This window comes from Algimonas porphyrae (assembly GCF_041429795.1).
Taxonomy (GTDB): domain Bacteria; phylum Pseudomonadota; class Alphaproteobacteria; order Caulobacterales; family Maricaulaceae; genus Litorimonas; species Litorimonas porphyrae.
The window spans coordinates 3,046,563-3,103,402 of sequence record NZ_CP163424.1 but is presented as its reverse complement, the minus strand read 5'-3'; the positions used below and the strand labels follow the sequence as shown (position 1 = coordinate 3,103,402).

Sequence of the window (56,840 nt, the reverse complement as noted above, 5' to 3'; positions counted from 1 at the left end):
TCGACCGTATCGTCGGCCAACTCTTCGACCTCATCCTTCGCGCGCTTGAACAGGGTGCGAGCGTCCGCTTCCATATCTTCGCCGCGATCATAGGCATTGTCGAACAGGGCTTTGACCTGATCCCGGCGTTTCTCGACGCGGCCAGCCGCGAAGTCATAGGTCAAGCCGATGGCGCCCAGATACGCCAAGCGCGTACGACGCAATGTAGTTTTCGTTTGATCAATCAGATTTGTATCCGACATGGGAAACCTCCAGTAAAAGACGTGTTAACTAAGCAACACGCCGTTCCCGGTCTTTGTTCCGTCTGGACGTCAGGGCAGGCGGGGAATTAGAATGTCTATTCTAATTCCCCGAGAGACAGATAATCTAGCTGCGATCCACCGATATATCGCTGAGGACGCTAATCCTGATTTTTCCACCGGCCGCGTCGACCTTGACCGTGTCGCCATCATGGATGCGACCGGCCAGCAGTTCGCGGGCCAGTTCGTCCTGCACCTGCTTCTGAATCACGCGCTTGAGTGGACGCGCGCCGTAGCTCGGATCGTAGCCGTCCTTGCCGAGATGCTCCCGCGCCGCGTCCGTCAGCTGCACGTCGATCTGCTTGTCGCGCAGCCAGCCGCGAAGGCGGTTCATCTGGATATCGACGATCGCGCCCATATGTTCAGGCTTCAAGCGCTCGAATAGCAGAATTTCATCGATCCGGTTCAGGAATTCGGGCCGGAAATGCGCAGACACTTCCGCCATCACGCCGACCTTGGCCTTTTGCACGCTCTCCCCGTCGCCGAGATTCAGCAGATGCTGCGCCCCGATATTGGACGTCATGATGATCAACGTGTTGCGGAAATCGACCGTGCGGCCCTGGCCGTCGGTCAATCGGCCATCATCCAGCACTTGCAGCAGCACGTTGAACACGTCCGAATGCGCCTTCTCGATCTCGTCGAACAGTACGACCTGATAGGGACGGCGACGCACGGCTTCTGTCAGCGCCCCGCCCTCGTCATAACCGACATAGCCGGGGGGCGCGCCGATCAGGCGGCTGACCGAATGCTTTTCCATATATTCGGACATGTCGATGCGGGTGATGGCGTCGTCGCTATCGAACAGAAATGCGGCGAGCGCCTTCGTTAGTTCCGTCTTGCCAACGCCCGTGGGTCCCAGAAACATGAAGCTGCCGATGGGTCGCTGCGGATCGCGCAGGCCCGCCCGGGCGCGGCGCACCGCGTCGGACACGGCTTCGACAGCGGTTTCCTGGCCGATGACGCGCGCGCCCAGTAGACTTTCCATCTCCATCAGCTTGTCGCGTTCGCCTTCCAGCATCTTCTCGACCGGCACACCGGTCCAACGCGACACGACGGTGGCGATGGTCTCGCTGGTCACCGTCTCCGTGTCCATCACGTCAGTGTCGGCCTCTTCCAGTTCGGTTTCCTTCGCTTCCAGTTGCGGGATCTCGACATGCTGTAACCGGCCTGCGGCTTCATAGTCACCCCGGCGCACCGCGTCCTCCAGCTCGAACCGCGCGCGTTCCAGCTGTTCCTTGACGTCAGTCGCGCTCGCCAGCTTGCCTTTCTCGGCTTCCCATGCGGCGGTCATCTCCTCGGACTCCGTTTCCAGCTCCTCGATCTCTGCAAGGCGCTTTTCCAACCGGTCCTTGGACGCGTCGTCCTTTTCCTTCTTCAGCGCTTCCACTTCGATCTTCAGCTGCACCAGCTTGCGGTCGATCTGGTCGAGCGCCTCGGGCTTGCTGTCGACCTGCATGCGCAGGCGCGACGCGGCTTCGTCCATCAGGTCGATGGCTTTGTCCGGTAGGAAGCGGTCGGTAATGTAGCGATCCGAGAGCTTGGCGGCGGCGACGATGGCCCCGTCGCTGATGCGGATGCCATGATGGACCTCGTACTTGTCCTTCAGGCCGCGCAGGATCGACACCGTGTCGTCCACGGTCGGTTCGGTCACGAAGACGGTCAGGAAACGCCGGGCCAGCGCCGCGTCCTTCTCCAGATGCTTGCGGTACTCGTCGAGCGTCGTCGCGCCGACGCAGTGCAGCTCGCCGCGCGCCAAAGCGGGCTTGAGCAGGTTGGCCGCGTCCATCGCGCCGTCCGTCTTGCCCGCCCCGACCAGCTGATGGATCTCGTCAATGAACAGGATGATCTGACCATCGGCAGCCTCGACCTCCTTCAGCACGGCCTTCAACCGCTCCTCGAACTCGCCGCGATATTTCGCACCGGCCACGAGCGATCCGAGGTCGAGCGCGAGCAGTCGTTTGTCACGAATGCTTTCGGGCACGTCGCCCGACACGATCCGGTTGGCGAGCCCTTCGGCGATGGCCGTCTTGCCCACGCCCGGTTCGCCGATCAGCAGCGGATTGTTCTTCCCCCGACGGGACAGCACCTGAATTGTACGGCGGATTTCCTCATCCCGACCGATGACGGGGTCGAGCTTGCCGTCGCGCGACGCTTGGGTCAGGTCGCGCGCATACTTGGACAGAGCGTCATACTGGTCTTCGGCGCTATCTGACGTCACGGGTTCGTCCTTTCTCACGGATCTGATCGCTTCGGTCAGGCGTGACACATCGAGCGAGGCCGCGTCCATCGCGCTGATCAAATCCTTATCCGCATTCAGGGCTGTGGCCAGCAAGAGCCGCTCCAGCGTGACGAAAGCGTCGCCCGCCTGTTTGGCGGCTTTTTCCGCATTGGCGAATATCTTGGCCGCCGCCTGGCTGAGCGACAGGCCGCTACCGCCCTGAACTTTGGGCAGCCGGCCTAACTCACGCTCCACATTGGCTTTCAACGCATCGGCGTTCGCGCCCGCCATCTGCACAAGATTGCGCGGCAGCTCGCCGTCTTCCATCAGCAAGGCCAGCATGATGTGACCGGGCGTCATCTGTTGATTGTCGCGCGTCACGGCTTCGGCTTGTGCCGACTGGATCACGGACCGGGCGCGTTGCGTATAGGCCTGGATATCCACGTCCAACCCTCCTCATTTAAATATCTATTTCGCCATAGTGCAAAGGCTACGACCTCTCATCCGTTTCGAGATAGGAATGAAGTCCTACGCATAAAAGGGGAGGGGATTATTTTATCCGATCTGTGCGGAAGCCATTCTTTGAGGCGCTGAGCACACAGTTCAGCGAAGCGCCGTTTTCAGCGCGGCATCGTCGCAGTCAGCCAGAATGGTCTTGTCCAAGGTCCTGCCTTTACTGAGAGCCATGCGGGCGATCATGAAATCACGCGGGGCGTTGACGGCATCGACGGCAAGCAGGCGGTCGCCCTTGAAATAATAGGCAGCAAAACTGCGAGAGCCGTCGGGATCGCCGCGCAGAACCAGATCGTCATAACCATCCGACAGACCAGCAATCTGGAGCTTCAGATCGAACTGGTCCGACCAGAACCAAGGCAGGGCATCATAGGGTTTCGGCTGGCCCATAATGTGCGCAGCCACGATCTTGGCCTGTTCGGTCGCATTGGGAACGGACTCCAGCCGCATATGTCGGTCATAAAGGGGATTATGATGCCAGCTGACATCGCCGATCGCGTAAATGTCGGGATCGGACGTCTGGCAATAATCGTTCACGGCGATCCCGTCGGCGATCTCCAGCCCGGCAAATTCGGCCAGTTCCATATTGGGTATAACCCCAATGCCGATCACGACCATGTGCGCCTCATAGGACCGCTCACAGGATGTGTTGACGGTCAGCTGGGCACCATTCTGCGCAATGGATGCGGCCAGACAGTCTTCGACAATCTCGACGCCTTCTTCCGTATGAACACGGCGGTAAAAGTCGCTCATGGTCGGAGAAGTGACGCGCTGCAGGATGCGGGGCTGGGCTTCCAGCAACGTCACATCCATGCCGCGCTTGCGCAGGGAGGCTGCTGTTTCCAGACCGATATAACCGCCACCGATGATGACGGCGCGCCGTCCAGGGCTGACCGCCGCCCGGATCGCATCGACATGGGTCGAATCCCGTAAATAGAAGACATGCGGCAGCTCCGTGCCGGGAATAGGCAGATGACGCACGCGCGCACCAGTCGCGAGCACCAGATGATCATAGGCAATATGGTCGCCATCCGTCGTCTGGACCGTTTTCTCGTCGCGGTCGATCGCGCCAGCCCGAACACCCAGACGCAGTTCGATATGGGCGGTGGCGTAACTGTCAGCGGGGCGGAGCAATATGTCGTCTTCGTCCCGCTCGCCTGACAGATAATCCTTGGACAGCGGTGGACGATGATAGGGTGGAACCTTCTCTTCACCCAGCAGCGTGATCCGGCCGGAATAGCCGGACTGGCGGAGGCTGACGGCCGCCTGAGCCCCGGCATGAGACGCGCCGATAATGAGAGTGTGGGTTTCGGGCATGGGCGCGTGTCTAGCAGGTCCATCGGCAGGCTTAAAAGCAAAGAGTTTGCGTCGCGCAGGTCGATCTGTGCGCGACACGGATAGGCGACCTGCGCTAAAGGGGCCTATGGAAAGCTACCGCGAACGCATTCGCCAGCAGGCAATGATCGAAACAGCCACTCTTCCGGAAGGATCGCAGCTGAATGACGGGGCATTGCGCGCCCGCATTCAGGACCGCGCGCGGGAGCTGGTCCGACATTTGAGAGACGATTCAAAGCCTGGCCTGATGGAGTTGATGTTGGCCGAATACGGCCTGTCGACCGATGAGGGTGTGGCGCTTATGTGTCTGGCGGAAGCGCTTTTGCGTGTGCCCGATCATGAGACGATGGATGACCTGATCGAGGACAAGATTGTCCCGAGCCAGTGGGGACGTCATCTCGGCCAGAGTTCCAGTCCGCTGATCAACAGCTCGACCTGGGCGTTGATGATGACGGGGCGTGTGCTGGATGAGCGTACCCCGGTTCACAAGACGCTGGGCGGCATGATCAAACGCATGGGCGAGCCGGTGATCCGTCGGGCGGTCCGCGAGGCCATGAAGATCATGGGTCGTCAATTCGTTCTGGGTGAAACCATACAGGGAGCGATCAAGCGCTCCTCCGGCAAATATCGCTACAGCTATGACATGCTGGGCGAGGCGGCGATGAGCATGCCGGACGCCGATCATTATTTCGACGATTATGCCAAGGCGATCCAGGCGCTGGCCGCGCGCTGCAATAGCGATGATATTGCCGATAATCCGGGGATTTCCGTCAAGCTGTCGGCCCTGCATCCGCGCTATGATGAGTTTCAGCGTGACCGCGTCCTGAGCGAACTGCTCCCGCGTGTGCGAGAACTCGCCCATATGGCGGCCAAGGCGCGCATGGGCTTTAATATCGACGCTGAGGAAAGCGAACGGTTGGAGCTCAATCTCGACATCGTCGAAGCCCTGGCCCGCGATCCGGGTCTCGATGGCTGGGACGGGCTAGGTCTGGTCGTACAGGCTTATGGAACACGCAGCCCGGCTGTGATCGACTGGGTCGCTGCGTTGGCGGAACTGACGGATCGTCGCCTGATGGTGCGGCTCGTCAAGGGCGCCTATTGGGACACGGAAGTCAAACGCGCGCAGATGATGGGCCTGCCGCGCTATCCCGTGTTCGAGACCAAGGTCGATACAGACCGGAACTATAGCCTCTGTGCCGAAAAGCTGCTGATGCAAAGGCATAATCTCTACCCGCAATTTGCGACCCATAATGCGCATACGGTGGCCGCCGTTCTGGAACTGGCCGGGGAGGATCAGACGGGCTTCGAGTTTCAGCGCCTGCACGGCATGGGCGAAGCGCTGCATGCCTATTTGCGCGATACGCTAGGCAAGCCGGTGCGGATTTACGCCCCGGTCGGGGAGCATGAGGACCTGCTTGCCTATCTAGTGCGACGTCTGCTGGAAAATGGCGCGAATAGCTCATTCGTCTCCAAAGTGACGGACACGGATGTCAGTATCGAAGAGATTATCGCCGACCCGTTCGAAGATGAGCGGCGGACCAGCCTGCCGCGTCCGCTCAATACGACCGAGCCGCACGCCAATAGCCGCGGCTATGATCTGCGGGATCCCTTGACCATGGGCTCCCTGTTTCATGCGCGCGATAATTGGCGGACCCATCAGTGGAATTTCGGCGCGGGTGTCGACATTTCCAATCCGGCACGCCCGGACGAGGTGGTCGGCTCCGTCGCCTTCGCTGACGCGGCGCAGACACAGGCGGCGATAGGCCGGGCTGCGCCTTGGGCTGAGGATGCGGCAACTCGCGCCGCCACATTGACGCGGGCTGCTGATGGGCTGGAAATGGCTGCGCCTGAATTGCTGGCTCTGCTGGCGCGCGAAGCGGGGAAAACGGCAGAAGATGCGATTGCCGAGCTGCGCGAAGCAGCGGACTTTCTAAGGTATTATGCGACCTTTGCCAGCGATGCGGATCAGCCGCTGGGCACAGTCGCAGCGATCGCGCCGTGGAATTTCCCGCTGGCGATTTTCGTCGGCGAAGTCGCGGGTCCGCTCGCCGCAGGGAATGCGGTCATTGCCAAACCGGCGGAAACGACGCCCTTGATTGCGATGCGTGCAACGCAGATTCTGCACGAAGCCGGCGTGCCGGACACGGCGCTGCAATGCATGCCGGGCGAAGGGACGACCGTCGGAGCGGCGCTGACGTCCGATCCACGGATCGACGGTGTGGTCTTCACCGGATCGACGGCGACGGCCATGGCAATCCACCAAAATGTCGCTCGCCATCTTGCGCCAGAGGCTCCGCTGGTCGCGGAAACGGGAGGCATCAATGCCATGATCGTCGATAGTACGGCGCTGCCTGAACAAGCGGTCCGCGATGTGCTGGCCTCCAGTTTTCAGAGTGCAGGTCAGCGCTGTTCGGCGCTCCGGGTGCTGTTTGTGCAAAGCGATATCTATGACCCTTTTGTCCGTTTGCTGAAGGACGCGATGGCCGAGTTGCGCATGGGCGATCCCTGGAATCTGTCGACGGATGTCGGCCCTGTCATCGACGACCGCGCGCGGCAGGGCCTCCAAGCTTATATTGCGCAGCATGATCCGCTCTATCAGCTGGACATTCCGGATGAAGGATTGTTCGTGCCGCCGACCCTGATCGAGGTGGAGCGCTATGAAGATGTGACCCGCGAGGTGTTCGGACCGGTGCTTCACGTCACATCTTTCGATGCAGAAGACATTCCGTCCATCATCACAGCCGTCAATGCGCGCGACTATTCGCTGACCTTCGGCTTGCATACGCGCATCGATGGTCGGGTCGAGGAAACCAAGCGCCTGCTGCGGGTCGGCAATATCTACATCAATCGCAACCAGATCGGTGCTGTTGTGGGCGTTCAGCCTTTTGGTGGGTCGGCCCTGTCTGGGACTGGCCCCAAGGCTGGAGGTCCGGGTTATGTCGAACGGTTTACCCGGCAGGCCGTCAGACGCGACGCGGTGAACGAAACGCCCACGCCGGATGCGCAATCCATTATCGACACGGCTCCGCCTGCGCGGCTGGAACCACTCTCGACTGTCGAGCTTCCCGGTCCAACCGGGGAGAGCAACCGCCTGTCGGTCTATGCCAAAGGCAAGGTTCTGTGCCTCGGTCCCGGCGAAGCCAACCGCGCCGCGCAGGCCGAACTGGCGCAGAGCTTCGGCAATAGTGCGGTGCTGCTGGCGGTCGAGCCCGGCGATCTGCGTACACTTACGGGGTTCACGGCGGTTATGCATTGGGGAACGGAAGCGCAGCAGCGCGTCTGCCGAATGGCGCTGTCCGAACGCGATGGGCCGATCCTGCCGCTAATCGTATCTGACGATCCGCTCATGCTGGTGCGTGAGGAACATGTCTGCATCGACACCACGGCCTCAGGCGGGAACGCGCAATTGCTGGCAGCGGCTGAGTAGCCGACCGCATTCTGAGAAACACCTTTCCCCCTTCTGTCGGTGCTGGCAGAGATGATCGCAACGGGCCTGCCAGAGAGCCCGGTGGTTCGGTGGGAGAATGAGCATGAGCGAACGCGTGCGGCCGTGGTTGAAACTGTACGACGAACTGGGCGTGACGCCTCCCATCTTTGATGGCCTGCCCTTGGGGGCACATGCCGATCGTCATGCCGCCGTCCGACCGGACGCCCCCGCATACCGCTTCATGAATGTGACCGTGGGCTATGGCGCGCTGAACAGTATGGCGAACCAGTTGGCCAATGCACTGGCCGGGCTGGGCGTCGGACGTGGCGACACGGTTGGATTTCATCTTCCGAACATTCCGCAATATCTGATCGGTCTGATTGCCATATCGAAACTGGGCGCGCGCGGATCGGGCGTTTCACCTTTGCTGGCACCGCCCGAGCTGGCTCACCAGATCGACGATGCCGGTATTTCCGTGCTGTTGAGTCTGTCCGATCTGGCGTCGGCCCTGGAAGGGATGCCTGCTGTACCGGACGGGCTACGCCACATCATCAGCATGGGCGGCGGCGATACGCTCGGCGCGCCTGACATAGACCCCGTCGCGCTACCGGGTGTGACGTCACAGACTTACCAATCGCTGATGGAAGGGAAGAGCGAGCATTTCGCGCAGGTCGACATCGACCCTGACGACACCTTCATGATACAGTATACGGGCGGTACGACGGGTAAGCCCAAAGGCGCGGAACTCAGTCACCGCAACCTTCTGGGCAATGGGCCTATGGCGCGTGCGTTCGATCCCGATCCCGAAGTTTACGGCGAACGCTATGCATCCGCCTTTCCGTTCTTCCATGCGGCCGGTCTGGCTCTGCTGCTCTATGCAGTGCCGCTGGGCGCTGAACTCCTACTTCTGCCCAATCCGCGTGATATCGATCATTTCGTGGCACAGATGCGGGATCGACCGCCGACCTTGCTGGGGGCCGTTCCGGCACTGTACGATATGCTGATAGCCCATCGGGATTTCGCCACCGTCGACTTCTCGCGTCTCAAGGTCGCCAAGTCCGGTGCAGCCCCGCTGACGAGCGATACGCTCAGCCGGCTGGAGGCCGTGATCGGCCCGGACAAGTTCTCCGATGTGTTCGGCATGACGGAAACGGGTCCCTGCTATATTGCGCATCCGATGACGCACTACCGGCGCGGCTCCGTCGGCATCCCGCTGCCCGGTGCAGATGTGCGAATCAGAGACGTCGAAACCGGCACGCAGGAAATGCCGCTCGGCGAGCCGGGCGAGATCGTGACGTCGGGGCCGCAGGTGATGAAAGGCTATCTTGGCTTGCCAGAAGAAAGTGCGCGCGCTCTGCGCATCATCGATGGCGAACGCTACATGTTCACGGGCGATGTCGGTTATATGGACGAAGACGGCTATGTCTTTCTGTGCGACCGCGCCAAGGACATGCTCGTCGTCGGTGGATTCAAGGTGTTTTCAGTCGAGATCGAGGACAAGCTCAAGGCCCATCCTGATGTGGCCGAGAGCGCGATTGTCGGCGCGCCGGATGAGACGCGACCGGGGAACGACATCGTCCACCTCTTCATTCAACGCAGTCCTGACAGCGAAGGGGCAGACGCAGAGGTCAAGGCCCGTCTGACCGACTGGATCCGCGCCAACATGGCGCCCTACAAGGTCCCCAAACAGGTCCATATTCTGGACGAAATCCCGCTGACCCCTGTCGGTAAGATCGACAAGAAAACAATGCGGGCCAGTCTGAGCGCCTAGAGCTGTGTCGATGGTTCTGCCCCAATCCGTCGTCGTCCTTGGCGGTGCAGCCAGCGAGATGGCGGCGATGCTGCGGGATGCCTTGCCTGAACTGGATGTGCTGATGAGCGGTCCGGCGCCCGATCTGCCTTATGCCGTCATCGGATTTCAGCCGGGGGCGAAAATAGCGGACTATGCCGAAGTCAGCTGGGTCCACATCAGCGGGGCAGGCGCGGACGGCATGCTGATGGCGCTGAACGAAGGCCGGGCGAAGCCTGCGCTGATCACACGGACGGTCGGGCAGATGGGACGGCAGATCGGCGAATATGTGCTCTCCTATGTGTTGGCCAACAGGCAGCGCCATGCGGACCGGGCCGCGTTGCAGCAGGCCAGAAGGTGGGACGTCGAAGCGGCCGCGCCGCGCCCTGTGGCAGGCTTGCGCGCTATGATCATCGGCACGGGGGGCATCGGGTCCGGCGTGGCAGACATGCTTTCCGCCGTCGGCATGAGCTGTCTGGGCGTCAGTCGCAGTGGACGAGAAAGTGAAGGCTTCGATGCCGTGATCCGCTGGGATGATCTTCCGGACGTGCTACACGATGTCGACGTCATTGTGGGGGCCTTGCCGCTGACGCCAAGGACGGACCGCTTGATTGGGCCGAACATGCTGGCGCGATCGAACGGCGCGCTTTTCATCAATGTCGGGCGCGGCGCGACGGCGGACGTTCCGGCTGTGCTCGCAGCGCTCGAAGCTGGGCACCTCCGTCATGCCGTGCTGGATGTTTTGCCAGTAGAACCACTGCCCGTGGGCGACCCGCTCTGGTTGCACCCAAAAGTGACGCTGACGCCGCATGTGTCGGGCCTGACCCAGCCTCAGGATGCCGTCACCGCTTTCGTCGCCGCCTATCGCGCGCTGGAACGCGGCGAGCGGCCAGACCTGATCGTCGATCCGGATGCGGGCTATTAGATGTCGTAGTTGCCGGGCCGGTAGCCGGGATCGGGGTAATGCAGGTCGAGCGCATCCAGAGCTTGCCGGACGATGTCGGCAATGATCGCGCTGCGCGTCTTCTTGTCGTCGGACGGAATGACATACCAAGGTGCATGCGGGGTGGATGTGCGGCGTACCATCGTTTCGTAAGCATCCATGAAGTCCGGCCAGAGGGCGCGGTCATCCAGATCCCCTGGATTAAATTTCCAACGTTTGTCGGGGCGTTCAAGACGGGCGCGCAGTCGCTCGGCCTGTGTCTCACGACTGATGTTCAGCATGAACTTCAGGATCAACGAACCTTCCTCGACCAGTAGTCGCTCAAAGTCGTTGATCTGGCCGTAACGGTTTTCAACCGTTTCGGCGTCAGCAAATTCGCGAACCTTGACGACAAGAACATCTTCGTAATGCGAGCGGTTGAAGATGACGATTTCGCCCTTTTTCGGGACGACATCATGCACGCGCCAGAGATAATCACGTGCCAGTTCCGGTTTGGTCGGCGCCTTGAAGGGCTGTACCCGGACATTGAGCGGCGGGGTCTGCCGGAACATGGCCTTCGTCGTGCTGTCCTTGCCGGACGTGTCCATACCCTGCAGAACGATAAGCACTTTCGGGGCATTGCGCTCGCCTGCATTGGCGTAGAGCACCTGCGCAAGTTCGGCGATGGCTTCACCTGTCTGGCGAATCGCGGCCTTGGCCGCACTGCGGCTTTCGAAGATGTCGGTCGTCGTGGCACGGTCGGATAGGGTGAAGGGTTGTCCGGGGATGGCGAGGTAAGGCGAATCGGGGTGCGGCATGAACGGTCCTTGGTCAATGGCTTGAACCGGGCTAGCATGCGCGCATGCGCGCCGTCATCCTGCTCTTTTCGATCCTGCTCTGTGCCTGTAACGGCGGCGATGTGGACCCGCAGCCCGACACGATCGAGCGTCCGGTCTTCGAAATCAATTACCGCGTTGTTCCTGCGGAAAGCGCGCTGACATTCACAGCCACGCAGGAAGGCAAGACGTTCGAAGGCGCGTTTTCCGAGTTTGACGCCATGATCCGCTTCGACGCTGACGTGCTGGATATGTCGCGCGTCTGGGTCGTTGTCGCGATCGACTCACTGGATGCAGGCCATACCGACCGCAATAGTACGGCGCGCACTCCGGCTTGGCTGAATGTCAAGGACACACCTTATGGCATCTTCGAAAGCGAGACTATTCGTGCCGATGGGACGGGTTATGTGGCTGACGGCAGGCTGACCCTGCGCGGCACAAGCCTGCCCTTCTCGCTGCCTTTCGCGCTGCAGGAAACGGACGGGCGTGCCGTTATGACGGCGCAGGTTCCGCTGGAGCGCCTGCGCTGGGGGATCGGTGAAGAATGGAACAAGGGTGACTATGTCGGTCTGATCGTCACACTCGATATTCGCGTGGTGGCAGAGCGTACGGATTAGCCTTCAAGGGCTTCGCGCTTTTCTTCCAGTTCCAACCATTCCATCTCTGCCGCGTCGAGTGCGTCAGTCGCCTTGGACAAGGTTTCTGACGCCTCGGCGAAGCGACCGGCATCGCGACTATAGAGATCAGGGTCGGCCAGTTCTGCATTCAACGCGTCGATCCGGGCTCTCAACGCATCCATTTCGCCGGGCAAGCGTTCGAGACGGAAGGTCTCCTTATAGGACATTTTCTCGCTACGACCTTTGCGCGGCTTGGTGGTCTGCGTCGCTTTCGCACTCTTTTCGGAAGGGTTATCCTGAGACTGGCCTTGGCGCGCTTCCACGCCCTTGCCGCGCTGCCGGGCCATATCCGCATATCCGCCCGGATAAAGTTGCCAGTCCGCGGGTCCCTCATACGCCAGCGTGCGGGCGGCAAGCCGGTCGATAAAGTCCCGGTCGTGACTGACGAGGATGACCGTGCCGGGGTATTCCGCGACCATCTCCTGGAGTAAGTCGAGCGTCTCCAGATCGAGATCGTTGGTCGGCTCATCCAGGATCAGAAGGTTGCTGGGCAGGCGCAGCCCGCGGGCCAGTTGCACGCGAGCTTTCTCGCCGCCACTGAGCGCACGCAGCGGTGTCGTCGCCTGCTCGGGGCGGAACAGGAAGTCCTTGAGATAGCGCATGACGTGAACGGGATGGCCATTGACGATGACGCTCTCATTGCCATCGCCCATGGCGTCGCGAAGGCTCATATCCGGGTCAAGATCGGCGCGCGCCTGATCAATGACGAGCGGCTCCAGATTGTCGCCAAGCCTGATCGTTCCGCTTTGCGCGTCGAGCGCGCCCGTCATCAGCTTTAGCAGCGTCGTCTTGCCGGATCCGTTGGGGCCGATCACGGCCAGTCGGTCGCCGCGCATGATGCGCAGATCGAAATCCTGCACGATCGAGCGTTCGCCGTAGGCGAACGAAACGTCCTTCATTTCCACGACGCGTTTGGCCGACTTGTCGGCCTCCGAGACGGTAATTGCGACATTGCCTTGCGGTCCGGACGCGGATTTCAGGCTTGTTTTCAGTTGCCCAAGCTCCTTCAACCGCCGGACATTGCGCTTGCGCCGCCCGGAGACGCCATGCGTAACCCAATGTTCCTCGCGGTGTATCTTGCGCGCCAGCTTATGGCGGTCGAGCGCCTCCTGTTCGATCATCGCGTCGCGCCAGTCTTCGAAATTGGCAAAACTCTTATCGAGTTCATGCGTCGTGCCGCGGTCGAGCCAGACCACCCGCCGCGAGAGATTTTCGAGAAAACGCCGATCATGGCTGATCAGGACGAGCGCAGCGCGGGAGCGGCCCAGTTCGGCCTCCAGCCATTCAATAGCGGGCAGGTCGAGATGGTTGGTTGGCTCGTCGAGCAAAAGCACGTCCGGGTCAGGGGCGAGGGCGCGGATTAGAGCCGCGCGCCGCATCTCACCGCCAGACAGATTGTCAGGCGCTTCCGTTCCGCTCAACCCCAGTGCGTCGAGGAGATAGGGAATGCGCGAGGCGTCATCGGCTCCAACCAGCCCGTCTTCGATATAATCGCGAATACTGGCAAAGCGTGACAGGTCGGGGCTCTGCTCCAGGTAGCGGGCATTCACGACAGGTTTGCGTACGATGTCGCCTGCATCCGGTTCCACTAGTCCGGCCGCAATTTTCATCAGTGTCGACTTGCCCGATCCGTTCCGACCGACCAGGCAGACCCGGTCGCGCGGGAAAACGGATAGCGACGCATCCGTCAGCAGCGGCGTCCCACCAAAGGTCAGCTCTGCCGACTGGATCGAGATAAGGGGCGGTTCAGCCATGGCCGCCCCCTAAGGGTAGAGCTTGGGCTTTACAATGCGCCGGAAAGACCGAAAACAGGCCCTATGGGATGGACCACCAATATTCGACGCATGGCCGTTGCCGCATTGGTCGGTTTCGGCGCGATGGTGGCCGTACCGCAGACGGTTTTCGGTCCGGCACTGGCACAGGATGCTCCTGCGAGCGTGCCGGTCTCGACCCCGCCCGATTTCACGACGCAGTCCCTGCGCGCGCAACTCGATCAACTTACCGCCGAGATGGAAGCCGAAGGCGAATCAGCATCGGAGTTTACCGAAGAGCAGGCCGAACAATTGCGGACATCGCTGACCTCGGCAATCGATCGACTGGAAGATGCGGCCCGGCAGGGAGAGATCGTGACCCGGTTCACGGCGGACTTCGAGACCGGACAGGTTACGCTGGCCCAACTGCGCGAAGAACTCGATGTGCTCCAAGCGGCGATCAATGACCGCGTTCCCATGGATTCCGATGAGGCGCTGGTCGGCGAGGCGGCCATGTTCGCGACGGAACAGGATCTGCTGGCCAAGGAAAGCGAATTGCGGGCGCTTCAGGCGGAGATGGAGGGTTACCGGACCCAGACTACCGAAATTGGCGCGCGTCTGACGGCGGCCCCGCGTGAGCTTAATCAGGCCCGCACGCAGCTCGGCGAAGTCAGCTCCAATCTGACAGCCTTGGGCACGGCAGAACTGGATCGTCTGGCAGAGGCGCGTCGCAAGGCCCTGCGTGCGCGTGAATTTGCCTTGCGCCGACAGATCAGTGCGCTCGAGGCCGAAATTGCCAGCCTGCCTGTCCGTCAGGAAATCGTTTCGGCCCGTCGCAACCTGGCTGAGCTGCGCGCCGATGTTCTGACCGAGGACATTCTGGCGCTGCAGGAACTGACAGGGCAGCGCAAGGTTGTCGAAGCTCGCGCCCGGGCACAACGGGCGCGTGACTTTGCCGCCACGCTGGATGGCGGTCATCCGTTGCTGGCCCAGATGGCGGCGGAAAACCTGCGTCTGGCCGATATGCTGACCGAGATGGCCGCTGAGGAAGCGGTCACCTCTCGCAGGCTGGCTGCGGTGCGTGGGCAGACGGCCAATGTCCAGAATGATCTGACCGCCGCGACGGAGCTGGTGAGTCTGGGTCAGCTCGACCGCGAAGCCGGCGCGACATTGCGACGTCTGGGTAATCAGTTGCCACAGGAAAGCCAGATCCGGTCTGATTTGCGCGATACGCAGCGCGCCCTCTCGCGGCTGACACGACAACGTGTCGTCGCACAGGAGCAATTGCGCGATCTGCCGATTGGCGGTGTCGATCCACAGCTTTTGCTGGAACAGGCGCGCCGCGCTGAATCGACTATGCCGGATCTGTCCGATCAGGCAGAAGAGGCGGTTCTGACACTGGCCGAGCAACGTCGCGATTTCCTGCGGCAGATTTCCGCCAATGCGACCAGCCGTATTAACGAAGTGGCCGAGCTGCAGGCGGCGCAGAACGAACTGGCTGAACAGTCGGACGAATTGCGCACCGTGCTGGATGAAAACCTGCTCTGGGTGCCAAGTGTCCCGGCAATCGATCTGGCATGGCCGACGAAAGTGGCCTTGGGCACGGTCGAAATGATTTCGCCGAGCCATCTGACGACGGCCAGTTCCGTTCTGACGCGGGAGGCGGTGCGCCTCTGGCCAGTGACCTTGCTTTTTATTCTGGCCTTCGTGCTGACCTATCGGCTGCGACCCAGTCTGCGCGCCAATATCCGCGAACGCGCCGAATTTGTCGGTCGCGTGAAGCAGGACAGTCTCTGGCACACACCTGCGGTGATCGGCTCCGGCGCGATCATGGCTTTGCCCTGGCCGCTTCTGTTCGCGCTTCTGGCGATCCTGTTCGCGGCGTCCGGCAATAGCGACCTGCTGGTCGAAGGTCTTGCGGACGGCTTTGCTTATCTGGCGCTGTTCACAGCCATCATCATGACCTGGAAATATTGGGACAATGACAGGTCGCTTTTCGCGGTTCATTTCAAGATGCCGCGGCCCTTGCGCAAATCGGTAGAGCTGAACCTGCGCTGGTTCCTGCCCGTAGTCGGAACCAGTTCCTTCCTGCTGGCGACGACATCGAACATGCGCGGCGAAAACATCTATGAGGGCTTTTCTCTTGCGGCCTTCATTGTCACGGCGTTGGGCCTGTCGACATTTGCGTTCCTGGTTCTGTGGCGCAGCCGTCAGCGCGCGTTGGCGGAACGGCCTGCAGAGGACCCGAATCGCTACCGTATTCCCGTCGCCGTCATTGCGATCGGCCTACCCTTATTTGCGGCGCTGATGGCGGGTGCGGGCTGGTATGAGAGCGCCGACGACATTCTGCTGCGCCTGTTCCTGACGATCTGGGTGATCCTGTCGGCTTATGTGATCTACGGAACGGTTCGTCGCGCCATCACTGTTTCGCAGCGTCAGATCAAGTACCGTCAGGCGGTGGAGCGGCGTGAAGCCCAGCTGAAGGCGAGGCTGGAACAGCAGGCAGCGGAAGCGCGCGGCGAAGAGATGCCCGCCCCGCCGCCCGTCGATACGGACGCCATCGACGTCTCGGCCATGAGCCGCCAGTCGGCGCAATTGCTCAAGACACTGGTCGCCATCGGTCTGGTGACCTTGCTATGGTTCATCTGGTCCGGTCTGCTGCCGGCCCTCACGATCTTTGACGGGTTCCAACTGGGCGAGATCGGCACGGGAGAGATCGATCCGGATACCCAGACGGAAATCGTTCGCAGTATCACGCTCTGGACCGTGCTGCAGGCGGGCGTCATTGCAACGATCACGATCATCGCCGCGCGTAATCTGCCGGGCTTTCTGGAAATTTTCATTCTTGACCGGATGGGGGTCGATGCGGGGGCACGCTATGCAGTCGTGACCATTCTGGGCTATATTATCGTCGCGTCAGGGATCGTCGTATCCTTCCAGCGGCTCGGTCTGCAATGGGGGCAGTTGCAATGGATCCTGACAGGTCTGTCAGTCGGCATCGGCTTCGGTTTGCAGAAGATCATCGCCAATTTCGTCTCCGGCCTGATCATTCTGTTCGAGCGACCCATCCGGATCGGCGATTTCGTGACTATTGGTGATAAGTCGGGCACGGTCACGCGGATCAAGATCAGAGCGACCACACTCGGCGATCTGGATAATCGCGAAATCCTGATTCCCAACGAAAACCTGATTTCTCAGGAAGTCACGAACTGGACCCTGTCCAATTCGGTTACGCGTGTGATCGTGCGCGTCGGGATCGCCTATGGCTCGGATACGGAAGGCGCGCGCGAAGTCATGCTCGACGTCATCGACGCCAATCGCAAAATCCTTGAAACACCGCCGCCGCAGGTCTTCTTCCTTGGATTTGGCGACAGTTCGCTCGATTTCGAACTGCGCTTCTTCATCCGGAATTTTGAAGACCGCTTCCCGGTCAGTCACCAGATCCACACGGAAGTGAACAAGGCGCTGGCTCGCGAAGGTTATGAAATTCCGTTCCCACAGCGCGATCTCAATATCCGAACGCAGGATGTGGCGCTCGAAATTCGGGGCAGCAACACGCAGCCCCCCCTTGGGAATACGGAGAGCAAATCGGACGGAAATTCCGACTTGGCAACACAGATTGAAAAACCGTCCAAGGCGCCGGAGAAGAAAGCGGCTGGGGATAAAGCGACGGGTCGGAAAGCGGCTGAGCGCAAGCCACCTCATAATAAAGTGACACCCCGTCCCAACCCCAAGATCAAATAGGCTGATTGGCCCGTCCAGCAGGTGCGAATGGTCGGCGTGGCCATGACGCCGTTGCGCATATCGAACCGGACGGCACGCTGGCTATGGTTGGACGTACAAGGCCTGTCGCCTGCGCCGCTTGGCGCGCCGCCTTTGCAGGAGACCGTGTCGAAACTTGGCTATGTGCAACTCGACAGTATCTGTAATCTGTCGCGCGCCCATCACCATATTCTCTGGAGCCGGGATCAGAGCTACCGGGAAGCCGATCTGCATGCTTACGCCTATCGCGACCGTGGTGCATTCGAACATTTCTCTCATGATGCGTGTCTGCTGCCCATGTCGACCTATCCGATGTGGGCCCGGCGATTTGCGCAGTTCCGAGCCAAGCTGGACCGGAGTTCCTGGTATGCGACCCTGCCGGATGCAAATGAACCTCGCAATATCCGGGATCGTATCGGACGCGAGGGTCCACTCTGTTCAGCTGACTTCGATCACGGCCAGTCACCTCGTCCCAAAGCCATGTGGGCGCGCCCGCCGATCAAGCTCGCACTGGATTATATGTGGTATTGCGGCGAGCTGAGTACGGCCTACCGGAAGGGGTTCCAGAAATATTACGATCTCACAGAGCATGTGATTCCGGAGACTGTGCGCCATACTGCAGTGCCGGATGCAGACCAGATCGACTGGCTCTGCCATGCCGCGATTGACCGTCTGGGCTACGCTACGCCCGGTGATCTGAAACGGTTCTGGGAGGCCGTCAGCACGGCAGAGGTTCGAGACTGGATCGCCAGGGTCACAGACGATCTGGTTCCCGTTCAGGTCGAGGGTGCGGATGGCAGCTGGCGACATGCTTTCGCCAGCGCATCCATCGAAGACCGTATCGCATTGCTCACGCAACCAACGTCGCGGCTGCGTGTCCTCAACCCGTTCGATCCGGCCATCCGGGATCGTAAGCGACTGCGCTTTCTGTTCGGGTTCGACTATGTGAACGAGATTTTCGTACCCAAGGCCAAGCGCCGCTGGGGCTATTATGTCTATCCCGTGCTGGAGGGCGATCGCATGATCGCCCGGGTCGATCTGTCTGGCGGTCCCAAGACGGGTGTCCGCCCAATCGTTCAGCAATGGATTGAACCGGGAGTCCGGTGGAGTGATCGCCGACAGCAGCGGCTCGAAGCCGAAGTCGCGCGCCTGTCGCGTTTGCAGGATTAAAGTGACTTCTCCATGGCCGCCCGCCGGAGCTGTTCGCCATTCAGGCTCACGATTTCGCGTTCAGTCACTCTGTAGCCCATCGCTTTGAACGGGCCTTCAGCAGAGAGGCTGGCATGGGTGTACAGGCGTGATGTTCCGTTGCGCTGCGCCGCGTCTTCCAGACAGTTATGCAATTGCCGAAAGACACCACGCCCGCGACCGCGCGGCAGCATATAGGCCAGATCGACATATCCATCGGGAGCCAGGGTTAGAAAGCCGACAGGCCCATTCGCATCTTCTGCGATGAATACGTGTTGTTCTTCCAGGCGTGCGTACCATTCGGCGCCGGCATGAGGTGCCCGCCGCCATGCCAGCCGTTCCGTCTTCGTGTAGGGTGACGGGTCGACATGAATCGCATTAAACATGAGCTGTCCGAGTGCGTCATAATCGTCTGCCTTCGCGCTCCGGATGATCATGGCGGTTATTTAAGATACACATTCCGGAAAGATAGGCTTGATACCCATAGACATCTATGAAATATGTATAGGTATCTATGTATATAAGGATCCTATCATGAACCGACGTCAGCTCCTTATCACCGGCACCGCATCCATATTGATCGCTTCGCAAGCCAGTGCCTGCGCGCAGCCGCAATCCGCCTATGACAGTTGGCGTACGCTTGACGATGCTTATGAGGATCCCCGCATGGCGGCGCTCGCCTATGCGATTCTGTCGCCGTCGCCGCATAATCGCCAGCCCTGGCTGGTCGATCTGGCTGCGGATGATCCGAACCGTCTGACGCTGTACCCGGACCTTGGACGTCTCCTGCCGGAAACGGACCCGTCCAATCGGCAGATTCTCATCGGGCTCGGGGCCTTCGTCGAAGCTTTCTCGCTGGCTGCGGGGCAGCAGGGACGATCGGTTGCGATTACCCTTTTCCCGGAGGGCGTTGCCGTCGACCAACTCGACGCAAGACCCATCGCACATATCACGCTGGGCGAGGCGGGAACGGGTCTGTCCGATCCGCTGGCCACTTTTCTGCCGGAGCGCCGGACCAACCGCACCAAATTCAGCGATCGGCCTGTGCCGAGAGATGACCTTCTGGCGTTGGGGACGGCGCTGAACAGCGACAGCGGATGGTGGGGAGCGACGAACGATCGGGATGATTGCGAAAGGCTCCGGACGCTTTGCAAGGATGGTTGGGAGATCGAGACGCGCTTGCCACGGACCCATCTGGAAAGCATCGCATTGACCCGGATTGGGGCAAGGGAGATCGACGCCAATCCTGACGGGATTTCGCTCTCCGGCGGTATGATGAGCGCTTATGCAGCGCTGGGCATTCTGACGCGCGACAAGATGAAAGACCCTAATAGCCGCGCCTTTGCTGGGGGGTTGGATTTCTATAACGGGCTGATCGATAGCGCGCAGTCCTTTGGCTGGCTGGCATCGCAGGACAATAGCCGGGCCGGCCAACTGTCTGCGGGACGGGACTGGCTGCGCCTCCATCTGGCTGCCACACGCGCGGGAATCGCGCTACAGCCGCTCAGTCAGGTTCTTCAGGAGTTTCCGGAAATGGATGCGCTCTACACGGCATTACATTCACATATGGGCGTCTCGGTGCCAGCGCGCGTTCAAGGCCTGTTCCGTCTCGGCTATGCGGACGCACCCGGGCCGTCCCCGCGTTGGCCATTGCACACCCGTCTTGTGGACCTGCCATGAGCGCGCCCACAGTCACGTCCGATGCCGGAATGCCGACCGATCATGATGCATTCAAGGTGATGGTCGAAATCGAAATGATCGCCAAGAATGCCACGCGAATTTTCGAAGCGCGTCTGCCGGGCAGCCTGACGCGCGCGCAGTTTGGAGTGCTCAACCGTCTGGCGCGATTGGATGCGCGCGAAACGATTAGCGAGATCGCGCGGGCCTTCGATGTAGCGCAGCCGACCATGTCGTCGACGGTAAAACGTCTTCTGGACAAAGGCTATGTCACGACCGAGGTTGATCATCAGGACGGCCGACGCAAGGTCGTCCGGCTGACGCCCTCGGGCGCGACGGCGCGTGAGGCGATTACCCAAAGTCTGGAGCCGCTCTTTGCCGAGTTTGCGGCCAGCGAAATGCGGGTCGATTGGTCTGATCTGCTGACGCCGCTCACAGTCCTGCGTCAGACGCTGGAAGCCCGCTAGCGACACGGGCTTTCAAACGATGTGAGGAAGATTAGGGATTTTCAATATCGAGCGGATTCGCAAATTTCGTTATCGGTATGATGTCTCCCATGACCGGGTCGACCGGATCGGAGTTGGGGTTAGCCGCAAAAGCTGTGGCAAAGCCCGCGCCGAAATCACTCGCCTGTCCCGTTGTCGGCGGGGGCGGCGGTGGTGGCGGCAATGGTGGCGGCGGAACAACGATCACGGGTGGCGCCGGGCTATTATCGTCTCCGCCAAAGCAGCCTGTGAGGAGCTGAGAAGAGACCAGCAGAGCAGTCATTATTGCTAAATGCTTCATCGAAACGCCTCCTATTGAGTTTCGTCGCCACCAGCACCTGGCAGCGGCGTATTCAGATAGGGAAAGGCATTCTGCAGTTCGGATGCGCTGATTGGCGCACCGTCAATGAAAGGCTGGTTGCCTACAGGCGCCTGATCCGGCGTACAGAAGCCGAGATTGATCAGGTCGGAATCCGTATCCTCGACGGCACCGGCGACACCGAGTTCGGCACCCAATGGGACCGGATGACATAGCGCGCCCATAGCAACCCGCAGTTCGATATCAACGACGTCGTCACCAGGACGGCGGCCATTCGGGAAACCGGCCAGATCTTCTGCAACGACGCCAAAGCTCGACTGCTGATCACGCGGCGTGGCCGGTATGGCCGTATTCAGTCGCATCATTTCGGACGGTGTGACCGTCGATTGCTGATTGAACCCTTCCAGACCCGTCAGGAATGCGGCGACCAGATCGGTGCGTGGCAAGTTTGACGGTGCGATATTACTGTCGGCGCCAAGAGCGTCCCGGAAGAGAATATCGATCAGGGCGGGGAAAGTCGGATGCGTTACATAATCGGCCAGCGCCCCATCCAGTGTGGGCTCGGCGGCATTGAACAGATCCTTGTCCGGCAAACCGATGACGATTTCGTTGACAAGAGGAGCCGATAGACGGGAGACCTGAACGAAGGCACCGCCATATTGAGTCGTCTGCTCATAATTTGGCAGAGGGTCGTTGAGTCCAGCCTGCGGTAGTGAAGCCGTCGTCCACGCACCGATCACGCCATTGCCCGATCCCGTTACACAATCGATCGGCACTTCCATCGCGATAGAGGTGACATTGGCTTCGCCGATCAAGTCATCGTTTGCGCGCGTATTCTCTATCGACCCTTCGAGCGGGACGAGATTGACCAGGTCGAAGACTTCGCCGAGATTGACGGCGAAAGCTTCGGCGCGCTGTCCGACGAAGACGCGGCCTTGTGTGGCACATCCGGGTATCGTTACATCATAGATGAACTGGTTGGCATAGGCTTCGTAGTCGGGAAGTGTTTTCGTCCCGACATAATCGATCGGCTTGGCGAATGTAGCGCCCGATGCACCCGTGATGGATTGCGACGCTCCCGTCCGGCGGTCTGCCGACCGCAAGGTGATCGTATAGCTCTCAAGCTCGCCCTGATTGGCGTCGGCGACAGAGTCGATCGGACCGGCGTAGCGCAGCGGAATGGCATTGGTTTTATCGCCGATATTCAGGGTGACACCCGTGCCGTTGACCAGATTGTTGTCGAAATCGAACTGAAACGTCATGTCTTCGACGGCGTCACCGTTATTGTCGATATGGATTTCATAGATCGCATCCGGATCCATCGTGAAATAGTTGGGACCCCCATAAGGGGCTTGCAGCGGAATGTAATTCGCGATGAACGTGACGAAATTTTCCCGGCCCGCTTCATAAGAACGGAACATGTAGAAATCCGTCCCGTCCACTTTGGGGCGCTCCGTTATGCCCGGGGCCTCACGGTGTGACGATGCCTGTGACGACATGGGTATCGCGGCCATCATGGCAATGGCCGATATGGCCAGGAGATCCGTAAAAACATGTCTGTGCGAGCGCCGACCGCCGAGGTCCGGTTTTGTGGGGCTACGTAACTCAGGTGTCATAACGGCTTCCTGTAAGAAGAGATTTCTGAATCGATCCAGCAACGCGAGGCAACAGGCCATGATCGCGATTTCTCAATCGGCTGCATTCTAGAAACGTCGCCAAAGTGCCATTTGGTGCAAAAGAATCGGATTCTATTGTGCCCGACATTTGAAAAATGTTAGACGCAGGCCATCGAAACCTTGATATCTATAAATTGTGCAATCTTCCGGTTCGGGTCTGACCCTGTCCGAAGCTCGTCAACCTTTTGACATCACTTGATAAACATCAGGCTCTGAATGAGCAGCTGCAGGACTGTCTCGCTCTTTGCGCCGCCGGCAACTCCGACGCTTTCGCTAAGCTCTATACTCTGACCGCCTCCAAATTTCTGGCCATCCTTCTGAAGATGATCCCGAATGAAGCAGAGTGTGCCGATGTTCTGCAGGATGCCTATCTGTCCATCTGGCATGCGGCACATCGATATGACCCGGCAAAAGGGAAGCCTTTTACGTGGATGCTCGTGATCACCCGCAACAAGGCGCTAGACAGGCTTAGAAAACAATCGCGTGATCGCGCCGTCGAAACGTTGAGTACCGACCTGGTCGCGACGTTGAAGGACGAATCGAACAGTCCGCACGATGATATGCAAGTGACGATGCTGCGCGATCTTCTGGTTCCCCATATATCCAAGCTTAAACCGCACGTGGCGAAAGCCGTCATTATGTCCGCCATCGAAGGATCGAGCGCCCGTGAAATCGGCGAGCATTTCGGCGTGTCGACAAATACGGCGAAAAGCTGGATCAGACGAGGCTTGCAGCGCGTCCGCACAGATTTCGAAAGATCTCCGGCGCAGGACCGACTTTACAAACTGATCAACTAGCGAGATGGGACCCCCCTCGCTTGTCAGAGCTGTGTAACAGGTCCCGAAAACAGGATCGGCCCCTCGGGTCCAGTCGAAGCTGACCCACCCGGGGCTTCCAGACTGACGGCAAGCACATCAAGCGCAGGATTCAGCACTTCGGAGCTTTTGATTTCGACCTGCCCGTTTTCCGCACGCTCCAGAAGTCCGAGCGAAACCGGTCCCGGTGCACCCTCCCGGATCAGCCAGAGTTGCAAATCCCCATCTTCGGGCACCTCTACATTGGATAGTCTGGCGACGACCTGACCGGTCTCCGGATTGTATATTATGGCAACCAGGGGAGAGGGGACATCAACCGAAAGCAGGGCCAGAAAGGAGGGTTGCACGTCTGGCTCCGCCGCCGGGGTTTCGACCAACGTGATCTGCCTTTGCTGAGGTGTAAGATGCAGCGCGATCGACGCAACCGCAATCAGGGAGGCGGCAATGGCGGCAGCCCGCCACAGTCTGGTCGAATGCGGTGTAGGAGTGGCCGCGGAAGATGTGACGTAGCGGACCGTATCCACGTGCTTCTCCGGAGCGATCTTTTCCATAATCTGATTGAGCAGGGTTTCCGGCGGCTCAATATGGTCGATGTCCTGGTCCAGAGGGGCCAGCCAATCTTCGAGGGCGTCGACCTGTTGGGAAAAATTCGGGTCAGAATTTATCCGTTTTTCAAATTCTCGACGTTCAGCGTCTGTCCCTTGTCCTGTCAGGCAGGCGATTATCAGAGCTTCGGCTCGAGGGCTGAGATCTTTTGTCATGATGCGCCTCCCCGATCAGAAACCGAGCCAAGTATCGCTTGGAGTAGGCCTCGAGATACGTCCGTTAGACCTTCGACACCCGGCTTGTCGTCAGCCAAGGTTTCGCCTTCCGATATTTTGTAGATAAGTGCTTCTCTGCGGGCGAGCTTGATGAGATCGGGCCAAGTGAGACAGAACTGTCTGTCCCGGCTTTTCTCAAAAAGACTTGTATAGAGAGTTGTCATCACATGGTTGCAATGATCGCTGTCATCGAGAATCGCCATGATGACTGCGTAAAGCTTCGGAGCTGTGAGACTGTAGAATCCGGGCATAGCCGCGCTGCCTTCACGATGTAAGCTGTCGAAGCATCCAGCAAGGCGGTTGTCAGCGTCGGTAATGGTCTTGGCCTTCTTGCACTATTTGATGAGCCCGCTGGAATAGGTTGATGGGCTTGCAGTCCTATCGTCGATGACATCAATTAATCTATATCAATTACGACCATAAGACCAGAATGGGTGCAAGGAATTTGCAACGTTATCGACCCTTATAATTGCGCCAAACACTCCTGCTGACTCGTATCTGCACTAATCCGAGCAAACGTAGAGCGAGATGAATGCCCCAATATCGAAGTCAGTTGAAGTTTCGACACGTTCCGGCGATGGGCCTTATAGCGGCGGTTCTAGGGTTCGGCATCACCGCGTCGGCGCATGATTTCTGGCTGCAGCCGAAAAGTTTCGCAGTCGATACGGCAACTGATTTTGCAGTCGATGTGATGATCGGCCATCCCGAAGATCAAATGCCTTGGAGCCTGGCACCGGAACGACTTATCGGCCTGCGAACTTTTGGCCCCGGTCCGATTCAGGATCAGGTCCAGTTCTATGAACCATCCGACGGTCACTTGACCATCAATGTGCAGGAGCCAGGTCTTTTCTGGCTCGCTATCGAAACTCAGGACTCGGTCAGCCGGCTGGAGTCCGATCGGTTCAACGATTATATCGATAAAGAAGGACTGACCGCGGTTCAATTGCACCGCATCGAAGCCCGCACGACGGACGATGCGGGCATCGAGCGCTATTCGCGCCGGAGTAAGGCCTTAATCGCTGCCGGTCAGTGGCGGGAGCGCCCTCATGATCATATCACGGACCCTCTGGGTCTGACCTTGGAGATCATTCCCAAAATCAACCCGATGACGCTCGACCCCGGAGCCGCGATGCCATTGGAGGTGCGTTACCGGGGAAAGCCGTTAGCCGGTGCGAAAATAAAGACAATCCGACTTGACGAAACGGATGTCAGAGAGCCGGTCATGACGGATCAGAACGGGCTTGCAGTGGTCGAGAAACCCATCGAGGGTCAATGGATGTATCATGTGATATGGGGTACGCCTCTCCCCCATTCATATGATCAGGATTATGATACTATCTTCTCCAGCATGACATTCTCGGCCGAATAGGGCGACGGTTCGGCGTATAGGGCTTTAAACATGAGTTGGCAGAGTTCGGTAAAATCTGTCGGGCCTGCCCGGCGCAGCGTCACACGGGTCATGATCGCAGATAGCTGAACATGTGAGCGACATAATCGGCCTTGCCAAGATCAACGCCGCTCATTCGCAGAATGGCGTAGGCCGTGTTGAGATGGAAGTAGAATTGCGGGATGGCCCAGTCCCGCACATAGTCTTCGGCAGACAGATCGAATGTCATGCCATTGGGCAGCGCCAGCTCGATCTCGCAATTGCCGCGCCCGTTCAAGGCGTCCGGTGGGAGAGCATCGAGATAAGTCAGGCTCTCGGCAATATAAGTCTGTGCCGCGGCAATCGTGACTAGAGTCTGATCCGGATTACGACCGATTTCGGTCAGACGGTTCAGCCGGTCCGGGAGCGGTTCATGACGCAGCCTGAAGAACGGTTCTTGCGCTTGCAGACAGGTGAAGCAGATCTGACTGGCGAGAGGAAACATGTCGTCGGCCAGACGCGCTGACATCAAGGCGTCCGCATTGGAGGGCGAGAGTTGCGACCGGGATTTTTCCAGCCAAGCCGTCAGGGCCCTCAGCATGTTAGTGTAGGTCGGGACCAGAAGCGGATGGCTCGGCAGCATTTTAACCTCTCAACAGTTCCCAGGGTGCCTTAACGCCACATCGATCCGCTAGAAACCAGCTTCCGGTCCGAATTTCACCCAATGGTCCTGTTGATATTAACGCCGTGGCCGACCTCAAGGCCCTGAACAGGGTTAGCGCGTGGCCCCTTCGGCCAGCGCCAACTCCTTCGTCAGCACTTGGCTCATGTCGCCATCGACATTATCGAGTACGAGCGGGTCCATGACCTTGCGCCAGAGCGGTGGGACATAGGCCAGTAAATACATGATTCCGTAGCCATAGGGCAGGGTCGGGACATCGTCGAAACTGCGCAGATACTGGTAGTGGCGCGACGGATGGGCGTGGTGATCACTGTGCCGGGCCAGATTATAGCTGGTGATGTTGGTCATCAGGCTGTTCGTGTTCCAGCTATGCTGCGGTTTCGCCGGCAGATATTTGCCGTCCGGACGCTTGTCACGCAGCAGGCCATAATGGGCGAGATAGTTCTGGCTCGACAGGGCTGTCACGGAAATTACCATGGCAATGATCAGGTACGGAATGACAGCCAGCCCCAGCCAGGCGATGACCGCGCCCCAGACGAGAATTTGCAACAATACGGTCTGAACGACCTCATTTTTCAAGGACCATTTTGCGTAGCTCTTGCGCGCCGCGCGCTTGCTTTCGATGCGCCAGCTGCGTTCCCACGCGCCCGGGATTTCACGCGTCAGAAAGGCCCAGTAACCTTCGCCGAAGCGCGCCGTCGCGTGATCGCGCGGTGTCGCCACGTCGCTGTGATGGCCGGTGTTATGTTCGACCCGGAAGTGGCCGAGAAAGCTTGGCGCCAGCATCAGCAGCGCGATCCACTTGCTGATCCGGTCCGGCTTGTGTCCGGTTTCGTGCGCACTGTTGATGGCAAAGGTCAAACCCCAGCCATGGCCGATTCCCAGACCGATATAGGCCCAGATCGGCCAGCTATAATTGACCGCTGCCCAGGCTCCGGCCAGCCATGTCAGATAGATGAGCGGCAGCAGGCTATGCACCATGTAGCGGTAGAAAAGCGACTGGTCGGCCTCGTCTTCCATCAGTCCGAGAATGTCGTTCTTGTCATCGCCGATCAGCAGGTCGAGCGCAGGCATAAGTCCGAAAATGATCGCCGTCGTGAGCCAGACCCAGCCCGGCTGGCCGAGCGAAACGGCGAGCCACAGCCCCAGCAAAGGCAGTGTCGGATAGGTCAGGGATACAAGCCAGAGATGGCGCTTCGCGGACGGGCGCGCTTTCAATGTGGATGTAACGGACATGATCGACCCCTTTATTGATAATCTTATCAATAGCAGTTTTCGCTGTGGCGTCAAGATAATCTGCGACGGCCTGTCATGGCCTCTATCGGTCCGTCTATGGAGGGATTAGAGGGGCGGCATGAGCGCGAAATCCCCACAGAACTCTCTGACCTGCGTTGCGGCCATTGCGGGTGCGCATGGTGTGCATGGCAATGTGAAGATCAAATCCTTCACGGCGGATCCAACCGCCTTCGCAGCCTATGGCCCGCTTCTGAACGATAAGGGAGAGATCCTGTTCACCCCCAAATCTGCCCGGCCCGTCAGCCGTTTTTTCAGCTTGGCGGTCAAGGAACGTTACACGCGCGAAGCCCTGGAGGCGATGAAGTCGACAAAGCTTTTCGTACCGCGTGACGTTCTGCCTGAAACTGACGAGGGCGAGTTCTATTATTCGGACTTGGTCGGGTTGCGTGTCGACACGGTCGCGGGCGAGACGGTGGGGACGGTGCAGGCCGTGCATGAATTCGGGGCGGGTGACACGCTCGAAATCAAGCTGCCAGAAGGCCCAAGCTTCTACCATCCCTTCACGCTCGAGGCAGTCCCGCAGGTCGATCTTGACAACGAGGTTATCCTGGTCGTGATCGAAGACGCAATAGAAGCTCGTGGCGACGGTGCACCAAAGGTCGACCCCGCACTCGAAAGCGACATGGCTAACGAAGATTAGCGGGATTTAACCCCAAATCGCCGTTTCGCCCTGACAGAAGGGGCCCGGATAGGCTATATTGGGATTGATGAGCATCAATCCCGATATCGTGACGACGCCGCCCAGACTGATGCGCGCGATCCGTGCGGCGATGGAGGGCACCGAATCCGTTCAGGAGCGGCTGGATGATTTCGTCGCGGCGATCAGTTCCTCCATGCGGGTCAATGTGGCCTCCATCTATCTCTTGCGACAGGGCGAAGAGTTGGAGCTGTCGGCTACGCAAGGCTTGAAGCGCTCCGCCGTTCACAAGACCCGTATGAAACCGGGCGAAGGCCTTGTCGGTCATGTGGCCCTGACCGCACGGCCCCTCAATCTGGCAGACGCGCCGAGCCATCCGCTCTTCTCCTATCGTCCCGAAACGGGCGAGGATCCCTTCAAGTCGTTTCTCGGCGTGCCGATCCTGCGGGGCGGGCGTACGCTCGGCGTGTTGGTCGTACAGAGCAAGGACGCCCGCAGCTTTTCCGAAGATGAAGTCGAAGACATGCTGACCGTGGCCATGGTGCTAGCGGAAATCATCGTCGATGACGAGCGGGTCGGCGGCAAGAAAGCGGCGCTAAAAGGCATTTCGCTCGCCCAGACCAAGCCTGAAACCCTATCCGCCAAGGCGTTTGCGCCCGGCCTGGCCCGCGGCTACGCGGTGCTGCATCGCCCGCCTGTCGCGCCGGCCAATCTTCTGGCCGAGAATATTGCGCAGGAAGAACTTCGTCTCGAAGATGCGATTACCCGCTTGCGGGCTCATGTCGATGCAATGGTTTCGGGTGAGGCGGCGACCCTGACCCGCGCTTCCAAGGAAATCTATGAGGCCTACCGCACCTTTGCCTATGACCGGAAATGGGTCGGGCGCTTGCGCGAGGCCGTCCATTCGGGCTTGACTTCAGAAGCCGCCGTCGAACGGGTGCGCAATGAACACCGCGCGCGCCTGATGAAGGTGCGTGACCCTTATCTGCGTGCGCGTCTGCATGATCTGGAAGATCTGGCGAACCGCATGTTGCGCTTGCTGTCGGGCGATTCCGTGACACCGGATATTCCCGACGATGCGATTCTGTTTGCACGCGAGCTTGGGCCAGCGGAACTGCTTGATTATGACCGCGACAAGCTGGCGGCGGTGGTTCTGGAAGAAGGCACGCTGTCATCGCACACCTCGATTATCGCGCGCGCCTTGGGTTTGCCGCTGATCGGGCGCGCAACAGGCGTTCTGGACCGGATTGAAACGGGTGACGACGTGCTGGTCGACGCCGAAGACGGTTTTGTTCATCTGAGACCGCTCGAAACGCAGGTTTCGGGCTTCCAGATGCGGCTCAATATTCGCGGCGAGATGAGCCGCGCCTATGATCAGCTTCGGTTTCGCCGGACGATTACGCGAGATGGGCTTGAAGTCGATCTGATGCTCAATGCCGGACTGCTGGTGGATTTGCCCCAACTCGATCAGGCGGGCGCGGACGGGATCGGACTGTTCCGTACCGAGTTCCAGTTCATGGTGTCCGACTTCATGCCGCGCCTCAATCAGCAGACAGAGCTTTATCGCAAGGCGATCATGGCGGCTGGTGACCGCCCGGTGACGTTCCGTACGCTCGATCTCGGCGGTGACAAGATTCTGCCCTACATCGATCCTGTGCCCGAGGAAAATCCGGCAATGGGATGGCGCGCCATTCGCATCGGTCTGGATCGACCGGGTCTGATGCGATACCAGCTTCGCGCCCTCGTCGCGGCTGGAGCCGGACGGCATTTGCGGGTTATGTTCCCGATGGTAACGACGGTCGAGGAAATGGTCGATGCGCGGGCCTTGTTCGACCGCGAAATCGAGCGCGCCAAAAAGCTCGGACAGGAATTGCCGTCCAAGGTGGAAGTGGGTGTCATGCTCGAGACACCGGCGCTGGCGTGGCAGATCAATGCGGTCTGCGACGTGGCGGATTTCGTCTCCGTTGGCGCCAATGATCTGATGCAGTTCTTCTTTGCCGCAGACCGGGACAATGCGCGGGTCGCGGATCGCTATGACCCGCTATCACCTGCCGCCCTGTCGATACTCAGCTATATTGCCGAAGGTTGCCGCATCAATGATACACCCGTATCTGTCTGCGGCGAGATTGCCGGTCGACCGTTGGAAGCCGCCTGTCTGGTCGCTTTAGGTTTTGATACATTATCCATGCCCGTGACCGGCATCGGCCCGGTCAAGAGTGCGCTCATGGCAATCGATGCCAGCGAACTGCGCGAGCTGATCCTGCCCAATATCAAGGTTACGACGCGCCTGCCGAGCCTGCGGGGACTGGTGCGTGATTATTGTCTCGAAACGGGCGTTCCGCTCTGAGACGCGTCGTCGTTTGAAACCTCTGCCATGAGTCACGCGTAAGGACCCTATGACCCGAGCCTACCTGTTTATGTCTGCCGCCCTTATTCTATCTGCGTGTGGCAGTCCGGATAGTGAAATATCCGCGACTGAGACGCCGGACGCCACCGTCGTGACGGCGCCGACCGAAATCCCCCCTGTCCCTGAGTCTGCCGCCGCCGAAGCGTTTGACGCCGATGGTGCTGTGCTGATCTTGGTTGACCGTGTCGTGTCCGAACCGGATGCCTGCCTGTTGATGATGTCTGTCGTCAATGGGACGGACAATAGGGTAACGGCCGGCCTGTTCGCCTTTGACGTGACGGGAAATGGTCAGTCGGCCGGCGCCAATATGTTCCCGCAGACGACCGAGGCTGGCGACGTCAAGACTGCGCAGATTGTGATGCCGGGCGCGGATTGCGCCAACGCACAGGTGATCGAAGGTGGCCAGCTGAATTGCCGGATCGCAGACACGGGCGAAAGCTGCGTCGAGGTCACTGAATTGCGTGACGGCGTGGTAGAATTTCGCACTGATGACTGATCCACTGCATGGCTGAACCTGAGGCCCCCGCCATTACGGTGCGTCTGCTATCCCGGATCGACGACGTAACAGCCGATGCGTGGGACGCACTGATCCCAGGGGCGGAGAAGGGGGTCTCCCATCCTTTTCTGACTCACCGGTTCCTGCATGCGCTGGAGGCTTCCGGCTGCGCACAGGCCGAGACAGGCTGGACACCCCGCCATGTCTGGGTCGAGGATCCAGACGGCACGCCGATTGCCGCCGCGCCTCTATACGCCAAGAGCCATAGCCAGGGCGAGTATGTGTTCGATCACGGCTGGGCGGATGCGCTCGAACGTGCCGGAATTCCCTATTATCCAAAGCTGCAATGCTCCGTACCCTTCACGCCTGCCACAGGACCGCGTCTGCTGTCACAGTCGCAGGAGGGTCGGATCGCGGCACTGGCCACCATGGTGCAGGCGGCGGAGCAGCTTGGCTGTTCCGGTGCGCATCTGACATTCCTGACCGAAACGGATCGCGCTGCCTGTGACAAAGTCGGGCTGCTGCATCGGACCGATCGGCAGTTTCATTTCATTAATCGCGATTATCCTGACTTCGATGCGTTTCTCGCCAGCCTGTCGTCGCGCAAACGCAAGAATATTCGCAAGGAAAGGCGCGAAGCGCAGGACGGTGTGGCGATCCGGCGGCTTACTGGGGACGATTTGCGTCCCGAACATTGGGACATATTCTACCAGTGCTATCTCGATACGGGCCGCCGTAAATGGGGTAGCCCCTATCTCAACAGAGACTTCTTTGATCGCATTCATGAAACCATGGCGGATGAAATCGTGCTCGTTATGGCCTGGATGGACGGAGACCCCGTTGCCGCGGCTCTCAATTTCATAGGGTCCGAGGCACTTTATGGTCGGAATTGGGGCGCGCTGGTCCACAAGCCCTTTCTGCATTTCGAACTCTGCTATTATCAGGCCATCGAAGCCGGGCTCGAACATGGTTTGCCCCGGATCGAAGCGGGCGCGCAGGGTGAACATAAGCTGGCGCGCGGCTATGAACCCGTCACCACGCATAGTGCCCACTATCTGGCGCATCCCGGCCTGGCCGATGCTGTGGGGGACTATCTGGACCGTGAGCGCAAAGCGGTCGACTGGGATGTGAAAGCCCTGGAACGGCATGTGCCGTTTCGTAAAGACGGGTGAAGCAACATTCCCGCCAAAGACGCGTTATGTCTGCATGGGAAAGGGACTGACATGTCTGACTGGCTGACGACGGATCCATGGAAGTTTGGTGCTGTCGGCGTAAGCGTCCTGCTCGGCGTCATGGCTCTGATCGGTCTGAACCGCCTGTTCGGATTGCGCAGTTTTTCCAAGCTGAGCGGCTTCGATTTCGCGATCACGGTCGCATTCGGGTCCGTTTTGGCAGGGACAGTGATGGCGGAAGATCCGCCGGTTGTACAAGGTGTGGCGGCTCTGTTCTTCCTCTTCGCCTTGCAGGCCGGGATCGCTTTCGCCCGGACACGCTGGCCTTGGGCGCGTGAACTGGTCAATAACAAACCAAGACTGGTCTGGCACGAGGGCGAATTTCTAAGCGAGCAGATGAAAAAGGCGCAGATCACACGGTCCGACATTGTCGCGAAAATGCGTGAGGCCAACGCACTTCGCATGGATGACGTTCTGGCCGTTGTCGTGGAAACGACAGGTGATATTTCCGTTCTGCATAAAACCGGCGATGATCGCGATGTCGATCCCGCGATTATGGAGGGCGTCATCGGCTGGACGGGCTGAAGCTCTATTTCGGCCCCTTCATGTGACCCATATCACGCGGATTCGATTGTCAGGCTGGCCATGTTCCGAGTTTGCCTTATAGCGGGGTCATGTCATTGCATGGTTCCTACGATTCCGAAAACGTCTTCGCCCAGATTTTGCGCGGCGAAATGCCTGCAGCTCAGATCATCGAAGAAGATCACGCCATCGCGATCATGGATGCCTTCCCTCAGACGCGAGGGCACTGCCTGGTCATACCAAAGGCGGAGTCGCGGAATCTTCTCGGCGCTTCGCCCAAGGATATGGGCCGGATTTTCGGGCTGGTTCAGCGCGTGACACAAGCGGTCGACAAGGCCCTGTCGCCGTCCGGCATCATCATCTCGCAATTCAATGGCGCGCCGGCCGGGCAGACCGTCTTTCATACCCATGTCCATATCATCCCGCGCTATGATATGAGCGACATGGCCGAACATGCTCAGGGGCGTCAGGCCGACATGAATGAGCTTGAAGCGCTGGCGGGCCAAATCCGCGCTGCGCTCGACTGATTAGGGATTCGTAGGATGAAATACTGGCTTCTTTGCGCGTCTGCGCTGGCACTTGTCGCCTGTTCCAACAAGGAAACGACCGAGGTGACGGAGCCAGTCGAGACGGAAACTGTCGAAGCGCCCGTGATCGACGCGCCGTCCGAGCCTGACACAGTCGCAAAGCCCTTCTACGACCTAGAAGGCCAGTACAACAAATTCGCCGAAGTCCGCATGTATCCGGACACGTCCTTTCTGAGTGAGAGCGAGCGCGCCGTCGTCAACAAACTGATGCAGGTCGGCCCGATCATGGACGACATCTTCCTACTGCAGCGCAATGCCGAGAATGATGCGATCCGCCGCCGCGTCGCGGCTACAGGCGACCCTAACGCCCTGGCCATGTTCGATCTGCATTTTGCCCATTGTGACGGTCTGGAAGATGATGCTCCCTTCATTGATGGGCTTGATGCCTGTCCTGAAGGTAGCGGTTTCTACCCGGTCGACATGTCACGCGAGGAATTCGAAGCTCATCTGATCGCCAATCCCGACGACCGCGCGGACTTCATTTCGGGATATACGGTCATCCGCCGCAATGCCGAGGGCGCGCTCTACGCCGTGCCCTATTCGGTCGAATACTCCGAATATATCGAGCAGATTGCCCGGTTGATGCGTGAGGCGGCGGCCCTGACCGAAGAGCCGACCCTGGAAGAATTTCTCAACCTGCGGGCCATTGCGTTCGAAACGGACGATTATTTCGAATCTGAACTGGCCTGGATGGATCTGGAAGGTGCGATCGAAATCGCGATCGGTCCGTATGAAGTCTATGATGACGGTCTGTTCGGCTACAAGACGGCCTATGAGATGTTCCTGACGATCAAGGATCCGCAGGCCAGTGCGGCGCTCGATAAATATAAGGCCTACTTACCGGATATGGAGGCCAATCTCCCGGTCGAAGAGGCCTACAAAAACACCTCGCGCGGGTTCGAGAGCCCGATTGCCGTGGTCGATCAGATCAAAGGTGGTGGCGATAATTCTAATGGCGTGCAGACCATCGCCTTCAACCTGCCTAATGACGAACGTGTCCGTGAAGCCAAGGGGGCCAAGAAAGTCATCCTCGCCAATGTGCTGGGCGCGAAATATGACCGTATCCTCTCACCGATCGGTGAACGGGTTCTGGTCCCCGAACAGGCTGCGCTGACCGCAAAACGCTGGATGAGCAACAATACGCTGTTTCATGAATTGTCGCATTCCCTCGGCCCCGGGGTCATCACGGTTGATGGTCGCGAAACTGAAGTGCGGCTTGAACTGAAGGATCAGTATTCCGGACTCGAAGAAGGCAAGGCCGACGTGATGGGGGCCTATAACATCCTGTATATGATGGAACGCGGCGAGCTGAATCCCGCTGAACGCGATGCATTTCTAGCGACCTATTTTACTGGGAAGTTCCGGTCCATGCGGTTCGGCACGGGCGCAGCCCATGCCAAGGGTGCGGCATTCCAGTACAATTATTTCCGCGAAGTCGGTGCCGCTGAATGGCTGCCGGAAGAGGGACGGTTCCGCCTTGATTTCGATGCATTGGCGCAGGCGGTCAGCGATCTGACCGGAATCGTCGTGCGGTTGCAGGGCGACGGCGATTATGACGCCGCCAAAGCGTTCATGGACAAATATACTGTGCTAGATACGGCTGCGCAGACCGTCCTCGGCAAGCTCGACGACATTCCTTACGACATCCGGCCCATCTATCCTGATAGTCTCTAATGGCAGAGATCAGTCTGAGCGCGCATCAGACTGATCTCCGTCGTGCCTATCTGGGCGGAGGTCTTGGCGCGTTCGTGTCAGGATGTGTCTGGCTTGTTGCGGCTGTGACGACTTGGCAGGCCGACGTAGCGACAGGTTACGTCACGCTCTTCTTTGGCGGTTTTCTGATCTTTCCGCTTTCAGCAGTGATTGAAAAGCTGTTTTTCAAGCGACCGGGACTGAAATCGGGCAATCCGGGTGGTGCTCTGGTCATGGAAACATTGCCCGCCATGATCGCGGTGCTTCTGATCGGATTTCTTTTACTGGACATGCGCCCGGAGTGGGTCTTCCCGCTCGCCGCCATTGCGGTCGGCGCACACTATTTTCCATTCCGCACAGCCTATGGCGATCGAACCTACTGGGTGCTCGGCGGGCTGATGATGGGTGTCGGTTTTGCGAGTCTGGCAACCGGCCACCCCGACGCCCTCGGTGTCGCCTTGGCGATTGCCGTCATCGAGATCGGCTTTGGTATCTGGCTGACGATCCGGAACCGCAGAATCTGAACAAAGAAGCGCGCCACAGCGGATGCCGGGCGCGCTCATTACGTCATTGATGGCGTCGTTAGTTCGTCTCGACTTCGATGCCGTCTTCATTCACGTCGATGGCAAAGTCCGGCTCATTGCTTTCCTGCATCATGAAGAAAGCAACCGCGAGTGTGGCGACGACGACGGCACCAATGATGAAGTAGAGTGCGTTTCCGCTGGGTTTATCGGCCATGAGAGTCCTCCTGCTTGATGGCAGAACAGTAACGCCGGGTGCGACAATCCGTTCCGATGTTCGATTAAAGAAACAGACGAGCGGCGGGATTGTCCGTCTCTTCCCACACCGGGAAGCCGATCGCGTTCAAACTGTCTTCCAGCGCGTCCCGGTCATTATTGGGAAGTTGAAATCCGCATAGAACATGGCCTTCCGCGGCGCCGTGATTGCGGTAGTGGAACAAGCTTATGTTCCAGCGGGCATCGAGTGCGGTCAGGAACTGGCCGAGCGCGCCGGGGCGTTCGGGGAATTCGACGCGGTAGATCACTTCCGCCACAGGGCCTTCACCGCGCCCACCGACAAGATGGCGCAGATGGCGCTTGGCCAAACGGTCGCCGGACAGGTCGGTCGCCTCGACGTCGGCCTCTTTGAGCGCCTGCATGACGGCATCGCGTTCTGACCCGCGTTTGATCTTCAATCCGACAAGCAGATGCGCTTCGGCAGGGTCATTGTAGCGGTAGGAGAACTCCGTCACGGCCCGATGACCCAAGGCTTCGACAAAGGTCCGAAATGCGCCGCGCCGTTCCGGGATTACGGCGGAGAACAGCATCTCCTCGCCTGCGCCCAGTTCGGCGCGTTCGACCATATGGCCGATCCGGTCGAAATTGACATTGGCCCCCGACACGGTGACGACGCAATCCCCTTGCGGGGCGTGGCCATCGACGACATCGCGCCGCAAGGCTGCCAGAGCGACCGCGCCAGCCGGTTCGACTACGGTTCGTGTAGCTTCGAAAATGTCGCGCACAGCCGCGCAGATTTCATCATTGCTGACCGTGACGCAGCCATCGACGACATCGCGGCAGAAGTCATAGGTCAGCGACCCGATGCGCCTCACGGCAACCCCGTCCGCAAAGCCATCGACATGGTCGAGCGTAACGGGCTGTCCGGCGGCCATCGCCGTCTTCAGGGTTGCCGCACCGCGCGGTTCAGCTGCGATGATGCGCGTGCCGGGAGAGACGGCTTTAGCATAAGCCCCAATTCCGGACACCAACCCGCCGCCGCCCGTGCAGACATAGATGGCATCGATTGTATGGCTGGCCTGCTCGAAGATCTCCTTGCCGACTGTGCCTTGCCCGGCGATCACATCCAGTTCGTCGAAGGGGTGGATAAAAATGGCACCTGTGGCCTTGGCATGATCCAGGGCTGCCTGACAGGCATCGTCATAGCTGTCGCCAACAAGGCGCGTCTGCCCGCCCAAGGCTTCAACGGCTCTGACTTTAATCGGCGGCGTAGTAATCGGCATAAAGATCAGGGCGTCAATGCCGTAATGGCGCGCGCTCATGGCGATCCCTTGTGCGTGATTGCCTGCGCTAGCGGCGCAGACCCCTTGCGCGGTGGCGATTTCGCCTACTCCGGCCATGCGGTTCGCCGCTCCGCGGATCTTGAAAGAAAACACATCTTGCAGGTCTTCGCGTTTCAAAAAGACGCGCCGACCCAGCTCCTCGCTTAGGCGCGGTGCCAATTGGAGCGGCGTTCGGCGGGCCAGCTCATAGACTCTGGCGGCATCGATCCGGGCGCGGAGATCATGGATTTCATGCCGCATTGCGCACTCGCTGTGCGACGGCCCTGCCGACCTCTGCGGTCGTCAGCGCCCCGCCCAGATCACCCGTGACTTCACTGGCGTCCAGAGCGCCGGCGACAGCGGCTTCAATCGCGCTGGCCTCCGCTTCAAGGCCGAAGCTCAACCGCAACATCCAGGCTGCACTTAAAATCATGGCGATAGGATTGGCCTTACCTTGTCCGGCGATGTCGGGCGCTGAGCCATGAATGGGTTCGAACAGGCCAATCGTACCATCGGACAGCGACGCGGACGGAATTACGCCCATCGACCCGCAGAGAACGGACGCTTCATCGGTCAGAATGTCGCCGAACATGTTTTCGGTCAGCACAACATCGAAGTCGGTCGGGCGGGTCAGCATATGCATGGTCATGGCGTCGACGAGCAGGTGCTCCAGTGTGACTTCCGGATAGCGGCGAGACACTTGCTCGACTGTTTCGCGCCATAGGCGGGAAGTTTCCAGCACGTTGGATTTATCGACTGAGGTCACCTTGCGCCGGCGTTGCATGGCCAGATCGAAGGCTTTGATCGCGATTCGCTCCACTTCGGCCTCGGAATAGCGGCACTCGTCATACGCCCCGCCTGCGTCCCGTCCCTTGGCGCCGAAATAGATGCCGCCAGTCAGTTCGCGCATGACTACGAAGTCGGTTCCTTCCAGCCGGTCCCGTTTCAGCGGTGCGCGGTCCAGCAAACCGTCATAGGGTTTGCAGGGGCGGATATTGGCGTAGAGGTTCAGCCGTTTGCGCAAGGGCAGGAGCGAGCCGAGTTCCGGGCGGTCCGCGCCTGTCAAATGGTCCCATTTCGGTCCGCCGACAGCGCCTAGCAAGATCGCGCCTGTGCGCTGGCAGGACTCAAAAGTTGCATCAGGCAGGGGCTTCTCGCCTGCATCGATGGCCGCTCCGCCGATCAGCTGCGCCTCGATCTGTAGCGAATGTGCGAAAACATCGGAGACCGTCTCCAGGACGAAGAGCGCTGCCGCTCCCACTTCCGGCCCGATCCCGTCTCCGGGAAGATAAGTAAACTGTATGTTCATCGGTTTGCCTCGAACGCGGCGATCGCGTCCGTCTGTCCTTCGAGATAGCCGAGCTCATCCACGCCCTCCATCAGGCAGTGGGCAGAGAAATCGTCGACTTCGAATGCATAGGTCCCTCCATTGCCGGGCAGATGAACAAGCCGTGTGCTCAGATCGACGCTTACTTCCGCGCCGGGATGGTCAAGCAGCCATTGATGCGCGCCGCGGTCGATCACAATCGGCAGCAGGCCATTCTTGACGCTGTTGGTCCGGAAAATGTCGGCGATTTCACTGCTGATGATGACCCGGAAGCCATAGTCCGTCAGGGCCCAAGGCGCGTGTTCGCGCGATGACCCGCAGCCGAAATTATGTCCGCCGACGAGAATCTGCGCGGCCTGAGCCTCCGTCGAATTCAGCATGTGATCGGTCGGGCTTCCGTCGTCGTGCCAGCGCCAGTCATGAAAGGCATGAACCCCGAGACCATCGCGTGAAGTCACGGTTAGAAACCGGGCCGGGATGATCTGGTCCGTATCGATGTTCTCGGCGGGTAGAACAACCGTTCTGGAGGTCAGCTTTGTGAGGGGCTCAGCCATAGGGCGTTTCCTTACCGACAAATGTCCGGATGGCCTGACCCACCGCGTCCGGTGCTTCATCCGGAACGAAATGACCGATCCCGTCCAGTTCGACGACTGTCGCGCGCGGTATCAGGCGTCGCAGCGGTGCCAGCACATGCGCGCCCGAAACGGGATCAACCGGACCCCAGATCAGTTGTACGGGCCCGCGATAATTGCGAAGCGCCGTTTCCCAACGTGGCCAGTGTTCGCGCCGCTCCAATATGTAGCGTTGCAGCAGATGGGACTTTCGCACGCCATCATTATGAGAAGCCCCGCGCCAAAGCGCTGCAAACTGATTATCCGTCAACTTGCGTCCGCGTACCGCGTCCATCTTGGACCGGAGGCGTTCAGCAGAGAAGAGCCACGTCAGAAGCGGGCCTAATGGTGTCAGAAGCAGTTTCTGGGTGCGGGTCGGGCGATAGGCACTGAAGATCAGACCGCCATTCATCAGGGTTAGGGATTTAACCCGTGCAGCCAAGGCAGGGCGGGACAGGATTTCCTGCGCGCAGGTCGCCCCGTAATCATGTGCGACGAGATGGAAACGGTCGACTGCGAGGTCGCCGAGCATAATCCTCAACCGGTCGATCTGTTCGTCAACCGGGATGTGGCGGTGCGGCTTGTCGGACAGGCCGTAGCCTAGCCAGTCCGGCGCGATGACGCGGTTTTTGTCGGACAGGGCCGGGATCACATCGACCCAGTCATAGCTCCAGGTCGGATAGCCGTGCAGCAGAAGAATGACGGCGCCATCGCCGCCTGTATCCGTATAGCTCTGGCGTAAGCCGTCATGCTCGAAATCAGCCGTGCGATCATACCAAGCCTCGAATGTCAGACTGTCGCTCATGTCAGACGGCGCGCAGTCCGGCGACGCTCACTACCCGCCCGGCGATCGCGCTCGCCGCCGCGGTTTCCGGACTGGCCAGAATGGTGCGCGCGCCCGGGCCCTGCCGTCCGGCGAAGTTCCGGTTGGATGTGGAGACGACCAGTTCGCCTGGTGCGGCCTTGTCGCCATTCATGGCGATACACATGGAGCAGCCCGGTTCGCGCCATTCGGCCCCGGCGGCGCGAATGATCGCGTCCAGCCCTTCGGCTTCGGCCTTCGCCTTGACGCTCTCGGAGCCTGGCACGACGATCATACGCACCCCGTCCGCAACGTTCCGCCCGCTCAGTACCTGAGCGGTGGCGCGAATATCTTCAAGCCGCCCATTGGTGCATGAGCCGACGAAAACGCGGTCTACGCTCTGCTGACCCAGTGTCTCGCCGGACCGAAGCTGCATATAGTCAAGCGCCTTGGCGTCCGCTTCATTGTCGGCGACAGGGATCGGCGCATCAATCGGGGCGGCGTGACCGGGATGAGTGCCATAGGTCGCCATGGGTCGGATAGTTCTGGCATCTATTCGCACGATCTTGTCGAAGCTTGCGTCCGCGTCGGTTTTCAGCGCGCGCCAGCGTTCCACAGCCGCGTCGAACTCATCGGGAGCGTGAGGGCGTCCGCGTAGATACTCGAACGTTGTCTCATCCGGTGCGATCAGGCCGCAACGCGCGCCCGCTTCAATCGACATGTTGCAGACCGTCATCCGGCCTTCCATGCTCATCTGTTCGAAAACGCGCCCGCGATATTCCAGCGCGTAGCCTGTCCCGCCGCCGACACCGATCTCCGCGATGATGGCAAGAATGACGTCCTTGGGCGTCACGCCATCCGCGAGCTCACCACTGAGCTCGATCGCCATGGTCTTGGGCTTGCGCATCAACAGGCATTGGGTCGCCAACACATGGCCGACCTGCGTCGTCCCGATGCCGAAGGCGATGGCGCCGAACGCGCCGTGCGTGGACGTATGGCTATCGCCGCAGACGATGGTCATGCCCGGCTGCGTCGCGCCCAGTTCCGGCCCCATTACATGCACTACCCCGCGCGCATCGCTCTCCCAGCCATGGGTTTCGATGCCGTGATCGGCCGTGTTGGTCAGCAGTGTATCGACCTGCGTTTCGGCCTGCGCGTTGACGTAAAGCGGATTGCCATCGGGCGTCTTCAGCGTCGGCGTGGAATGATCGATCGTCGCCAGTGTCCGGTCCGGACGGCGCACCGACAGGCCGCGTTCGCGCAGAACGGTGAAGGCCTGCGGGGACGTGACCTCGTGGATCAGATGCAGATCAATATAGAGCGTCGCCGGGTTGGCGCGGCTCTCCGGCGTCACGACATGCGCGTCCCAGATTTTATCGAAGAGGGTCGAGGTCACGCTATCCCCAAACCTGTGCAGTCGAAACGTCAAAGAAATCTAGTTCAAACGCGCGCTTATATGGCATAGCTGCGCGCGTTTTCTGTAGTTTCTGCGCCTTCGCTATAATTTGCTGGTTATCTGGGATATTAGGATTTCCAAAAAGGCCAACAAATAACTTAGAAATTGCTGACTGGGGAATTTGGTTGAGTATGTGGTCATCATTGTCGTCAAACGAATGGCCAAATACAAACAGACTGCCTCCTATCGAACTGAAGCTTCTGAGTGCTTTATGAAGATATGCGTTATGCATAATTTTATCTAGCTTTTCATGGGAGTGTCCTTCGGAGACAAATAAAGGATATTTTTCTTCATCAAGAGCAGACCGTATTTGCTCGACTATTGGGACTCTCGTCTTCGACCAAGTATACTTTGTGATCTCATGTCCTGCATCGAACAGATGGAGCGCACCATGCATATAGAAAACGGAAGGCGAATGAGCGGACTGCCATGACACATAAGGCGCGTCCTCGTTGCCTTCAGGATGCCGAAATCCGTCATCAGAACGCATAGGTTCATCATCAACATCGTCATGCATCAATGCCCAATACAGTAGGACATCATAGTTAAGAGTGTAGATTTTTCTGAAATTGCGCAAAAACGCTCGGCAGTGCCTGTATTGCTCGTCGGTCACGCTAAACGGCAATGGTGGGTGATTATTCGCAACCGAACTTGCTAGAGCATTTTTTACCTTTTCAATATCTTCAGCAATAACAGCAAATAACTCCTCTGAGATACTATCATAAATTTCAATGATGCTCTGCAATTTTATGAGAAATCTTATCACTGCTTCGAAGTCTCTCGTCTGTAGAGCTTCAAAGAGGTGAGGTATGTGTTCTACGCCAGTGAAGTCGGCCTTTGAGAACAAAGAACCATAGCTAAAAATGTTACGGTCAAACGCCATACTAAAGCCATTTCCTAGAAGAAGGCTTTTGTGACCGGTTGCGCGATCAAATGCTTCATCAATAGTTAACAACTGCATATTCCGCTTCAATGCTGCGCCGCGATGCTGGCTTGGCGCACCGCACGGCGTTCAATCCGGTTGATGACGTCGAGATAGGCACGAGCGCTGGCGAGGACCGTGTCCGTGCTGGCGCCGCGTCCCTGATAGCTTTCAAACTCGGTCGTCACGCGCACGGTGGCTTCGGCCATGGCGTCCTCGCCGCCGGAGACGCTGTTCACGCTGTAATGCTCCAGCCGCATGGGTGTGTCGGTGATCTGACTGATCGCGTCGAAGACGGCGTTCATGGGACCTTTCATTTCAGACACATGTTCCTGCGTGCGGCCATCCTGATGGCTGAGCGTCACAGTGGCCTTTGGCATGCGGTTTTCGTCAGACCCGGCAGAGACATAGAGGCTTTCGATCTCCCAGGGTCCGCTCTGGCCAACCGCTTCGCCCAGCACCAGCGCCTCGATATCGCTGTCGAAGACCTCCTTCTTCGCGTCGGCCAATTCCTTGAAGGCGACGAAAACGGATTGGAGCTGATTGTCCGACAGGGTGAAACCGAGCTTCTCCGCACGCGACCGCAAGGCGGCGCGACCCGAATGTTTGCCGAGCACGAGATTATCCGTGCTGACGCCGACATGTTCGGGCTTCATGATCTCGTAGGTCTCACGGTTGGCCAGCACGCCATGCTGATGAATGCCGGACTCATGCGCAAAGGCATTCTTGCCAACGATGGCCTTGTTGCGTGGCACCATCTGGCCCGTGATGGCGGACAGCAATTTCGATGCGCCGTAGAGGCCTTCCGTGCGGACGTTCGTGTCCAGCCCGAAGAAGTCGCGCCGCGTGCGCAAGGCCATGACGACCTCTTCCATCGCGCAATTTCCCGCGCGTTCCCCAATGCCGTTCAGCGCGCATTCCACCTGTCGCGCACCGCCCCGAACGGCGGCAAGGGAATTGGCAACGGCCAAGCCCAGATCATCATGGCAGTGGGCGGAAAAGATCACATCATCCGCGCCTTCAGTTTCGGTCGTCAGGAACCGGAACAGATCGGTGATTTCTTCCGGAGTCGTATAACCGACCGTGTCGGGTATATTGATTGTGGTCGCGCCCGCCTTGATGGCGGCCTCGACGACCCGTTTCAGATAGTCGCGTTCTGTGCGGATTGCGTCTTCGCATGAAAACTCCACATCGTCCGTATAGGACCGGGCCAACTCGACGCCCGCCACGGCGCGCCGGACGATCTCGTCCTTATCCATCTTCAGCTTGAATTCGCGGTGTAGAGGAGACGTCGCGATAAAGATGTGAATACGGCCGGACCGGGCAGGCTTGATCGCTTCTCCCGACGCGCGAATGTCGCCTTCATTGCAGCGCGCAAGGGAGCAGACGGTGACATCCTTCACCATCTCGGCAATCGCCTTGATACCCTCGAAATCTCCGGGTGACGCGGCGGCGAACCCCGCCTCGATGACGTCCACGCGAAGGCCTTCCAGCGCCTCCGCCATAGCGAGCTTCTGCCCGGCGCTCATGGAAAAGCCCGGGGCCTGCTCCCCGTCGCGCAGGGTGGTGTCGAAGATTTTTACATAACTGTCCGGCATCACGCCCGCTCCGCCCGTTTGCGCCGCCCGACCTTCTCCGCGCTCACGACGTTGTAGAGCCGCTCCAGCTGCTTGCAGAGAATGTCGAGATTGCGCGGCCCGCCAATATCCTCGATCCGAACGAGCAGATCGAAATCGCCGTCCACGCGCTGCGTGCAATGCACGTCGCGATAATCATAACCGCGCCGCTCGATGGTCCCAAGCGCCCGGATCAAGGTGCCCGACACATCATGCAGCACGATCTTGAGCGTGCCGGAGACACCGGAGGGTTCGAACGTCTTATCACGTTGGAGTTCGGTCATCTCGCCGCCTCCTTTTTGCTCTCAATGAAAACACCCAGAACAGCGACTTGTAGCGCTGCAAACAAGGCGATCCCGACAAAAAATGGAGGCATCCAAGCCAGGCCTACGGCGAGGAACACGGATCCGAACAACACAATGAGTGAAAGCGCTGACAGGCATGTTGCTGCAATAACACGGCCAACAGGAGTTAAATTTCTTAGTTTTTCCATCCCCTTACCGCTCCATCATATCCGCATTGCTCCGTCCCGGCGGGACGAGCGGCCAGACATTCTCGTTCGGGTCGATCTTGACGTGCATCAGGATCGGGCCGTCCGTGGCGAGCAGGCGGTCGATGCCAGCGTCGACCTCATCCGCCGTACGGACGAGGAAGCTCTCGATCCGGAAGGCCTCGCCAACTTTGGTGAACTCCGGATTATCGTCCAGGTTCACTTCGCTGAAATTGCGGTCGAAGAAGACTTCCTGCCACTGGCGCACCATGCCGAGCGCGCTATTGTCGAGCAGGACGATCTTCAGCGGGATGCCGTAGCGGTGCAGGGTCTGCAGCTCCTGAATGTTCATCATGATGGAGCCGTCGCCGCTGACCGTGATGACCGTCCGGTCCGGCGCGCCGAGTTTCGCGCCAAGGCCTGCCGGCAGCCCGAAGCCCATCGTGCCGAGCCCGCCCGAGGTGATGTGGTCCTTGGGATCGTCGAAATAGCAATGCTGCGCGACCCACATCTGGTGTTGACCGACATCGCAGGTGATGATGGCGGATTCCGGGGCGCGGCGGGACAGGTCGTGCAGCAGTTTGGGCGCGTAGACGCCCGGCGCGGCGCTGGCCTGCGCCCCGGCATAATCCCATTCATGCATGGCGCGACGGGAGTAGCAGAGCTCCCGCCAAGGCTCGATCTGGGCGCGTTCATGCGGTTCATCCCGGAAGGGATCGAGCGCAGCGAGGTTCTTCTTCAGGGACCCGTCAAGGAATACGTCGGCGTCCCGCAGTTTTGAGTTTTCCGCCGCATCGATATCCATATGGATGACACGCGCGCCGGGCGCGAATGTATCCAGCTTGCCTGTCGCGCGGTCATCAAACCGCGCCCCGGCCACGATCAGCAGATCGCATTCCTGTACGGCATAATTCGCCGCCTTGAGCCCGTGCATACCCAGCATGCCGAGATAGTGCGGGTGATCAGAGGGCAGGGAGCCCAGCCCTTTCAGGGTGGAGACGACCGGGATTTCCGTACGTTCGACCAGCCTGCGCAATTCCGCGACACCGTTTCCCTGCCCGATCCCACCACCAATATAGAAGAGCGGTTTTTCCGCCTCCCGGATCATGGCCTCGGCTCTGGCGATATCCGCGCTCTGCCCCATTTCCGGTTTGACCTTGGGATAGGGACGCCAGCGGTGGCGTTCCGTCGTCACCGCATTCGCCACATCCTTGGGCAGGTCGATCAGGACCGGGCCGGGCCGGCCTTCGCCTGCGATGAAATAGGCTTCGCGGACCATGCCGGGAATGTCCGCCGGGTCGCGCGCGATGTAGCTATGCTTCACGATGGGCATGGTGATGCCGACAATGTCGACTTCCTGGAAGGCGTCTGTGCCCATCAGGTCGGACGGGACTTGTCCGGTAATGAAGACAACCGGGACACTATCAAGGTAGGCGTCGGCGATGGCGGTGACGAGGTTCGTCGCGCCTGGCCCAGACGTCGCCAATACGGTCCCGGTCTTGCCCGTGGCGCGCGCGTAGCCGATCCCGGCCATGCCGCAGCCCTGTTCGTGACGGCACAGAATATGTCTCAGCGAAGTTCTGGGCAGCACATCATAGACCGGCATGATCGCGCCGCCCGGATAGCCGAAGATGATGTCCACGCCCTCGCGCTCGATCGCTTCCAGCAGCAATAGCGCGCCCGATTTCGACTCGCGGTCGGAATAGACTTCGGTCTGCTGTTTCGTGAATTGCGTGGCGGTGGTCATGATGAACTCCTCAGAATTCGAGAAGCTAAATCAATCCTTGATTGAAGCTCATCAGTTCGTTCTTTGAGCGTAGCAAGCGTGATCTGGGTGGCCACCATTCCAAGTGATGGACTCGGTTCGTGATCGCCACTTCTCCAAGCCGCACACGTGCTTCTTGAAACCACCAAGCCCTTTTCAGCGAAAGCGTCAGCCATTTTACTTGAACTGGAGTAAGCTTTTCTCATCAGCTCTGAGAATTGCTTTCGCTGTGACTCAAGCGATGTAAGAATTTCGTCGGTATGAATAAAATCGTCCACCCTTAATTCTTATCCTTGTCGACGATTTTGCCCGCGGCGATCCACGGCATCATATCGCGCAACTTCCCGCCGACCTGCTCGATCGAATGGGCTTCCATATTGCGGCGGCGGGCGGTCATGAGGGGGTAGCCCATCGCGCCTTCAATGATAAATTCCTTGGCGTAGCTGCCGTCCTGAATGCGTTTCAGGGCCCCACGCATGGCCGCGCGCGAGCTTTCGTTCACGACACGCTCGCCGGTGACATATTCCCCGAACTCCGCATTGTTGGAGATCGAATAATTCATATTAGCGATGCCGCCTTCATAGATCAGATCGACGATCAGCTTGGTTTCGTGCAAACATTCGAAATAGGCCAGCTCCGGCGGATAGCCCGCTTCGACCAACGTTTCGTACCCCATCTTGATCAGCTCCACGACGCCGCCGCATAGCACGGCTTGTTCGCCGAAAAGGTCGGTCTCGGTCTCGTCCTTGAAGGTCGTATAGATGATCGCTGTGCGGCCGCCGCCGATGGCGGACGCGTAGGACTTGGCCGTCTCCAGCGCCGCGCCAGCATTGGCGTCCTGCGCCACGGCGATCAGGTCGGGAATGCCGCGACCGTTCTCGAACTCGTTACGGACTGTATGGCCGGGGGCTTTGGGCGCAACCATGATCACGTCGAGATCGCGGCGGGGCACGATCTGGCCGTAATGGATGGCGAAGCCATGACCGAAAGCCAGCGTCGCGCCCTCTTTCAGGTTCGGCTCGATCTCTTCGCGGTAGATCTTGGACTGCCACTCATCGGGCGTCAGCACCATCACGATGTCTGCGCCGTCTACGGCCTCTGCCGTCGGCATGCTCTGCAAACCGTCCGCCTTGACTTTCTTGTTTGTCGCCGAGGTGGTTTTGAGGCCGACCACGACATCGACGCCGGAGTCCTTTAGATTCAGCGCATGGGCGCGACCCTGGCTGCCATAGCCTATCACGGCGACCCGCTTGCTCTTGATGATGTCGAGGTCGCAATCCGCGTCGTAGAAAACTTCGATACTCATGAGAGAGAGGTCCTAATTGAAGGGGAAAGACGTAACCGCGCCCTTTGACGCGGAGCCGACAAGGGCGGCGAATTTTGCGTAGGCACCGGCGGTGTCGCGCGGCGACGATTGGGTCCAACCATTTGCACGGGCTTTCAGGTCGGCGTCCACATTGATTGTTTGGGCTTCGACGTCGATGGTGATCAGATCACCGTCTTCCACGAAAGCAATCGGGCCGCCATGCGCAGCTTCGGGCGCGACGTGGCCGATGACAAAGCCGTAGCTGGCCCCGGAAAAGCGGCCATCCGTGATCAGGGCAACATGGTCGGCCAGATTTTGTCCCACCAGCGCCGCCGTGACGCCCAACATTTCCCTCATGCCCGGACCGCCGCGCGGACCCTCATTGCGAATGATGACGACATCGCCCCTGTGGATGCCGTTGTTCTGAACGACCTCAAAGCAGGCTTCCTCGCTCTCGAAGACGCGCGCGCGGCCTTCAAAATGCAGCGCGCCGTGGCCTGCCAGTTTCACGACACAGCCTTCAGGCGCGAGGTCACCATAGAGAATGCCGTAGCCGCCACGTGCCTTCACCGGGTCATCAAACGTGCGGACGACGTCCTGTCCGTCCGCTTCCGTTGCGGCGGCGATTTCGGCGAAGAGCGACAGACCCGTCACCGTTTCCTGATCCTTGATCCGTCCATCGGCGACAAGGCGTTGCCCGATCAGTCCGGAGCCGCCCGCTTCGTACAGGTCATAGGCCATGTAGCGTCCGCCTGGTTTCAGATCGCCAATCACCGGGGTCGTGCGGCTGACATGGTCGAAGGCGTCAATTTCGAAATCCGCGATGCCTGCTTCCGTCGCGATAGCGAGGAGGTGCAGGATCGCGTTGGTCGAGGCTGCCGTGGCGCTGAGCGCGATAGCCGCGTTCATTAAGCTATCCTTTGTAATCATGTCCCGCGGCAGGCGGTTTTCGTTCACGCAGTCCACGACGCACATGCCCGCGTCATAGGCGGCGCGTGTCTTGTCCTCGTGGACGGCGGGAATGTCGTTCGTGCCCATCGGAGAGAGGCCGAGGAAGGTCATCGCCATCGCCATGCTATTGGCCGTGAACTGCCCGCCGCACGCGCCCGCGCCGGGGCAGGCGGCCTTTTCGATGTCCTTTAGCTCATCCTCGTCGATGATCCCCGCCGCGCAGGCACCGACCGCTTCGAACACGTCCTGGACCGACAGGTCCTTGCCCTTGTAATGGCCGGGCATGATCGACCCGCCATAGAGAACGACGCCCGGCACATTCATGCGCGCCAGCGCCATGCCCGCCGCCGGAATGGTCTTGTCGCAGCCGACCAGAATGATGACACCGTCTAACGAGTGGCCGCGCACGGCGAGCTCAATAGAGTCGCAAATGACTTCGCGGCTCATGAGCGAAGCGCGCATGCCGTCGCTTCCCATGGTGATGCCGTCACTGACCGCGATGGAGTTGAAATCGACAGGCGTGCCGCCCGCTGCGCGGATGCCTGCCCGGACCGGTACGGCCAGCTGGTCCAGATGCATGTTGCATGGCCCCATGTTCGTCCAGGTATTGAACACGGCGATGATCGGGCCCTCGAAGCTCTTATCCGTCATGCCGGAGGCGCGCAGCATGGCTCGTGCCGCAGACCGGTCCCGTCCGGTGACAATCGCGTCGCTTCTTTTGCCCTTAGGCTGGCTCATCGTCTCATTCCCTGCCACAATCGTGGCTGTTTCACTTTATCCATCCCACCGGGACGAAGATGCCTGCCTCGCAGGACTTGACGCGATGCTGACACAAAAAAACCCGCCTCGGACTGGGCGGGTTCGGTCAGGCTTTGAAATTCACCGACTACCCGCTCATGGCGACAATAAGAAGCACGACTAGACCTACAATCAGGACAAGCTCGACAGACGCAGTCGTCGTACGGCTCTCGACCTTCGCTTTGGGCTCATGATCACGAAACGGGTTCATATCGCCCTTAAACCGTAAACGACCCCATGGCTCAAGAGGATAATTTCCCGCCACATTGCGAAATTCTGCGGACAGCCTGTAATCCTGTGCCCTCAAATCGAGGATTAGAGGGCAAGAGCTGCCTCGAGTGCGTTAACCAGGTCTGTTGCGTCCTCGACGCCGGTCGAAATCCGGATGAGGGTTTCATCCAACCCCGCAGCAAGACGCGCATCCGGATCCATGCCCCGATGGGTCATGGTGGCGGGTTGGCAGATCAGGCTTTCCGTCCCTCCGAGCGATGCCGCAAGGCGAAAGATGTTAATCCGTTTCAGAACGTCCGCGGCCATTGCCGCTGTCTCCATCCGGAAAGACAGCATCGCGCCGGGACCGGATTGTTGCGCTCGCGCCAGACCGGCATCGGGGTAAAATACTTCGCGGATGCGGTCGTGCCCGCGCAGCAAAGCGACCAGTTGGCCCGCATTCGCTTCAGCCGCATTGACGCGGAGGGCCAGCGTACGCAGGCCCCGCAATGTCTGGTAACTGTCAAAAGGCGATCCGGTCAGCCCTGCCGCATTGGCCCACCAGGCAAGCTGTTCATGCAGGGTTTCCGTTTTCGCGACCACGACCCCGCCAACCACATCGCTATGACCGTTGAGATATTTCGTCGTCGATTGCAGCGCCATGTCCGCGCCGAGACTGAGCGGTTGCTGACGTAAAGGCGACAGAAACGTGTTGTCGACGACGGATAGCGCGCCCGCATGTCGTGCCGCATCGCAGGCGGCTCTGACGTCTGTCAGGCGCATCAGCGGGTTGCTGGGTGTTTCCAGAAACACCATGGCCGTTTCGTCCGTCACGGACTGGCGGACTTGTTCAATGTCGCCCTGATCGATGAAGTCGCAACGTATCTGCCCCTGCTCGTGCCGTGCGCTCAGCAGGCGATGCGTGCCGCCATAGCAATCATGCGGGGCGATGACATGCGCTCCAACCGGCAGCAGGTTCAGCACCAGATCGATGGCGGCCATGCCACTGCTCGTCACGACAGCGCCGGTCCCGCCGTCCAGTTCAGCCAGCGCGTCCGCCAACAGGTCGCGGTTCGGATTATTCGTCCGACCGTAATCATAGGGCCCTTTCGATTCCACATCCGCTTCGGGCCAGACATAGGTGGAGGACATGTAAAGCGGTGGCACGACAGCCCCAAAAGCCGGGTCCCAGCCAATGCCGGACTGGACGAGTTTGGTGGTCGGTGATGTCATGCGATCGCCTCCTGCATGAAGGCCGTTATTCTAGGCTCCATCGCGTCATATTCTTTCAAAAACGCATCATGGCCGAACAGGGAGGTGAAGGTGAACAACTCGCTGTCGCCCGACAGCCGGTCACGCAACTCACGCAAGATCGGCAAGGGGGCGAGTTGATCGGAAATGGCGCTCATCAGCAGCGTCGGTGTGCCGATAGTCTCGGGTTCGACCCGGTGCAGATCGATGGATTCCGACAGGGCCAGAAAGCGCTTGGCATCCATCCGTCCGGCAAATGCATGACCCCGGCTTTCCAGATAGTCGCAAATGTCGAACCGGGCGGGATCGGTTGCGCTCTCGTCAGGCCGGAACCGGTCGGCAAATTCCTCTGGCGTGCGGTAGGTCGTCATGGCCAACTCGCGTGCGAGTTTCAGCCCCGTTTCGGGTCGCCCGGCATCAAGCCCCAGCCGGACAATGCGCCGCTGTATGCCGCGCCAGCCGACCCCGATCGGATAAGGCTTATGCGCGGCCCCGATAATGCAGAGTTGCTGCACGGCATCCGGATAATCGCGGGCGAAAGCGAGGGCGCACATGCCGCCATAGGAGCTGCCGATAAAAGCGTGGGCCGGGCCGAGGCCATGATCGGTCAGCAACGCCTTCAGCCGCCGCGCCTGATCGCCGGTTGTCAGCGTGTCCGGGCAATCCAGCCCGTCCGCACTGGGCGCGAAATCAAGGCCGAGGACGCGAACATGGTCCAGGTCGATCGCGCCGCCCGCGCGCACCAGGCGTGACCACCAGCCCCGCTTGCCCGAGCCCTGGTGGCCCGAAGGATCATCGGCGACGAAGCGGGTAGCGGAAATCCCGCCGAGGACAATGACAAGCGGTCCGGTCTCTGGCCCGTAGAGGCGACCTTGCACGATATCGCTGCGCATCATGCAGCCGCGCTCCAGCGTCCAGTCGCCCAGCTTGGTTTCGATGTCGCGACCCTGCACGGTCCACCTCTTGATCGTGGGCCAAGACGCGCGCACTCATGGAAGGGGAGGGGCAGCCATCGGTAAAGACAGCGTTCTCTCTCATCTTCCGGGAAACCCGCAGGACTTGGCACCTGTTGCGGGTTCCCCCGCCGGTTGCCCCGGCAATCTCTCCCAAATGAATGGGGGGCGGGCCTTGTCCCTCCTGCCGGTCTTGATGAGTGTGTGCGCTATGGAGGGTGCGAGTGCGAGCGTCAACCCGATGTCGGCGCGCCCTTGTCCCAGATGATGGCCATGAAGACGCCCTTCATCGGCTGCAGGAGCGTGATGCAAAGCAGGGCGAGTAGCAGACTGATGCCCGTCACCGAGGCCCAGATCGGCCAGTCTTCTTTGAAGACCACCCAGTGAAAGGCCGGAGCAACCAGATGCCCGGCAACCAGCATGGAGGCCCAGGCCGGGCCATCATCGGCGCGCACATCGCCCCAATTCACGCCGCAGGACGGGCAGTGCTCGACGGGTTTGAGGAAGCGGCGGAACAGTTTCGCCTCGCCGCAGCTGGGACACTGCATTTTCAGCCCACGGATAAGCTTGGGTCGCAACGGCCCCGTGGGTTGCGGGCCTGAGAATTTCTGTCCGTCGATCATGCCAGTTAGATAAGCGTCCCGGCTCAAGCTGCCAACAGGTCTGCAACAGCTTTCAAATCCGCGACCATCTCCTGATAGGCCTTGGGCGCATCCTCGTAGCGCTGGACGCGCAATATGTAGGCGGGGTGCGACGTGACGAAGAAGGGCAGGCCGTCCGCGCGGGTCATCGGACGGCCCCTGACCTCACTGATCTTGACAGGCTTGCCATTAACGGCTCGGGCCGCAGATCCGCCGAGACAGAGAACAAGCTGCGGTTTGATCATTGCGATCTCCTGTTCCAGCCAGGCATTACAGGCGCGGATTTCGGCGATCGTCGGATTCCTGTGAATCCGGCGCTGGCCCCGGACCTCATATTTGAAATGTTTGACCGCATTAGTGACATAGACCTGTTCACGCGACAGGCCAGCATCCGTCAGAGCTTGTGTCAGAAGCTGACCAGCCGGGCCGATAAAAGGCTGGCCCGCCAGATCTTCCTGATCGCCGGGCTGTTCGCCGATGATCATCAGGGCCGCATCCTTTGGTCCCACCCCGGCAACGCCCTGGGTCGCGCCTTGCCACAGATCGCAGCGCCGACAGGCTTCGACCTGTTTCCAGAGTGCAGGAATATCCTGCGGGGTCTGATCGGGTATAACCCGACGTGGTTGATAGGTCGCTTTCGCGGCCAGCGGGTTCGGCGCAGCGTTCAAACTCCGGATTAAGTTGCGCTCCCGTCCTTTTGCCGTCTTGATCAAATCAGGGATCAACGCAGCTTCCGGCAGGTTCCGCCAGTATTTCTTCGGCATTTCCGCTGTCATGGCACCGACTTTCAGCCGTGCCGGATTGAAAATCGACGCGAAATAGGTCTTCCATTGATCTTCGACACAGTCTTCTTCAGGTACATCGTCGCGCGTTCCGCCGGGGGCGAAACATAAGCTTTCGCCATTCCAGATGGCTGTGCGGTAAGGCGTGACAATCGCCCAGTCCATATTGGGAAAACGGCGGGTGAAGAAGCCGCTCGCAAGATCGACGATGAAATGGCTGGGTTCGAACCAGGCCATGAACTGTTCGCGGCCCTGATCCGTATCTCCCACTTTACGAAAGCGTACGAAAGCATGCATTTTATGCCGGTCGCGCCGGATCGCCTTATCGGCATCGATTAGCCAGCGCACGTCGTCATCGACCGTGTTGCGCATCAGGCTGGGCGTGTCCTGCAGTCGCCAGAGCAGCTGGTATAAACGGTCGTATCGGTCTGGATCATTATGGCAGGCGACGCGGGCCGCACGGTCCATGAAGTCTTCGGATGCAATTACCTTGCGGCGGACTTGTGGCAGGTCCGTCACGCCGAAATCCAGGAGCGTGTTATCGCGGTCCGGCGGAATGAAGCGGATCTGGGACGGGTGGACCTTTGCACTGCAAAGAGCGCGGGCCTGCACTCGCCAGCCTTCGAAATCGGCGTGCTGTTGCAGCGAAATTCGATGCATGGGTCAGACGGCCAGGGCCAATTGTTCGGGAGGCGGCGCGAAGCGTGCGCGGAGATTGTCTGTATCGAGCAATCCGCCGGGCTGATAATCCGCTGTCTGGATAAATGGCATCGCCTTTTTCGCTGTCTTGGTCAGCTTGATCAGATCCGCCAACCGGATGGATGTCATGCGTCGAGCTTCGATCAGCCGGTCGACCGTCTTTGCGCCAAGACCGGGAATGCGCAGCAATAGGTGACGCGGGGCACGGTTCACATCGATCGGAAACTGGCTGCGGTGGCGCAAGGCCCATGCCAGTTTGGGATCGATATCGAGATCCAGCATTCCGTTCGTCGTCGAGGCGTCGATTTCCGAGCGTTCGAACTGATAGAATTGCAACAGCCAGTCCGCCTGATAAAGTCGATGTTCACGCATGAGCGGTGGTTTCACGGGCGGAAGATCAAGGCTCGCGTCCTGCATCGGGGAAAAAGCCGAGTAATAGACCCGCCGCAAGCCATAGCCGGAATAGAGTTCGGTCGAAGTTTTCAGAATATCCGTATCCGTGCTGGCATCCGCCCCAATGATCATCTGCGTACTTTGCCCACCCGGCGCAAAGACGGGGGGCTTGGCCTTGCGTATCAAACGGTTTGCCTGCGCATCACGCGCATCGTCGAGGCGAAGTTTGACCCCCGCCATAGCTTTACGAATGACAGGCTGGGACTTTTCAGGGGCAAAATGCTCAAGGGAGCTTTCCTTTGGCAATTCCACATTGATGGAAACGCGATCAGCCAATTCCCCAGCGCGCGCGATCAGGAGCGGATCGGCCTCAGGGATGGTTTTCAAGTGAATATAGCCGCGAAACTGATGCTCCTCGCGCAATGTGCGCGCCACATCGACGATCTGCTCCATCGTGTAATCGGGCGACTGGATGATGCCTGACGACAGGAATAGCCCTTCAATATAGTTGCGCTTGTAGAAATCGAGGGTGAGCTGAACGACCTCACTGACGGAAAAGCGGGCTCTATCGACATTGGAGGAGACCCGATTGACGCAATAGCGACAGTCGAAAATGCAGAAATTGGTCAGCAGTACTTTCAGCAGGCTGATACAGCGCCCATCGGGTGCATAAGCATGACAAATGCCCATGCCTTCGGTCGATCCCAGGCCCTGTTTCGGACCATTCTGGCCCATAGAACTGCGGGTTGCCGTGCCCGAACTGGCGCAGGATGCATCATATTTTGCAGCGTCTGCCAGAATGGCAAGTTTGTCTATCAGAGATCTTGCGGCCATTCCGTGTTTTGGAACAAAGAAAGAACATACTCAAGCGGCAAGATCATAACATTGTGGCGCGCGCACTGAATGCGGCTATGTCAGCGCTGATTTTCCGTAACGATACGGACTTGGCTACCATGCAGGCGGACATATTTGATGGGAATTCGCCGACCGTCAGATAGTTCGATCATGGCGACCTTCTGTATATCGGGGTCAACCAGCATGTCTTTTACGGTACCGAGATCGCCATCCGGTCCCGTAACGGTCCGCCCGCGCAGGTCTTGGCTCTCATCCTGCAGATAATAATCGGAAACAGGTTCGTAATGTCCGGTGCTCGGCATGACGCGCATCCCCGTCTCACGCAGAGACGTGATCCGTTGGATAGGTGAATCGGAAGAAGTTTCCATAAGTCAGGAACTCGCCGGAGAGTGTCCGGTTCCATCAGGCAAACGGTTCAGATGCCATTTATGTGACCGGCATTAGCTTCACATGGGAACGAAACAGGGTTAATAGCCGTTATGATTCCGAATGAGTGTTTTTAATCGCGAGGAGGAAACTATGAAAACGTTTATCGCAACCGCTACGGGGCTTCTCGTTGCCACAGGATTTGCCGCAACTGCACAAGCAGGTGGCATGGTCGATAAAAGCAAGACCGAAGCCAAGGCGGACACGCAGGTCGTTCAGACGATCGATGCCGATGGTCAAGTCGGGCAGCTAACGATTTTCGAAGTCGATACGAATGATCGCACAACGGCTGTTCTGGGGGCTTTCGAGCAACAGAACACGGATGCCTATATCGTCGCCGACAATGAGGGTGATCTCTATATCAACCATCTGATCCCGATTTCCGAACTGCCGGATCCCTATCTGGATGTTGACACTGAGGAGACATACACGATCGAGTATAAAGGTATGACCTTTACCAACAGGATCGTCGAGCAGGACTAGGCTGAAACACTGCTTTGATTGAATAACGGGCTTCCATTGCGGGAGCCCGTTTTTTTTTGCCTCGATTTTCGTTAGGACAATAGGATGCCCAACACACCTCATAAAGACGCCTGGACCCCCGCTGACCCTGACGACGCCCCGTCACACCAGGAGCAGCAGGACGCTCTGCTGGAACGCCACGCGCAGGAACAGCTCCGACTGGAGCGGATCGAACGGATGGCCCAGACCATGGACGCGGCCTTTACGATTCCGGGAACCAGCATTCCGCTGGGGGTCGACACACTTGTCGGTCTTGTTCCCGGGATTGGCGATACGCTCAGCCTTGGCATCGCCGGCTATATCGCGTCTCAGGGGTTGAGCCTGGGGGCGCGCAAGCGCCATATGACCCAGATGGCCAGTAATATATTCATTGACTGGCTGATCGGTCTTGTGCCGGTGATCGGGGATCTGTTCGACATTGGCTGGCGCGGCAATCTGCGCAATGCGGCCTTGCTGCGACGTCTGACGGAAAAGCGGTGGGAAGAAGAAAGACTGGCCGCCGGGATCATCGATCTCTGACCATCAGATCAGTAGCGACCCGGGCGGTCCAACAGGGGTGATGGGTAAGAGTAAGAAGC

Annotated in this window: 52 protein-coding genes and 1 riboswitch (1 of these 53 only partly in view); of the genes, 20 read left to right on the top strand and 32 right to left on the bottom strand. The window is 59.3% G+C overall.

Annotated elements, in window-relative coordinates; genetic code table 11:
* The 3 genes from AB6B39_RS15065 to AB6B39_RS15055 all read right to left on the bottom strand — a co-directional run.
* Window positions 1-242, bottom strand: the 5' end (the start) of a protein-coding gene (locus AB6B39_RS15065; protein WP_284372312.1) for a DUF2853 family protein. It extends 442 nt beyond the left edge of the window; 242 of the gene's 684 nt are visible here — the first part of the coding sequence; it begins with the start codon at window positions 240-242; the stop codon falls past the left edge of the window.
* A gap of 124 nt (window positions 243-366) precedes the next feature.
* The gene (gene clpB / locus AB6B39_RS15060) at window positions 367-2,961 is read right to left on the bottom strand and encodes an ATP-dependent chaperone ClpB (protein ID WP_284372314.1); all 2,595 of its coding nucleotides are present in this window, start codon (window positions 2,959-2,961) and stop codon (window positions 367-369) included.
* A gap of 159 nt (window positions 2,962-3,120) precedes the next feature.
* Window positions 3,121-4,347, bottom strand: a complete 1,227-nt coding sequence (locus AB6B39_RS15055; protein WP_284372316.1) for an NAD(P)/FAD-dependent oxidoreductase — start codon at window positions 4,345-4,347, stop codon at window positions 3,121-3,123.
* A gap of 106 nt (window positions 4,348-4,453) precedes the next feature.
* On the opposite strand from AB6B39_RS15055, the gene putA reads away from it, so the two are divergent.
* The 3 genes from putA (at window position 4,454) to AB6B39_RS15040 (ending at window position 10,506) form a co-directional block, all read left to right on the top strand.
* Window positions 4,454-7,792, top strand: coding sequence for a bifunctional proline dehydrogenase/L-glutamate gamma-semialdehyde dehydrogenase PutA (gene putA, locus AB6B39_RS15050; protein ID WP_284372318.1), 3,339 nt, complete (start codon window positions 4,454-4,456; stop codon window positions 7,790-7,792).
* 103 nt (window positions 7,793-7,895) lie between these two features.
* Window positions 7,896-9,563 (top strand): class I adenylate-forming enzyme family protein, encoded by a 1,668-nt coding sequence (locus tag AB6B39_RS15045; RefSeq protein WP_284372320.1) that lies wholly within the window; start codon window positions 7,896-7,898, stop codon window positions 9,561-9,563.
* Window positions 9,564-9,573: 10 nt separating this feature from the next.
* The gene (locus AB6B39_RS15040) at window positions 9,574-10,506 is read left to right on the top strand and encodes an NAD(P)-dependent oxidoreductase (RefSeq protein WP_284372322.1); all 933 of its coding nucleotides are present in this window, start codon (window positions 9,574-9,576) and stop codon (window positions 10,504-10,506) included.
* On the opposite strand, the gene AB6B39_RS15035 is transcribed toward AB6B39_RS15040, so the two are convergent.
* Window positions 10,503-11,321: a PPK2 family polyphosphate kinase gene (locus tag AB6B39_RS15035; protein ID WP_284372324.1), complete on the bottom strand. Its 819-nt coding sequence runs from the start codon at window positions 11,319-11,321 to the stop codon at window positions 10,503-10,505. The genes AB6B39_RS15040 and AB6B39_RS15035 overlap by 4 nt on opposite strands.
* 44 nt (window positions 11,322-11,365) lie before the next feature.
* Between AB6B39_RS15035 and AB6B39_RS15030 the strand changes: the two genes are divergently transcribed.
* A complete protein-coding gene (locus tag AB6B39_RS15030) occupies window positions 11,366-11,956 on the top strand; it encodes a YceI family protein (protein ID WP_284372326.1) in 591 nt (196 codons plus the stop codon).
* On the opposite strand, the gene AB6B39_RS15025 is transcribed toward AB6B39_RS15030, so the two are convergent.
* Window positions 11,953-13,770 (bottom strand): ATP-binding cassette domain-containing protein, encoded by a 1,818-nt coding sequence (locus tag AB6B39_RS15025; protein WP_284372328.1) that lies wholly within the window; start codon window positions 13,768-13,770, stop codon window positions 11,953-11,955. The two genes, AB6B39_RS15030 and AB6B39_RS15025, sit on opposite strands and share 4 nt — an antisense overlap.
* Before the next feature lie 63 nt (window positions 13,771-13,833).
* Here AB6B39_RS15025 and AB6B39_RS15020 point away from each other — a divergent pair, with 63 nt between their 5' ends.
* A complete protein-coding gene (locus AB6B39_RS15020; RefSeq protein WP_284372330.1) occupies window positions 13,834-17,511 on the top strand; it encodes a mechanosensitive ion channel domain-containing protein in 3,678 nt (1,225 codons plus the stop codon).
* A 42-nt stretch (window positions 17,512-17,553) separates the two neighbouring features.
* Window positions 17,554-18,699 carry a winged helix-turn-helix domain-containing protein gene (locus tag AB6B39_RS15015; protein WP_284372332.1) on the top strand — a complete coding sequence of 382 codons (1,146 nt, stop codon included), beginning with the start codon at window positions 17,554-17,556 and terminating at the stop codon, window positions 18,697-18,699.
* Here the strand turns inward: AB6B39_RS15015 and AB6B39_RS15010 are convergent.
* The gene (locus AB6B39_RS15010) at window positions 18,696-19,154 is read right to left on the bottom strand and encodes a GNAT family N-acetyltransferase (protein ID WP_284372334.1); all 459 of its coding nucleotides are present in this window, start codon (window positions 19,152-19,154) and stop codon (window positions 18,696-18,698) included. The genes AB6B39_RS15015 and AB6B39_RS15010 overlap by 4 nt on opposite strands.
* A gap of 97 nt (window positions 19,155-19,251) precedes the next feature.
* Between AB6B39_RS15010 and AB6B39_RS15005 the strand changes: the two genes are divergently transcribed.
* Entirely contained in the window at window positions 19,252-20,397 is a 1,146-nt protein-coding gene (locus tag AB6B39_RS15005; RefSeq protein WP_284372336.1) for an Acg family FMN-binding oxidoreductase, read from the top strand.
* The gene (locus AB6B39_RS15000; RefSeq protein ID WP_284372338.1) at window positions 20,394-20,861 is read left to right on the top strand and encodes a MarR family winged helix-turn-helix transcriptional regulator; all 468 of its coding nucleotides are present in this window, start codon (window positions 20,394-20,396) and stop codon (window positions 20,859-20,861) included. Before AB6B39_RS15005 ends, AB6B39_RS15000 begins: the two co-directional genes overlap by 4 nt.
* A 31-nt stretch (window positions 20,862-20,892) precedes the next feature.
* Here AB6B39_RS15000 and AB6B39_RS14995 read toward each other — a convergent pair whose 3' ends face one another.
* Window positions 20,893-21,162 carry a hypothetical protein gene (locus AB6B39_RS14995; RefSeq protein ID WP_284372340.1) on the bottom strand — a complete coding sequence of 90 codons (270 nt, stop codon included), beginning with the start codon at window positions 21,160-21,162 and terminating at the stop codon, window positions 20,893-20,895.
* Between the two features lie 29 nt (window positions 21,163-21,191).
* Window positions 21,192-22,715 (bottom strand): DUF4331 domain-containing protein, encoded by a 1,524-nt coding sequence (locus AB6B39_RS14990; protein ID WP_348520185.1) that lies wholly within the window; start codon window positions 22,713-22,715, stop codon window positions 21,192-21,194.
* 344 nt (window positions 22,716-23,059) lie between these two features.
* Between AB6B39_RS14990 and AB6B39_RS14985 the strand changes: the two genes are divergently transcribed.
* Window positions 23,060-23,671, top strand: coding sequence for an RNA polymerase sigma factor (locus tag AB6B39_RS14985; RefSeq protein WP_284372344.1), 612 nt, complete (start codon window positions 23,060-23,062; stop codon window positions 23,669-23,671).
* Window positions 23,672-23,694: 23 nt separating this feature from the next.
* Here AB6B39_RS14985 and AB6B39_RS14980 read toward each other — a convergent pair whose 3' ends face one another.
* Together AB6B39_RS14980 and AB6B39_RS14975 are read right to left on the bottom strand one after the other, a co-directional pair.
* Window positions 23,695-24,450 carry an anti-sigma factor domain-containing protein gene (locus tag AB6B39_RS14980; RefSeq protein WP_371398652.1) on the bottom strand — a complete coding sequence of 252 codons (756 nt, stop codon included), beginning with the start codon at window positions 24,448-24,450 and terminating at the stop codon, window positions 23,695-23,697.
* Window positions 24,447-24,713, bottom strand: a complete 267-nt coding sequence (locus tag AB6B39_RS14975) for a hypothetical protein (protein ID WP_284372348.1) — start codon at window positions 24,711-24,713, stop codon at window positions 24,447-24,449. The genes AB6B39_RS14980 and AB6B39_RS14975 overlap by 4 nt, the downstream gene beginning before the upstream one ends.
* A 350-nt stretch (window positions 24,714-25,063) precedes the next feature.
* Between AB6B39_RS14975 and AB6B39_RS14970 the strand changes: the two genes are divergently transcribed.
* Entirely contained in the window at window positions 25,064-25,879 is an 816-nt protein-coding gene (locus tag AB6B39_RS14970) for a DUF4198 domain-containing protein (RefSeq protein ID WP_371398651.1), read from the top strand.
* An 88-nt stretch (window positions 25,880-25,967) separates the two neighbouring features.
* Here AB6B39_RS14970 and AB6B39_RS14965 read toward each other — a convergent pair whose 3' ends face one another.
* Both AB6B39_RS14965 and AB6B39_RS14960 read right to left on the bottom strand, forming a co-directional pair.
* Window positions 25,968-26,519: a DUF1993 family protein gene (locus AB6B39_RS14965; protein ID WP_284372352.1), complete on the bottom strand. Its 552-nt coding sequence runs from the start codon at window positions 26,517-26,519 to the stop codon at window positions 25,968-25,970.
* Between the two features lie 132 nt (window positions 26,520-26,651).
* Window positions 26,652-27,794: an alkane 1-monooxygenase gene (locus AB6B39_RS14960; RefSeq protein ID WP_284372355.1), complete on the bottom strand. Its 1,143-nt coding sequence runs from the start codon at window positions 27,792-27,794 to the stop codon at window positions 26,652-26,654.
* A gap of 118 nt (window positions 27,795-27,912) precedes the next feature.
* On the opposite strand from AB6B39_RS14960, the gene rimM reads away from it, so the two are divergent.
* The 8 genes from rimM to AB6B39_RS14920 all read left to right on the top strand — a co-directional run bounded on the left by rimM (window position 27,913) and on the right by AB6B39_RS14920 (window position 35,951).
* Window positions 27,913-28,494, top strand: a complete 582-nt coding sequence (gene rimM / locus AB6B39_RS14955; protein ID WP_284372356.1) for a ribosome maturation factor RimM — start codon at window positions 27,913-27,915, stop codon at window positions 28,492-28,494.
* A gap of 67 nt (window positions 28,495-28,561) precedes the next feature.
* Complete coding sequence (gene ptsP, locus AB6B39_RS14950) at window positions 28,562-30,838, top strand: phosphoenolpyruvate--protein phosphotransferase (protein ID WP_284372358.1); 2,277 nt, start codon at window positions 28,562-28,564, stop codon at window positions 30,836-30,838.
* 49 nt (window positions 30,839-30,887) lie between these two features.
* Window positions 30,888-31,394 carry a hypothetical protein gene (locus tag AB6B39_RS14945; protein WP_284372360.1) on the top strand — a complete coding sequence of 169 codons (507 nt, stop codon included), beginning with the start codon at window positions 30,888-30,890 and terminating at the stop codon, window positions 31,392-31,394.
* An 8-nt stretch (window positions 31,395-31,402) separates the two neighbouring features.
* Window positions 31,403-32,566: a GNAT family N-acetyltransferase gene (locus tag AB6B39_RS14940; RefSeq protein ID WP_284372362.1), complete on the top strand. Its 1,164-nt coding sequence runs from the start codon at window positions 31,403-31,405 to the stop codon at window positions 32,564-32,566.
* Between the two features lie 51 nt (window positions 32,567-32,617).
* Window positions 32,618-33,151, top strand: a complete 534-nt coding sequence (locus AB6B39_RS14935) for a DUF421 domain-containing protein (RefSeq protein WP_284372364.1) — start codon at window positions 32,618-32,620, stop codon at window positions 33,149-33,151.
* A gap of 89 nt (window positions 33,152-33,240) precedes the next feature.
* Window positions 33,241-33,675 (top strand): HIT family protein, encoded by a 435-nt coding sequence (locus tag AB6B39_RS14930; RefSeq protein ID WP_284372366.1) that lies wholly within the window; start codon window positions 33,241-33,243, stop codon window positions 33,673-33,675.
* Between the two features lie 15 nt (window positions 33,676-33,690).
* On the top strand, window positions 33,691-35,409 hold the full coding sequence (locus AB6B39_RS14925) for a dipeptidyl-peptidase 3 family protein (RefSeq protein WP_284372368.1): 1,719 nt from the start codon (window positions 33,691-33,693) through the stop codon (window positions 35,407-35,409).
* Window positions 35,409-35,951, top strand: coding sequence for a DUF7010 family protein (locus AB6B39_RS14920; protein WP_284372370.1), 543 nt, complete (start codon window positions 35,409-35,411; stop codon window positions 35,949-35,951). Before AB6B39_RS14925 ends, AB6B39_RS14920 begins: the two co-directional genes overlap by 1 nt.
* Before the next feature lie 58 nt (window positions 35,952-36,009).
* Here AB6B39_RS14920 and AB6B39_RS14915 read toward each other — a convergent pair whose 3' ends face one another.
* From AB6B39_RS14915 to AB6B39_RS14820, 20 genes are all read right to left on the bottom strand, one after another.
* Window positions 36,010-36,165, bottom strand: a complete 156-nt coding sequence (locus AB6B39_RS14915) for a hypothetical protein (protein WP_284372372.1) — start codon at window positions 36,163-36,165, stop codon at window positions 36,010-36,012.
* Window positions 36,166-36,229: 64 nt separating this feature from the next.
* The gene (gene ilvA, locus AB6B39_RS14910) at window positions 36,230-37,747 is read right to left on the bottom strand and encodes a threonine ammonia-lyase, biosynthetic (protein WP_284372374.1); all 1,518 of its coding nucleotides are present in this window, start codon (window positions 37,745-37,747) and stop codon (window positions 36,230-36,232) included.
* Window positions 37,737-38,795: a 3-isopropylmalate dehydrogenase gene (leuB, locus tag AB6B39_RS14905; protein ID WP_284372376.1), complete on the bottom strand. Its 1,059-nt coding sequence runs from the start codon at window positions 38,793-38,795 to the stop codon at window positions 37,737-37,739. The genes ilvA and leuB overlap by 11 nt, the downstream gene beginning before the upstream one ends.
* The gene (gene leuD, locus AB6B39_RS14900; RefSeq protein ID WP_284372378.1) at window positions 38,792-39,367 is read right to left on the bottom strand and encodes a 3-isopropylmalate dehydratase small subunit; all 576 of its coding nucleotides are present in this window, start codon (window positions 39,365-39,367) and stop codon (window positions 38,792-38,794) included. The genes leuB and leuD overlap by 4 nt, the downstream gene beginning before the upstream one ends.
* A complete protein-coding gene (locus tag AB6B39_RS14895) occupies window positions 39,360-40,229 on the bottom strand; it encodes an alpha/beta fold hydrolase (RefSeq protein WP_284372380.1) in 870 nt (289 codons plus the stop codon). The genes leuD and AB6B39_RS14895 overlap by 8 nt, the downstream gene beginning before the upstream one ends.
* Before the next feature lies 1 nt (window position 40,230).
* Window positions 40,231-41,622, bottom strand: coding sequence for a 3-isopropylmalate dehydratase large subunit (gene leuC, locus AB6B39_RS14890; protein WP_284372382.1), 1,392 nt, complete (start codon window positions 41,620-41,622; stop codon window positions 40,231-40,233).
* Between the two features lies 1 nt (window position 41,623).
* Window positions 41,624-42,643: a DUF4917 family protein gene (locus AB6B39_RS14885; RefSeq protein ID WP_284372385.1), complete on the bottom strand. Its 1,020-nt coding sequence runs from the start codon at window positions 42,641-42,643 to the stop codon at window positions 41,624-41,626.
* A gap of 8 nt (window positions 42,644-42,651) precedes the next feature.
* Entirely contained in the window at window positions 42,652-44,202 is a 1,551-nt protein-coding gene (locus AB6B39_RS14880) for a 2-isopropylmalate synthase (RefSeq protein WP_284372387.1), read from the bottom strand.
* Window positions 44,202-44,504: an ACT domain-containing protein gene (locus AB6B39_RS14875; RefSeq protein ID WP_284372389.1), complete on the bottom strand. Its 303-nt coding sequence runs from the start codon at window positions 44,502-44,504 to the stop codon at window positions 44,202-44,204. The genes AB6B39_RS14880 and AB6B39_RS14875 overlap by 1 nt, the downstream gene beginning before the upstream one ends.
* On the bottom strand, window positions 44,501-44,713 hold the full coding sequence (locus AB6B39_RS14870) for a hypothetical protein (protein ID WP_284372391.1): 213 nt from the start codon (window positions 44,711-44,713) through the stop codon (window positions 44,501-44,503). Before AB6B39_RS14870 ends, AB6B39_RS14875 begins: the two co-directional genes overlap by 4 nt.
* 4 nt (window positions 44,714-44,717) lie before the next feature.
* Window positions 44,718-46,457, bottom strand: coding sequence for an acetolactate synthase 2 catalytic subunit (ilvG, locus tag AB6B39_RS14865; RefSeq protein WP_284372392.1), 1,740 nt, complete (start codon window positions 46,455-46,457; stop codon window positions 44,718-44,720).
* A complete protein-coding gene (locus AB6B39_RS14860; RefSeq protein ID WP_284372395.1) occupies window positions 46,454-46,753 on the bottom strand; it encodes a hypothetical protein in 300 nt (99 codons plus the stop codon). Before AB6B39_RS14860 ends, ilvG begins: the two co-directional genes overlap by 4 nt.
* A gap of 2 nt (window positions 46,754-46,755) precedes the next feature.
* Window positions 46,756-47,775, bottom strand: coding sequence for a ketol-acid reductoisomerase (ilvC, locus tag AB6B39_RS14855; RefSeq protein WP_348520186.1), 1,020 nt, complete (start codon window positions 47,773-47,775; stop codon window positions 46,756-46,758).
* An 18-nt stretch (window positions 47,776-47,793) separates the two neighbouring features.
* Complete coding sequence (locus AB6B39_RS14850) at window positions 47,794-49,470, bottom strand: dihydroxy-acid dehydratase (protein WP_284372399.1); 1,677 nt, start codon at window positions 49,468-49,470, stop codon at window positions 47,794-47,796.
* 375 nt (window positions 49,471-49,845) lie between these two features.
* On the bottom strand, window positions 49,846-50,973 hold the full coding sequence (locus AB6B39_RS14845; protein ID WP_284372401.1) for a trans-sulfuration enzyme family protein: 1,128 nt from the start codon (window positions 50,971-50,973) through the stop codon (window positions 49,846-49,848).
* Window positions 50,970-51,944 carry a homoserine O-succinyltransferase MetX gene (gene metX, locus AB6B39_RS14840; RefSeq protein WP_371398649.1) on the bottom strand — a complete coding sequence of 325 codons (975 nt, stop codon included), beginning with the start codon at window positions 51,942-51,944 and terminating at the stop codon, window positions 50,970-50,972. Before metX ends, AB6B39_RS14845 begins: the two co-directional genes overlap by 4 nt.
* 78 nt (window positions 51,945-52,022) lie before the next feature.
* A riboswitch (SAM riboswitch) is annotated at window positions 52,023-52,147 on the bottom strand.
* Window positions 52,148-52,177: 30 nt separating this feature from the next.
* The gene (locus AB6B39_RS14835; protein WP_371398648.1) at window positions 52,178-52,567 is read right to left on the bottom strand and encodes a DUF983 domain-containing protein; all 390 of its coding nucleotides are present in this window, start codon (window positions 52,565-52,567) and stop codon (window positions 52,178-52,180) included.
* A gap of 23 nt (window positions 52,568-52,590) precedes the next feature.
* On the bottom strand, window positions 52,591-54,027 hold the full coding sequence (locus tag AB6B39_RS14830; protein WP_284372407.1) for a UdgX family uracil-DNA binding protein: 1,437 nt from the start codon (window positions 54,025-54,027) through the stop codon (window positions 52,591-52,593).
* 3 nt (window positions 54,028-54,030) lie between these two features.
* Entirely contained in the window at window positions 54,031-55,293 is a 1,263-nt protein-coding gene (locus tag AB6B39_RS14825; RefSeq protein ID WP_371398647.1) for a putative DNA modification/repair radical SAM protein, read from the bottom strand.
* 80 nt (window positions 55,294-55,373) lie between these two features.
* The gene (locus AB6B39_RS14820; protein WP_284372411.1) at window positions 55,374-55,616 is read right to left on the bottom strand and encodes a PRC-barrel domain-containing protein; all 243 of its coding nucleotides are present in this window, start codon (window positions 55,614-55,616) and stop codon (window positions 55,374-55,376) included.
* A 217-nt stretch (window positions 55,617-55,833) separates the two neighbouring features.
* Here AB6B39_RS14820 and AB6B39_RS14815 point away from each other — a divergent pair, with 217 nt between their 5' ends.
* Together AB6B39_RS14815 and AB6B39_RS14810 are read left to right on the top strand one after the other, a co-directional pair.
* On the top strand, window positions 55,834-56,223 hold the full coding sequence (locus AB6B39_RS14815; RefSeq protein WP_284372412.1) for a hypothetical protein: 390 nt from the start codon (window positions 55,834-55,836) through the stop codon (window positions 56,221-56,223).
* Window positions 56,224-56,307: 84 nt separating this feature from the next.
* A complete protein-coding gene (locus AB6B39_RS14810) occupies window positions 56,308-56,781 on the top strand; it encodes a DUF4112 domain-containing protein (protein WP_284372414.1) in 474 nt (157 codons plus the stop codon).
* The last annotated feature ends 59 nt before the right edge of the window (window positions 56,782-56,840 follow it).

What these genes read in the sequence shown, in the direction of transcription:
- AB6B39_RS15035 (WP_284372324.1), bottom strand. Translation starts at nt 11,321, where the DNA reads ATGCCGCACCCCGATTCGCCTTACCTCGCCATCCCCGGACAACCCTTC.
- AB6B39_RS14915 (WP_284372372.1), bottom strand. Translation starts at nt 36,165, where the DNA reads ATGGCCGATAAACCCAGCGGAAACGCACTCTACTTCATCATTGGTGCC.
- rimM (WP_284372356.1), top strand. Translation starts at nt 27,913, where the DNA reads ATGAGCGCGAAATCCCCACAGAACTCTCTGACCTGCGTTGCGGCCATT.
- AB6B39_RS14935 (WP_284372364.1), top strand. Translation starts at nt 32,618, where the DNA reads ATGTCTGACTGGCTGACGACGGATCCATGGAAGTTTGGTGCTGTCGGC.
- AB6B39_RS14870 (WP_284372391.1), bottom strand. Translation starts at nt 44,713, where the DNA reads ATGGAAAAACTAAGAAATTTAACTCCTGTTGGCCGTGTTATTGCAGCA.
- AB6B39_RS14875 (WP_284372389.1), bottom strand. Translation starts at nt 44,504, where the DNA reads ATGACCGAACTCCAACGTGATAAGACGTTCGAACCCTCCGGTGTCTCC.
- leuD (WP_284372378.1), bottom strand. Translation starts at nt 39,367, where the DNA reads ATGGCTGAGCCCCTCACAAAGCTGACCTCCAGAACGGTTGTTCTACCC.
- AB6B39_RS14995 (WP_284372340.1), bottom strand. Translation starts at nt 21,162, where the DNA reads ATGACTGCTCTGCTGGTCTCTTCTCAGCTCCTCACAGGCTGCTTTGGC.
- AB6B39_RS14975 (WP_284372348.1), bottom strand. Translation starts at nt 24,713, where the DNA reads ATGGCGATTCTCGATGACAGCGATCATTGCAACCATGTGATGACAACT.
- AB6B39_RS14940 (WP_284372362.1), top strand. Translation starts at nt 31,403, where the DNA reads ATGGCTGAACCTGAGGCCCCCGCCATTACGGTGCGTCTGCTATCCCGG.
- AB6B39_RS14830 (WP_284372407.1), bottom strand. Translation starts at nt 54,027, where the DNA reads ATGCATCGAATTTCGCTGCAACAGCACGCCGATTTCGAAGGCTGGCGA.
- AB6B39_RS15040 (WP_284372322.1), top strand. Translation starts at nt 9,574, where the DNA reads ATGGTTCTGCCCCAATCCGTCGTCGTCCTTGGCGGTGCAGCCAGCGAG.
- ptsP (WP_284372358.1), top strand. Translation starts at nt 28,562, where the DNA reads ATGAGCATCAATCCCGATATCGTGACGACGCCGCCCAGACTGATGCGC.
- AB6B39_RS15045 (WP_284372320.1), top strand. Translation starts at nt 7,896, where the DNA reads ATGAGCGAACGCGTGCGGCCGTGGTTGAAACTGTACGACGAACTGGGC.
- AB6B39_RS15010 (WP_284372334.1), bottom strand. Translation starts at nt 19,154, where the DNA reads ATGATCATCCGGAGCGCGAAGGCAGACGATTATGACGCACTCGGACAG.
- AB6B39_RS14945 (WP_284372360.1), top strand. Translation starts at nt 30,888, where the DNA reads ATGACCCGAGCCTACCTGTTTATGTCTGCCGCCCTTATTCTATCTGCG.
- AB6B39_RS15005 (WP_284372336.1), top strand. Translation starts at nt 19,252, where the DNA reads ATGAACCGACGTCAGCTCCTTATCACCGGCACCGCATCCATATTGATC.
- AB6B39_RS14930 (WP_284372366.1), top strand. Translation starts at nt 33,241, where the DNA reads ATGTCATTGCATGGTTCCTACGATTCCGAAAACGTCTTCGCCCAGATT.
- AB6B39_RS14885 (WP_284372385.1), bottom strand. Translation starts at nt 42,643, where the DNA reads ATGCAGTTGTTAACTATTGATGAAGCATTTGATCGCGCAACCGGTCAC.
- AB6B39_RS15025 (WP_284372328.1), bottom strand. Translation starts at nt 13,770, where the DNA reads ATGGCTGAACCGCCCCTTATCTCGATCCAGTCGGCAGAGCTGACCTTT.
- AB6B39_RS15055 (WP_284372316.1), bottom strand. Translation starts at nt 4,347, where the DNA reads ATGCCCGAAACCCACACTCTCATTATCGGCGCGTCTCATGCCGGGGCT.
- AB6B39_RS15030 (WP_284372326.1), top strand. Translation starts at nt 11,366, where the DNA reads ATGCGCGCCGTCATCCTGCTCTTTTCGATCCTGCTCTGTGCCTGTAAC.
- AB6B39_RS14990 (WP_348520185.1), bottom strand. Translation starts at nt 22,715, where the DNA reads ATGATGGCCGCGATACCCATGTCGTCACAGGCATCGTCACACCGTGAG.
- AB6B39_RS14895 (WP_284372380.1), bottom strand. Translation starts at nt 40,229, where the DNA reads ATGAGCGACAGTCTGACATTCGAGGCTTGGTATGATCGCACGGCTGAT.
- AB6B39_RS14925 (WP_284372368.1), top strand. Translation starts at nt 33,691, where the DNA reads ATGAAATACTGGCTTCTTTGCGCGTCTGCGCTGGCACTTGTCGCCTGT.
- ilvG (WP_284372392.1), bottom strand. Translation starts at nt 46,457, where the DNA reads ATGACCACCGCCACGCAATTCACGAAACAGCAGACCGAAGTCTATTCC.
- AB6B39_RS14980 (WP_371398652.1), bottom strand. Translation starts at nt 24,450, where the DNA reads ATGACAAAAGATCTCAGCCCTCGAGCCGAAGCTCTGATAATCGCCTGC.
- AB6B39_RS15020 (WP_284372330.1), top strand. Translation starts at nt 13,834, where the DNA reads ATGGGATGGACCACCAATATTCGACGCATGGCCGTTGCCGCATTGGTC.
- leuB (WP_284372376.1), bottom strand. Translation starts at nt 38,795, where the DNA reads ATGAACATACAGTTTACTTATCTTCCCGGAGACGGGATCGGGCCGGAA.
- AB6B39_RS14815 (WP_284372412.1), top strand. Translation starts at nt 55,834, where the DNA reads ATGAAAACGTTTATCGCAACCGCTACGGGGCTTCTCGTTGCCACAGGA.
- AB6B39_RS14920 (WP_284372370.1), top strand. Translation starts at nt 35,409, where the DNA reads ATGGCAGAGATCAGTCTGAGCGCGCATCAGACTGATCTCCGTCGTGCC.
- AB6B39_RS15000 (WP_284372338.1), top strand. Translation starts at nt 20,394, where the DNA reads ATGAGCGCGCCCACAGTCACGTCCGATGCCGGAATGCCGACCGATCAT.
- ilvA (WP_284372374.1), bottom strand. Translation starts at nt 37,747, where the DNA reads ATGCGGCATGAAATCCATGATCTCCGCGCCCGGATCGATGCCGCCAGA.
- AB6B39_RS15015 (WP_284372332.1), top strand. Translation starts at nt 17,554, where the DNA reads ATGACGCCGTTGCGCATATCGAACCGGACGGCACGCTGGCTATGGTTG.
- AB6B39_RS14845 (WP_284372401.1), bottom strand. Translation starts at nt 50,973, where the DNA reads ATGACATCACCGACCACCAAACTCGTCCAGTCCGGCATTGGCTGGGAC.
- AB6B39_RS14820 (WP_284372411.1), bottom strand. Translation starts at nt 55,616, where the DNA reads ATGCCGAGCACCGGACATTACGAACCTGTTTCCGATTATTATCTGCAG.
- AB6B39_RS14960 (WP_284372355.1), bottom strand. Translation starts at nt 27,794, where the DNA reads ATGTCCGTTACATCCACATTGAAAGCGCGCCCGTCCGCGAAGCGCCAT.
- AB6B39_RS14965 (WP_284372352.1), bottom strand. Translation starts at nt 26,519, where the DNA reads ATGCTGCCGAGCCATCCGCTTCTGGTCCCGACCTACACTAACATGCTG.
- AB6B39_RS14835 (WP_371398648.1), bottom strand. Translation starts at nt 52,567, where the DNA reads ATGATCGACGGACAGAAATTCTCAGGCCCGCAACCCACGGGGCCGTTG.
- AB6B39_RS14825 (WP_371398647.1), bottom strand. Translation starts at nt 55,293, where the DNA reads ATGGCCGCAAGATCTCTGATAGACAAACTTGCCATTCTGGCAGACGCT.
- AB6B39_RS14810 (WP_284372414.1), top strand. Translation starts at nt 56,308, where the DNA reads ATGCCCAACACACCTCATAAAGACGCCTGGACCCCCGCTGACCCTGAC.
- AB6B39_RS14880 (WP_284372387.1), bottom strand. Translation starts at nt 44,202, where the DNA reads ATGCCGGACAGTTATGTAAAAATCTTCGACACCACCCTGCGCGACGGG.
- AB6B39_RS14850 (WP_284372399.1), bottom strand. Translation starts at nt 49,470, where the DNA reads ATGAGCCAGCCTAAGGGCAAAAGAAGCGACGCGATTGTCACCGGACGG.
- putA (WP_284372318.1), top strand. Translation starts at nt 4,454, where the DNA reads ATGGAAAGCTACCGCGAACGCATTCGCCAGCAGGCAATGATCGAAACA.